Annotated in this window: 38 protein-coding genes and 4 tRNA genes (1 of these 42 cut by a window edge); 18 read left to right on the top strand and 24 right to left on the bottom strand. The window is 43.0% G+C overall.

The window, feature by feature from the left end; genetic code table 11:
• The 7 genes from AC19MX_RS12100 to AC19MX_RS12070 form a co-directional block, all read left to right on the top strand.
• A partial coding sequence (locus AC19MX_RS12100; RefSeq protein WP_498298315.1) for a beta strand repeat-containing protein occupies positions 1-4,391 on the top strand: 4,391 nt, incomplete at its 5' end.
• Positions 4,392-4,476: 85 nt separating this feature from the next.
• A complete protein-coding gene (locus tag AC19MX_RS12095) occupies positions 4,477-6,654 on the top strand; it encodes a type I secretion system permease/ATPase (RefSeq protein ID WP_498298313.1) in 2,178 nt (725 codons plus the stop codon).
• Positions 6,651-8,033 (top strand): HlyD family type I secretion periplasmic adaptor subunit, encoded by a 1,383-nt coding sequence (locus tag AC19MX_RS12090; protein ID WP_432400361.1) that lies wholly within the window; start codon positions 6,651-6,653, stop codon positions 8,031-8,033. Before AC19MX_RS12095 ends, AC19MX_RS12090 begins: the two co-directional genes overlap by 4 nt.
• Before the next feature lie 78 nt (positions 8,034-8,111).
• Entirely contained in the window at positions 8,112-9,464 is a 1,353-nt protein-coding gene (locus tag AC19MX_RS12085) for a TolC family outer membrane protein (RefSeq protein ID WP_498298319.1), read from the top strand.
• A complete protein-coding gene (locus AC19MX_RS12080; RefSeq protein ID WP_432400362.1) occupies positions 9,464-10,069 on the top strand; it encodes an OmpA family protein in 606 nt (201 codons plus the stop codon). The genes AC19MX_RS12085 and AC19MX_RS12080 overlap by 1 nt, the downstream gene beginning before the upstream one ends.
• Before the next feature lie 85 nt (positions 10,070-10,154).
• The gene (locus AC19MX_RS12075; protein ID WP_498298311.1) at positions 10,155-10,805 is read left to right on the top strand and encodes a transglutaminase-like cysteine peptidase; all 651 of its coding nucleotides are present in this window, start codon (positions 10,155-10,157) and stop codon (positions 10,803-10,805) included.
• A gap of 7 nt (positions 10,806-10,812) precedes the next feature.
• On the top strand, positions 10,813-12,735 hold the full coding sequence (locus AC19MX_RS12070) for a bifunctional diguanylate cyclase/phosphodiesterase (protein WP_498298309.1): 1,923 nt from the start codon (positions 10,813-10,815) through the stop codon (positions 12,733-12,735).
• Positions 12,736-12,984: 249 nt separating this feature from the next.
• Here the strand turns inward: AC19MX_RS12070 and AC19MX_RS12065 are convergent.
• From AC19MX_RS12065 to AC19MX_RS12050, 4 genes are all read right to left on the bottom strand, one after another.
• A tRNA-Pro gene (locus AC19MX_RS12065) sits at positions 12,985-13,061 on the bottom strand.
• A 61-nt stretch (positions 13,062-13,122) separates the two neighbouring features.
• Positions 13,123-13,199: transfer RNA gene (locus tag AC19MX_RS12060), tRNA-Pro, on the bottom strand.
• 21 nt (positions 13,200-13,220) lie between these two features.
• Positions 13,221-13,296: transfer RNA gene (locus tag AC19MX_RS12055), tRNA-His, on the bottom strand.
• 50 nt (positions 13,297-13,346) lie between these two features.
• Positions 13,347-13,423: transfer RNA gene (locus tag AC19MX_RS12050), tRNA-Arg, on the bottom strand.
• 252 nt (positions 13,424-13,675) lie between these two features.
• Between AC19MX_RS12050 and AC19MX_RS12045 the strand changes: the two genes are divergently transcribed.
• On the top strand, positions 13,676-16,300 hold the full coding sequence (locus AC19MX_RS12045) for a diguanylate cyclase domain-containing protein (protein WP_498298307.1): 2,625 nt from the start codon (positions 13,676-13,678) through the stop codon (positions 16,298-16,300).
• Positions 16,301-16,391: 91 nt separating this feature from the next.
• On the opposite strand, the gene rep is transcribed toward AC19MX_RS12045, so the two are convergent.
• Positions 16,392-18,404, bottom strand: coding sequence for a DNA helicase Rep (gene rep, locus AC19MX_RS12040; RefSeq protein WP_432400366.1), 2,013 nt, complete (start codon positions 18,402-18,404; stop codon positions 16,392-16,394).
• Between the two features lie 140 nt (positions 18,405-18,544).
• On the opposite strand from rep, the gene ubiK reads away from it, so the two are divergent.
• The gene (ubiK, locus tag AC19MX_RS12035; RefSeq protein WP_432400367.1) at positions 18,545-18,793 is read left to right on the top strand and encodes a ubiquinone biosynthesis accessory factor UbiK; all 249 of its coding nucleotides are present in this window, start codon (positions 18,545-18,547) and stop codon (positions 18,791-18,793) included.
• A 102-nt stretch (positions 18,794-18,895) separates the two neighbouring features.
• On the opposite strand, the gene AC19MX_RS12030 is transcribed toward ubiK, so the two are convergent.
• The 6 genes from AC19MX_RS12030 to ilvC form a co-directional block, all read right to left on the bottom strand.
• Positions 18,896-20,038 (bottom strand): pyridoxal-phosphate-dependent aminotransferase family protein, encoded by a 1,143-nt coding sequence (locus tag AC19MX_RS12030; RefSeq protein ID WP_498298305.1) that lies wholly within the window; start codon positions 20,036-20,038, stop codon positions 18,896-18,898.
• Positions 20,039-20,296: 258 nt separating this feature from the next.
• Positions 20,297-21,862 carry a threonine ammonia-lyase, biosynthetic gene (gene ilvA, locus AC19MX_RS12025; RefSeq protein WP_432400369.1) on the bottom strand — a complete coding sequence of 522 codons (1,566 nt, stop codon included), beginning with the start codon at positions 21,860-21,862 and terminating at the stop codon, positions 20,297-20,299.
• A 1-nt stretch (position 21,863) separates the two neighbouring features.
• Positions 21,864-23,723 (bottom strand): dihydroxy-acid dehydratase, encoded by a 1,860-nt coding sequence (ilvD, locus tag AC19MX_RS12020; RefSeq protein ID WP_498298303.1) that lies wholly within the window; start codon positions 23,721-23,723, stop codon positions 21,864-21,866.
• 79 nt (positions 23,724-23,802) lie between these two features.
• On the bottom strand, positions 23,803-24,060 hold the full coding sequence (ilvM, locus tag AC19MX_RS12015) for an acetolactate synthase 2 small subunit (protein WP_432400371.1): 258 nt from the start codon (positions 24,058-24,060) through the stop codon (positions 23,803-23,805).
• Positions 24,057-25,742, bottom strand: a complete 1,686-nt coding sequence (ilvG, locus tag AC19MX_RS12010; RefSeq protein ID WP_498298301.1) for an acetolactate synthase 2 catalytic subunit — start codon at positions 25,740-25,742, stop codon at positions 24,057-24,059. Before ilvG ends, ilvM begins: the two co-directional genes overlap by 4 nt.
• Positions 25,743-26,320: 578 nt before the next feature.
• Complete coding sequence (gene ilvC / locus AC19MX_RS12005; RefSeq protein ID WP_432400373.1) at positions 26,321-27,802, bottom strand: ketol-acid reductoisomerase; 1,482 nt, start codon at positions 27,800-27,802, stop codon at positions 26,321-26,323.
• Between the two features lie 189 nt (positions 27,803-27,991).
• On the opposite strand from ilvC, the gene ilvY reads away from it, so the two are divergent.
• The gene (ilvY, locus tag AC19MX_RS12000) at positions 27,992-28,864 is read left to right on the top strand and encodes an HTH-type transcriptional activator IlvY (protein ID WP_498298299.1); all 873 of its coding nucleotides are present in this window, start codon (positions 27,992-27,994) and stop codon (positions 28,862-28,864) included.
• A 37-nt stretch (positions 28,865-28,901) separates the two neighbouring features.
• Here ilvY and paeA read toward each other — a convergent pair whose 3' ends face one another.
• Entirely contained in the window at positions 28,902-30,209 is a 1,308-nt protein-coding gene (gene paeA, locus AC19MX_RS11995) for a polyamine export protein PaeA (protein ID WP_432400375.1), read from the bottom strand.
• A 233-nt stretch (positions 30,210-30,442) separates the two neighbouring features.
• Between paeA and AC19MX_RS11990 the strand changes: the two genes are divergently transcribed.
• The 5 genes from AC19MX_RS11990 to AC19MX_RS11970 all read left to right on the top strand — a co-directional run bounded on the left by AC19MX_RS11990 (position 30,443) and on the right by AC19MX_RS11970 (position 38,804).
• Entirely contained in the window at positions 30,443-30,589 is a 147-nt protein-coding gene (locus AC19MX_RS11990; protein WP_432400376.1) for a hypothetical protein, read from the top strand.
• 88 nt (positions 30,590-30,677) lie between these two features.
• On the top strand, positions 30,678-32,201 hold the full coding sequence (locus AC19MX_RS11985) for a YifB family Mg chelatase-like AAA ATPase (protein WP_432400377.1): 1,524 nt from the start codon (positions 30,678-30,680) through the stop codon (positions 32,199-32,201).
• Positions 32,202-32,281: 80 nt separating this feature from the next.
• Positions 32,282-33,178: a 1-acylglycerol-3-phosphate O-acyltransferase, YihG family gene (gene yihG, locus AC19MX_RS11980; protein ID WP_498298297.1), complete on the top strand. Its 897-nt coding sequence runs from the start codon at positions 32,282-32,284 to the stop codon at positions 33,176-33,178.
• Positions 33,179-33,184: 6 nt separating this feature from the next.
• Positions 33,185-34,090, top strand: a complete 906-nt coding sequence (yihG, locus tag AC19MX_RS11975) for a 1-acylglycerol-3-phosphate O-acyltransferase, YihG family (RefSeq protein WP_498298295.1) — start codon at positions 33,185-33,187, stop codon at positions 34,088-34,090.
• Between the two features lie 241 nt (positions 34,091-34,331).
• Positions 34,332-38,804, top strand: a complete 4,473-nt coding sequence (locus AC19MX_RS11970; RefSeq protein WP_498298293.1) for an EAL domain-containing protein — start codon at positions 34,332-34,334, stop codon at positions 38,802-38,804.
• Between the two features lie 58 nt (positions 38,805-38,862).
• Here the strand turns inward: AC19MX_RS11970 and AC19MX_RS11965 are convergent, their stop codons facing one another.
• Together AC19MX_RS11965 and AC19MX_RS11960 are read right to left on the bottom strand one after the other, a co-directional pair.
• Positions 38,863-39,954: a branched-chain amino acid aminotransferase gene (locus tag AC19MX_RS11965; protein ID WP_498298291.1), complete on the bottom strand. Its 1,092-nt coding sequence runs from the start codon at positions 39,952-39,954 to the stop codon at positions 38,863-38,865.
• Between the two features lie 256 nt (positions 39,955-40,210).
• Complete coding sequence (locus AC19MX_RS11960; RefSeq protein WP_432400382.1) at positions 40,211-40,564, bottom strand: RidA family protein; 354 nt, start codon at positions 40,562-40,564, stop codon at positions 40,211-40,213.
• A gap of 172 nt (positions 40,565-40,736) precedes the next feature.
• Here AC19MX_RS11960 and AC19MX_RS11955 point away from each other — a divergent pair, with 172 nt between their 5' ends.
• On the top strand, positions 40,737-40,958 hold the full coding sequence (locus AC19MX_RS11955) for a cell division protein ZapB (protein WP_432400383.1): 222 nt from the start codon (positions 40,737-40,739) through the stop codon (positions 40,956-40,958).
• A gap of 10 nt (positions 40,959-40,968) precedes the next feature.
• On the opposite strand, the gene AC19MX_RS11950 is transcribed toward AC19MX_RS11955, so the two are convergent.
• The 7 genes from AC19MX_RS11950 to AC19MX_RS11920 form a co-directional block, all read right to left on the bottom strand.
• The gene (locus AC19MX_RS11950; RefSeq protein ID WP_188959125.1) at positions 40,969-41,181 is read right to left on the bottom strand and encodes a DUF1107 family protein; all 213 of its coding nucleotides are present in this window, start codon (positions 41,179-41,181) and stop codon (positions 40,969-40,971) included.
• Positions 41,182-41,694: 513 nt separating this feature from the next.
• Positions 41,695-42,312 (bottom strand): thiol:disulfide interchange protein DsbA/DsbL, encoded by a 618-nt coding sequence (locus tag AC19MX_RS11945; RefSeq protein WP_498298288.1) that lies wholly within the window; start codon positions 42,310-42,312, stop codon positions 41,695-41,697.
• 140 nt (positions 42,313-42,452) lie between these two features.
• Entirely contained in the window at positions 42,453-43,454 is a 1,002-nt protein-coding gene (locus tag AC19MX_RS11940; RefSeq protein WP_498298286.1) for a serine/threonine protein kinase, read from the bottom strand.
• Positions 43,447-43,767, bottom strand: a complete 321-nt coding sequence (locus AC19MX_RS11935; RefSeq protein WP_432400386.1) for a DUF3630 family protein — start codon at positions 43,765-43,767, stop codon at positions 43,447-43,449. The genes AC19MX_RS11940 and AC19MX_RS11935 overlap by 8 nt, the downstream gene beginning before the upstream one ends.
• Positions 43,768-43,793: 26 nt before the next feature.
• Positions 43,794-45,263, bottom strand: a complete 1,470-nt coding sequence (locus AC19MX_RS11930; protein WP_498298284.1) for a protein adenylyltransferase SelO — start codon at positions 45,261-45,263, stop codon at positions 43,794-43,796.
• Entirely contained in the window at positions 45,253-45,594 is a 342-nt protein-coding gene (locus AC19MX_RS11925) for a hypothetical protein (protein ID WP_498298282.1), read from the bottom strand. The genes AC19MX_RS11930 and AC19MX_RS11925 overlap by 11 nt, the downstream gene beginning before the upstream one ends.
• Positions 45,595-45,738: 144 nt before the next feature.
• Positions 45,739-46,671 (bottom strand): hypothetical protein, encoded by a 933-nt coding sequence (locus AC19MX_RS11920; RefSeq protein ID WP_498298280.1) that lies wholly within the window; start codon positions 46,669-46,671, stop codon positions 45,739-45,741.
• 366 nt (positions 46,672-47,037) lie between these two features.
• Here AC19MX_RS11920 and AC19MX_RS11915 point away from each other — a divergent pair, with 366 nt between their 5' ends.
• Together AC19MX_RS11915 and AC19MX_RS11910 are read left to right on the top strand one after the other, a co-directional pair.
• Positions 47,038-47,439: a nitrous oxide-stimulated promoter family protein gene (locus AC19MX_RS11915; protein WP_432400390.1), complete on the top strand. Its 402-nt coding sequence runs from the start codon at positions 47,038-47,040 to the stop codon at positions 47,437-47,439.
• A gap of 176 nt (positions 47,440-47,615) precedes the next feature.
• Complete coding sequence (locus AC19MX_RS11910) at positions 47,616-48,197, top strand: YSC84-related protein (RefSeq protein WP_432400391.1); 582 nt, start codon at positions 47,616-47,618, stop codon at positions 48,195-48,197.
• A gap of 504 nt (positions 48,198-48,701) precedes the next feature.
• On the opposite strand, the gene AC19MX_RS11905 is transcribed toward AC19MX_RS11910, so the two are convergent.
• The 3 genes from AC19MX_RS11905 to AC19MX_RS11895 all read right to left on the bottom strand — a co-directional run.
• Positions 48,702-49,301, bottom strand: coding sequence for a pentapeptide repeat-containing protein (locus AC19MX_RS11905; RefSeq protein ID WP_498298278.1), 600 nt, complete (start codon positions 49,299-49,301; stop codon positions 48,702-48,704).
• A gap of 698 nt (positions 49,302-49,999) precedes the next feature.
• Complete coding sequence (locus AC19MX_RS11900; RefSeq protein ID WP_498298276.1) at positions 50,000-50,602, bottom strand: hypothetical protein; 603 nt, start codon at positions 50,600-50,602, stop codon at positions 50,000-50,002.
• A gap of 151 nt (positions 50,603-50,753) precedes the next feature.
• Positions 50,754-51,173, bottom strand: partial view of a YgiQ family radical SAM protein gene (locus tag AC19MX_RS11895; RefSeq protein WP_498298274.1) — the 3' portion only. It continues 1,884 nt past the right edge of the window; 420 of the gene's 2,304 nt are visible here — the last part of the coding sequence; its start codon lies off the right edge, out of view; its stop codon occupies positions 50,754-50,756.

Below are 51,173 nucleotides of genomic sequence, written 5' to 3'. Positions count from 1 at the left end.
CGGTCACCGTGACGCAAGCGATGCTAACCAATGGCTACGCTGTTGAAGTCCCTGTGACTGCAGGCGCAACAGAAGTGAACGTCACGGCTCAAGTCACTGACGCTGCAGGTAACCCATCTGCAATCGCTACCGACAAGCAACCCGTTGATAATGTTGCCGCACCAGCACCGCTTGTAGAATTCAGCGGCATGGGCAGCGACGGGATTTATAACGCCAGCGAAATTGGTGCTGACGGCACCGTGACCGCAACTGTCACCTTAGCGACGGGTACGCAAGTGGGCGACACCTTGATTGTCACCGACGGCAATGGCACTGAATTGTTTAACGGCCCTGTTACCCAGGACATGCTGGATAATGGCTTTGATGTTGAAGTGCCTGTGACTGCAGGCGCAACAGAAGTGAACGTCACCGCTCAAGTCACTGACGCTGCAGGTAACCCATCTGCAATCGCCACCGACAAGCAACCCGTTGATAATGTTGCCGCACCAGCACCGCTTGTAGAATTCAGCGGCATGGGCAGCGACGGGATTTATAACGCCAGCGAAATTGGTACTGACGGCACCGTCACCGCAACTGTCACGTTAGCGACTGGCACCCAGATCGGCGACACTCTCGTCGTGACCGATGGCAGTGGAAACGTATTAGCGACGGTCACCGTGACGCAAGCGATGCTAACCAATGGCTACGCTGTTGAAGTGCCTGTGACTGCAGGCGCAACAGAAGTGAACGTCACCGCTCAAGTCACTGACGCTGCAGGTAACCCATCTGCAATCGCTACCGACAAGCAACCCGTTGATAATGTTGCCGCACCAGCACCGCTTGTAGAATTCAGCGGCATGGGCAGCGACGGGATTTATAACGCCAGCGAAATTGGTACTGACGGCACCGTCACCGCAACTGTCACGTTAGCGACTGGCACCCAGATCGGCGACACTCTCGTCGTGACCGATGGCAGTGGATACGTATTAGCGACGGTCACCGTGACGCAAGCGATGCTAACCAATGGCTACGCTGTTGAAGTCCCTGTGACTGCAGGCGCAACAGAAGTGAACGTCACGGCTCAAGTCACTGACGCTGCAGGTAACCCATCTGCAATCGCTACCGACAAGCAACCCGTTGATAATGTTGCCGCACCAGCACCGCTTGTAGAATTCAGCGGCATGGGCAGCGACGGGATTTATAACGCCAGCGAAATTGGTGCTGACGGCACCGTGACCGCAACCGTGACTTTAGCGACGGGCACCCAGATCGGCGACACTCTCGTCGTGACCGATGGCAGTGGAAACGTATTAGCGACGGTCACCGTGACGCAAGCAATGCTAACCAATGGCTACGCTGTTGAAGTGCCTGTGACTGCAGGCGCAACAGAAGTGAACGTCACGGCTCAAGTCACTGACGCTGCAGGTAACCTATCGATTATCGCGACAGATAAAGAAGGGATCGATAAAACTGCTCCTTCGGCATTATCAATTATCATCGTTGATGACGGCACTCCTGGAGATGGCTGGTTAAATAATAATGAAATATTAGCTAATGGCAGTGGAATACAAATTAAAGCTGAGGCAGATCATGCAGATCTTACTGCTGGCGGATTTGTTTCAATATCGACAACAGTTAATGGCATCGAAGTGTCATTTGACCTGAAATTAGAAAATGGCCAATTAGTTAATTTGGATGGTTCTGTACCTAATGTTGCTTTCAGTTATAACAATGGTGAGATTACATGGACTGCTGATGTACCAACTGCAGGTGAACAAATTACTGTTGAGATATCTCAAACTGATGCAGCTGGGAATGAATCTATAGCCGTCACAGACACCGCAATAATTAACAACGTTGATGCCAATGATGATATCCCTGGTTCGTCATACACAGTAACGACAGGTTCTAGCAGTAATTGGGCTATCCCGCAGTCAAACGGTGAAAACAAAATGACCATCTCAGCTCGTAATGCTGATGGTTCTATGGGTGTAGTAAATATTGAAAGTGGTACAGGGAAGCTAGGCGTGTCAGGCTCTCCTCGTGTTGATGACCAAATTATTGGCCAAATAGAATACGACTCAGCTTCAGGCACATCTGAATCTATCGTGATTGATTTTAATGGTTTAGTAAATCAGGCTACGTTCAGCGTATCAAACATGTTTACCAATGAAAATAACGGTGAGCAAGGTGTTTGGAAGGCTTACTACAATGGTCAATTGGTTGCGAGTGAAACATTTAAAACACTTTCAGGTGACTCTGGAACATTCACTATCGATACCGGAAACATCGTCTTTGATCAGTTAGTCTTTGAGGCGACTAAAACCATTAGTGAAACAAATGGTGGCCCAGCATTAAGTGATTCTTCGGATTACTTCTTGACGAGTATTACCGCTGCCGGCCCTGCCATTATGGGTACTTACCTGGTCTCTGAAGATGGCGTGCTAACTATCTCCAATGCAAACCAAGGGTTACTCAATAACGACTCAGATGCACAAGGAAATACCTTTGCACTAACTGATGTAAATGGCACTGCTGTAGCTGATGGACAAGTTGTGATATTACCTAGTGGTGCATTATTAACTATCCACAGTGATGGTACTTATTCTTATGACACTAATGATTCATTTGAAGCCTTAACAGCAGGTCAACTAGCTACAGATACCTTTACTTACACAGTTACTGATCAATACGGCGCAACAGATACAGCTACAGTGACGATAAACATTGTTGGCGAATCTGATTCTGGCACGGTTTACGAGAAATACACTGGTAATCCAGGTAATGATGTGATTAAAGGTACCGTTAATAACGATATTATTGTCAGTGATCAACAGGGCTTACAGATTGTTGCAGGTGAGAACTATAATATCGCATTTATCTTTGATACATCAGGCAGTATGTCTGGCGTTATAGCTGAAGCGAAGACGCAACTTGAAGCCGTTTTTGATTCACTGGCTAATAGCGCGACGGGCTCGCACAGCGGTACCGTAAATGTGTTGCTGACGAATTTTGCATCTGGTTCAAAGTACTCTGTTTCAGTAAACATGGACGACCCAAATGCTGTCCAAACGCTGCTTACTGAATTAGCAAAAATGAGCGCCAGTGGTTCCACTAACTATGAAGCTGGTTTTGAGTCTGCAATAAATTGGTTTACTAGCAGCACTGTGCTAAATAATGTTGGAAATAATATTTCTTACTTCATTACTGATGGTTCACCAAATGCACAAACAGTTGACACTAATACTTCAACAGTATTAATGAGTTATGATGTAGCGACAAGTAGTTATCAAACCTTAAGTAGTTTGTTGACTTCTAATAACTATGTTAAAGGCAACGTCATCAGCATAGATGGTCAAGTTATTGTCAACGCTAGCGGTGCTGTGTATTCACCATACACAGGTGCTAAAATTGGCCAATTAAGCTTTAACACTAATAATACTGTTAAAAGCTTTACAGACAGTGGAACAAACACAACCGCTCAGGCGCAACATGCATTTAATTTACTTGCTGCAGTGTCTGAAGTTGAAGCAATCAGTTTAGCTAGTGCTAACGGTAATACTACGGTTAATGAAGCCAACCTAAAACTATATGACACTGATGGTTATGTGCGTGCATCTATCGATGTATCAGACCTATCAAGTGTTATCACAGGCTCTGAGACATTCCAATCTCAAGGTGATGATAATACTATCGGTAATCAAGGTGACGATATTATCTTCGGTGATCTGGTTAAATTTAGTGGTTCATCTGAGCAAGGTTACGTTGCATTACAAACCTATGTAGCTGGTAAGACTGGTCAAAACGTTGCAGATATTGACGTTAAAGCCGTGCACGATTACATCCGTGATCATGTGAATGAATTTAATATCAATAATACCAATGACGGTAACGACATTTTAGATGGCGGTATTGGTGACGATATCTTATTTGGCCAGGGTGGCAATGATACTATCTATGGCGGCGAGGGTAATGACGTTCTTATCGGCGGATTAGGCAATGACACGCTAATCGGTGGATTAGGCAGTGACACCTTTGTATGGTCTAAAGGTGACATTGGGACTGATACCATTAAAGATTTTGAAGTGAACAACGATACACTTCATATCAGCGATTTATTGCAAGATGAGCAGAATGGTAATCTCGATGATTACCTGGACTTCTCGTTCAGCAATGGTAATACCACAATCTCTATTGATGCTAATAAAGATGGTACGGTAGACCAAGTGATAGTATTAGATGGTGTAGACCTGTCGCAGCAATATGGCGCTACAACTGATGGTGTTATTATTAATGGGTTGCTAAATGATGGCGCACTCATTGTTGATACACCAACACAAACCCCTGCACCATCACCAGGAACCACCCCTGTCGATCTTTATGACCAGTACAGTGGAAATATTATTCCTTAATAACAACACATTGACTGCGTCACATAGTAATATGTGACGCATCACTTGTTATTTCTAACAATAATAAATTAAGGACTCTTATTAGGTGCCTATAACTGCGTCTAAAACAAGCGAGCAGTGGACGATTTCTGCTTCACAACGGGTAACGGTTGATCCGCTACTCGATTGCTTAGTATTGCTGACAGAACACTTTGGCAGCCCTTGCTCTATTGATTCTTTGGCTGCGGGTTTACCGCTGTCAGGCTCAGTTATTTCACCCGAATTAGTACCACAAGCTGCAGCTAGAGCAGGCTTGTCGGCCAAATTATCACGTAAAGATCTAAATCAAATATCAGACATACTATTGCCATGCATTTTATTGTTTAAAGATAAAAAAGCCTGTGTGTTAAGAGAGATTGATTTAGAAAATGATAAAGTTGTTATTCAATTACCTGAAACTGGTGGCGAAGAGAACCTAACGCTAGAGGAACTAGAGTCCTTATATGTGGGTTACTTATTTCTGGTCAAACAGGATTATCGTGGCGATAAAAGTTTCGATGTTCATTTACATGACAACAGCACTCACTGGTTAATGCAAAGCATTAAAGACTCCGCCCCTATTTATAGGGATGCACTTATTGCATCAGTATTGGTTAACCTATTCGCATTAGTCTCACCACTGTTTATCATGAACGTTTATGACAAAGTGGTGCCCAATTTAGCGTTTGAATCACTTTGGGTGTTGGCTATTGGTGCCGGGATTGCATATCTTTTCGATTTTATTATGCGTCAATTACGCAGTTATTTAATCGATATTGCCGGCAAAAAAGTCGACATTATTGTTTCCTCAAAATTATTTGCTAAAGCCATTGGTATTCCGCTGTCAAAACGCTCCCCAAGTGTAGGCGGAATGGCAAGGCAACTCGGTGAGTTTGACAGTATTAGAGAGTTTTTAACCTCAGCAACAATCACTGCACTGGTCGATTTACCTTTTGCCTTGCTCTTTGTCATCATCATTTACATTGTGGCGGGTGATTTAGCGCTCATTCCAGTTTTTAGCAGTATTGTCATTATCGCAGTGACTCTCTACCTACAACCTAAATTAAAGCAAGCCATTGAAGAAAGTAATCGTTTTTCAAGCTTAAAGCATGGCCACTTAATTGAAAGTTTAACCGCGCTTGAATCAATTAAGGCAAACGGTGCTGAAGGTTTAGTGCAGAAAAGCTGGCAACAAATGATTGGCCATACCGCTAACTGGCAATTAAAAAGTAAAAAGCTCTCTAACCATGTAGCCCATGTTGCCAATTTTATGGTGCAAGTGACGGTAGTACTGGTTGTTATTTTGGGTGTATATCGTTTAGCTGATAACGAAATATCCATGGGCGGCATTATTGCTGCTGTCATGCTATCAAGCCGGGCAATTGCCCCAATGGCCCAATTAGCAGGTCTTATTTCTCGTGGGAATCATACCATCAGTTCGTTACGTCAACTTGATGCCATCATGGAAGAAGAAGATGAGTTTGAAGATAAAGGCCATCTCGTCAGCAAAGAACGTATTATGGGAAAAATCGAAGCCGATAATATCAGTTTTAATTTTCCTGGCACAGAAAAGCCGAGCTTACACCCCTTATCACTGCGTATTAAACCAGGTGAACGAATTGCCATTATCGGACGCAATGGTTCCGGTAAAAGTACCTTAGCAAAACTGCTACTCGGCTTATATAAGCCGACTCAAGGTAGCCTTCGATATGATGGTTTAGACTCAGGACAAATACATCCGAGTGATTTAAGACGTAACTTTGGTTATCTGCCACAAGATGTCACCCTATTTCACGGAACTATTCGTGACAATATTTTATTCGGGTCGCGCCAAGTGACTGAACATCAATTAATGAGAGCCATTCAGCTTTCAGGCGTAGGCATGTTCACCAATTTAGAGTCGGAAGGACTTGATCAACAAGTGGGAGAAGGTGGTTTAGCATTAAGCCGAGGCCAACGACAAACCGTAGCCTTAGCCAGAGCGACACTTAATGATCCGTCTATATTGCTGATGGATGAACCCACAGCCAGTTTAGATGCACGCGCAGAGAAGCAATTTATTCGCTCTATGCAACTTGTTAGCCGTGACAGAACCTTGCTCTTAATTACGCACAAAATGCACCTGCTTAATTTAGTTGATCGTATTATTGTATTAGATAAAGGCCATGTGATGGCTGACGGCCCTAAAGATGAAGTACTAGCCATGCTTAACTCTGGTGCAATGGCTGGAGAGCAAAACGCATGAGCAAACATCTAACGGCAGAAGATTTAGAGATGGTTGACGACGTATATGGTGCCATTATGACCGATGCCCCGACAGGACATCGCCTCATTATTTGGTCATTAGCCGCAATGATGGTCTGCTTTGTTGTTTGGGCATATTTTTCTGAATTAGACCAAGTCACAACAGGTCAAGGCAAAGTCATTCCCTCTTCGCAAATCCAAATCATTCAGAGCTTAGATGGCGGAATACTTCAAGAAATCTATGTTCAAGAAGGCTTGATGGTTACTAAAGGTCAACCATTAGCTCGTATCGATGATACACGTTTTAGGTCTGATTTTGGCCAACAAGAACAAGAAGTATATGGACTGCAAACCAACATAATCCGTATGCGTGCAGAGTTAGACAGCATTGTGATTTCAGATATGTCCTCTGACTGGCGTCAACAAGTTAAAATTACCAAACAGGTATTAGCTTTCCCTGGTGAGACAATAGAAGCCGAGCCTGCATTAGTAAAACGCCAACAAGAAGAATACTCGCTGCGTTTAGATAACTTAAACAATCAACTCGAAATATTAGTGCGCCAAATCCAGCAGCGTCAGCAAGAAATTGAAGATTTAGCATCAAAAATTAAAACTCTCACGAAAAGTTACCAACTGGTTAGCCGTGAGCTTGAATTAACTAAACCGCTTGCTCGAAAAGGGATTGTGCCAGAAGTCGAGTTATTAAAACTTGAACGAACGGTGAATGATATCCAGGGTGAACTGCAGTCATTACGCCTCTTAAGGCCTAAAGTCAAAGCTGCAATGGATGAGGCGATTTTGAAACGTCGTGATGCTGTATTTGTTTATACCACCGACTTACGGGCGCAATTAAACGAGTTACAAACAAAATTATCACGTATGAATCAGGCACAAATTGGTGCATTTGATAAAGTCAGCAGAGCGGTAATCTCTTCGCCTGTCATTGGCACAATTAAAAAAATCTACTTTAATACTTTAGGTGGAGTTGTGCAGCCTGGTGAACAAATCATTGAGATTGTGCCATCAGAAGATAAACTACTGATAGAAACTAAAATTACACCAAAAGATATTGCTTTCTTACACCCTGGATTACCCGCTATAGTTAAAGTAACAGCATATGACTTTACTCGATATGGCGGCCTTAAAGGTACAGTAGAACATATTAGTGCCGATACATCACAAGATGAAGAAGGTAATAGTTTTTACATTATAAAAGTAAGAACAGAACAATCGAGTTTACTAAAAGACGATGGCACAGAGATGCCAATAATCCCAGGAATGCTCACTTCGGTGGACGTTATCACTGGGAAAAAATCAATACTTGAGTACATTTTGAATCCAATTTTAAGAGCGAAAGATACCGCCCTTAGAGAGCGCTAAGAAGAACCAGGAGGGTTTTAAATGAGCACTATAAAAAATCAGCACACAAAGATCAGTGCTGTTGCACTTGCTTTGTCTATGCTGATTGCACCCGCAGCCTCAAGTCAATCACTTGAACAAGCTGTTGCGCATACGCTAGACACCAATCCAGATTTACGGATTGCGTTTAACCGCTTTAAAGCACGTGAAGAGCAAGTTAACCAGGCATCTGCCGGTTATATGCCAACTGTCGACCTGACAGCGGGATACGGCTGGGAGCAAACTGATAGCCCATCAAGTCGTCGCAAAGCAGGACTAGGCGACGTTGATAATGATGGCAAAATTGATTTAGAACGTGGTGAAGCCGGTTTTAGCATCAAACAAATGTTATTTGATGGCTTTTATACCAGTAGCGAAGTTGATCGCTATTCGAACGAAACCACCGCAGATCAGTGGGCATTATTTGCTGCAGCAGAAGACATGGCATTAAATGTATCTAAAGTGTATTTAGACTACATTCGTAGCCAGCAAGTGTTAACGCTGTCAGAAAAAAATCTAGAAAGCCATAAAGCTATTTATGATCAAATTAAAGAACGTACTGACTCAGGATTAGGTTCAATTGCGGACTTATCGCAAATTACAGGTCGTTTAGCACGTGCTAATGCGAATGTGGTTTCTGCGAAAAATAATTTAGAAGATGCTAAAGCTGCATTTATTCGAATTGTTGAGTCAGAACCAGAAGATCTTATTTTGCCAGTACCAGATGCAGATATGATCCCAGAAAGCTTAAATAAAGGTGTGATGCAAGCCAAAAGCAACCATCCAATCCTTAAGTCTGCTGAAGGTGATATCAACGCGGCAAAATATGAGCGTAGTTCTGCTAAGGCAAATTATTTCCCACAGCTAAGTTTAGAGCTTAACGGTAACTGGAATAATGACGTTGATGGTGAAGACGGTTATAGCGCATTGAGCAGCCAAAATGTTAATGGTCATAGTAATGATTTAGTGGCCATGGTTCGCGTTAAATATAACTTATTTTCAGGCGGAAAAGATTTAGCACGCGATAGAGAGACTGCGTACAAAATTAATGAAGCCAAAGAAATTCAACAACGTGCATATCGTCAAGTTGTTGAGGGTATTTCTTTAGCCTGGAACGCCTACGAAATGCTTGCACCACAAAAGCAATATATTCGTGAACACGTTGTCGCAGCAAAGCAAACGCAAGTCGCTTATGTGCAACAGTTTAATTTAGGTCAGCGTACTCTTCTCGATTTACTCGACACTGAAAACGAGTTATTTGAAGCGCGTAAAGACTACCTACAAACTGAATATGACGAAATTGCAGCTCGCTACAGAGTGTTAAATGCTACTGGCAGTTTGCTTGACTCACTGAGAGTCACACGCCCTGAAGAATGGCGCGGTGAACGCTCGTATGAGGGAGGGGTTCAATAATGAAATACTTAATGATTCTACTCGCTATGTTGACCGCCACTGGCTGTGCAATGAACGATATTGTTGAGCTCAATAAACCAACAAAGCAAAACTTCGACTTAACAGATATGGACAAAGATGGTGTTATCACTGCACGTGAAAACTGTGCAGGAACGCTATTAGGCGCTGAAGTTGATAATTATGGTTGTGGTCAGGTTCACGATATCAATGAGACCCAAGAGCTAAACATCTTTTTTGCGAATAACTCTGAAGTCATTGAGTCGCAGTATTATGACCAAATAGAAAAAATCGCTAAGCTGATGAAAAAGTACCCGACGACAAAAGTGGTTATCGAAGGTCATACTAGCTTAAGAGGCAGTTATGAACTCAATTTAGCTTTGTCTCAAAAGCGTGCAAAATCAGTCATCGATGTACTCGAGAATACTTTTGGTATTAGCCCTGAGCGCATGTCAGCGGTTGGTTATAGTTTTGACAAACCAATTGATACCAGTGGCACACCTGAAGCAGAAGAGCGTAATAGACGTGTTATCTCGACAATATCTGGCGAAGATACAATGTCAAAGATGAGATGGAATATCTATACTGTTGACGATGAGAATGAATAATCGTTAAACAGGATATTGATCATTGAGTCGTAAAGACAAACATGTCACTGCATCGTTTTATAAAAGGGTCTGCCACAGTGTAATTGTGACATCGGCCCTTTTAGTTTCATGTTTGTTTGCGGCGCCAACTCAAGAGTTAAATCAGCAGCAAATTGTATCTGCATTAACGAAACGTTACGGCGACAGAGCGGCACTTCGCGCTAATGCATGGTTTAAAATTATTGATGATGCACAGCAATTAAGTGATATCGATAAATTGAAGAAGGTAAATCACTTTTTCAATTTATTTAGGTTTATCGACGACCAAACACTGTGGGGCGACTCAAACTACTGGGCATCCCCTATGGAGTTTATTGGTGTAAATGGCGGCGACTGTGAAGATTTTTCTATCGCAAAGTACTTTACCTTACTCCAACTTGGCGTATCGGAAGACAAACTGCGGATCACCATGGTAAAAGCCACAACGTTAAACCAATACCACATGGTATTAGCCTATTACGAACAACCTAATTCAATACCACTGGTATTAGATAATTTAGACAAAACCATCAAACCTGCGACACAAAGAAGAGATCTTCTGCCTGTATACAGTTTTAATGGTAAACAATTATGGTTAAACAAAGAAAAAGGTCGAGGAGTGTTAGCTGGCTCATCATCACGCCTTGAAAAATGGACTGACCTTAAACTTAGATTAGGCGTAGACCGCTTACGCCGACCAAAACTCAACATGGAGTAGTGACAACATGACCCTGTTCAGGCAGATCTATGCGTTACTTTTTGCACTTTTCTTGTTAACTATTGCAAGTGTAGCCTACGTACAATTTTCAGAAACCCAAGGTTTTTTAACCAAACAGATGGAGTCTGATCTTAATAATGCCAGTAACTCTTTAGGATTAATGCTGACTCCGGTATTGGAGTCTGGCGATACTGCTGGCGCAGAGACTTTAGTCAATGTCATCTTTGAAGGCGGCTACTATCAGCAGATCAAACTCATCTGGCTTGTCGACGGTAAGCAACAGGTTTGGAATAATTCGGTAAGAGTGAGTAATGTACCGCAATGGTTTATCAATTTAAATCTGTTTAAGAGTATCAACAAACAAACAACAATAACGTCAGGCTGGCTGCAGCTTGCTACCTTAGAAATCACGGCTCATCCAGGTTTTGGTTACCAAGAGTTATGGCGCATTATTACTGATATTGTCATTCTTTTTTCTATCTTATTTTTAATTGCCATTGTGTTTGCCAGAGTGGGTTTAAGCTGGATTTTGAAACCATTAAACACCTTGTCTGTACATGCAAAACAAATTGCCGACCGCCAATTTGGCCCAGATATGCCAGCGCCCAAAACCAAGGAGCTCAAAGAACTGGTTAACGCATTTAATAGTATGTCTGCACAGCTGAAACAAGTTTTCAATTCACTTGACGAAGAAGTCTCAGCATTACGTAAGAAAAACCTCGTTGATCAGGTTTCAGGCCTTCCCAATCGACAATACATGGTGAGCCGCATTAACGGTTGGTTAAGCGAACCAAGTACCGGCGCGCTGTATTTAGTCAAAATGGACTGGCTAGAAGATGTACACAGTAAGTATGGTTTCCAAGTCCGTGATGAAACCATTCGTATCCTGTCAGAAAAATTACAATATCATCAAGATGAAATTGCTCACTCAGTCATTGCACGCATAGCCGCTTATGAATTTGCATTTTTGGTAGAAGACTGTGAACACGACCAGCTAACTAAGTACTTACAAAGCCTCATACGCACAGTAAACAAGGAAATATCGAAAGCAGGCTGCAAACCTAATGAGCAGTTTAATATCGGTGTGGCCGAACGTTTAGGGCAAATGACAGTATCCGATATGATGGCTCAAGCAGATAACGCGCTGCAACAATCTATCAAAGATGCCAAAGTCTTCCATTGGTTTGAAAATACCCAGCAGCAATTGTTTACTCGTGAAGAGTGGCGAACAAACTTAGGTTATGCGATTCAACATAAAAAGTTTGAGTTCCGCTGGCAGCCAATTCAACTAAGCGCCAAAGATGAAGTCTGTCAGCGCGAATTATATTGTCAGTTACAAATCGCCAATACTACGCTTCATGCAGGCCAATTTATGCCTTATGTTGAACTATTGTCTCTGGGAACCATGCTCGATCGGTGTCTAATAGAAACAGTAAATGAACATAGATTACTTGAGCGTAACTACGAAAGAGTCGCCATTAACTTAACCAATCAAAGTATTAGCGATTTTGAGTTCCATGCATGGTTAAAGCAGTTTCTACGCGCGAATAAATATCCTGAACGTATTTGCTTTGAAATCCCAGAAGCTAGCGTATACAGCGATTTAGAAGCATGTGAAAACTTGTGTAAAGTCATTAGAGACAGTGGCGCGCACTTTGGTATCGATCACTTTGGTCGTCAATTTGGCTCAATGGCTTATTTACAAAGCTTAAGACCGCATTACGTCAAACTTGACCAATCATTTGCTTATATTGAAGACAACCAGCATAACAGTGAATTATGCCGAGCATTAGTTAACGTCGCTAAAGGCTTAGACATCCAAGTCATTGTCACTGGTATTCAAGAGAAACAACAGCTCAGCCGCTTTACAGAGCTTAGGGTCGATGCCTACCAAGGCTTTATCTCGCCACCGGTTAATGTAAAGCTATAACGCCGAGCGACGGAACCTATCAACAAACCACTCTTCGGAGTGGTTTTTTATGGCTTTGAATTCGTACTTGTATGAGTTTTTATAATAAAAAACAAACCTCGCACAAACTGTATAGTACTCTCCCATGAGCAGTAAGCAGTAAGCCAGGAGTGTTATGTCGCGATAGGGAAATAGGTATAAAAAGGCAAAGATTGGAATGAAAATCTGAAAACAAAAAAGCCACTCTAATGAGTGGCTTTTTTGTTAAATTGGTCGGTGATAGAGGATTCGAACCTCTGACCCTCTCGTCCCAAACGAGATGCGCTACCGGGCTGCGCTAATCACCGAAATTTATTTCAAACTTTTACTATCAACAAGTTAACTAACTCTTAACTCATTTTAACAATGTGGTCGGTGATAGAGGATTCGAACCTCTGACCCTCTCGTCCCAAACGAGATGCGCTACCGGGCTGCGCTAATCACCGAAAATAAAACATTGAATTGAATGGGGTGACTGATGGGGCTCGAACCCACGACAACCGGAATCACAATCCGGGACTCTACCAACTGAGCTACAATCACCACTGACTTTCAATTCTACTAACCAATTACGACATCACGTACTTGCCGAATGGTGCGCCCAGAAGGATTCGAACCTTCGGCCTTACCCTCCGGAGGGGTACGCTCTATCCAGCTGAGCTATGGGCGCTCGCCTTGGTTAGCGACGCATATAGTAGGGATAAAACACTCTCACGTCTAGCCCTGATTTACTTTTTTTAACTGACTGATTAAGTTTTGAGTCATTTACACTAACAATTTGTGCTTTTTGACTCATTACTCATAATTATTAACTTTATACTTACATTTATTTCGCTTGGATCACATTTGTATTTATGGTAATTATAATGATTGTTCAAAAATATTTGTTCACATTATTAATAGGATAACACCTGCTCGGGATATGGATACCAAAATTAGTCACCCAACAACATCTCCGCGTGTCGAGCACCTACAAAAAAGGATTGCTCGTTTAAAGCGTTTGGCTAAAAAATATAAGCGTTCTGAAATTATTCAAAATGCACTGTTAGGTATTTCTAATATCGCAACCCAGGTGGCATCACTGGATGATTTCTATCAACGTGTCCATTTACATCTTCAACAACTCATCCCAGCAGAAAACTTTTTTATAGCCTCTAGAGATCTCAAAACCGGGTTAACCAGTTTACCCTTTTTTGCTGACCAGCAAGACTCGCATCCAACGGAGCTTTACCCAGATCAAGAAATATCCTCTTTACTCAATAGTGGATTGACAGGCTATGTACTGCGTAATGGTGAGCCGTTGCTTTGCGACGATAATAAATTTAATGCGTTAATCGCCAGTGGCGACATTAAAAGTTTAGGGTCACCTTGCCATCAATGGCTTGGCGTCCCCATTAGAAATCAAGATGTAGTCACTGGCGTGTTAGTGGTTCAGAGCTATAACGAAGATAACACCTACGGTGAATTAGAATTAGAATTAATGGGTTTTATTTGCCACCATATCTCAGGTGTGATGGAACGACTAGAACATCATGAACAACTCGAGCAAGCCATTACTGAACGAACCAAAGAGCTCAGTCAAGCTTACAACAAAGTCACCATTGAAGTTCAAGAACGCGTTAAAGCCGAAAAGCTGCAAAAAACCTTATTCGAAATCGCTGATTTATCTGCATCGAATGTGCCGCAACAAGACTTCTATCTTCGCCTGCACGCGATTATCAGCCAATTAATTCCAGCGCATAATTGTTTTATCTCATTAATTGATGATAACAACATGCTGTCGTTTCCATTTTATGTTTCGCAAATGACCGCCCAGTATCCAGCATCACGTCCCATGCAGGATGGTTTAACCGAATACATTTTACGCCATAAGTTACCGCGATTATTGTCGGCCAAAGACATTGCTAACATGGTCACGATGGGCGAAATTTATTCTAAATCGCCAGAGCTCAATAAAACCCAGAGAATGCACCAATGGATTGGTATTCCACTACTCATTAATGGCGATGTGGCAGGTGCATTAACCATTTACAGCCTTGATGATGAACACATCTATCAATCAAAAGATTTAGAACTACTGACTTTTGTTTCACAACATATTGCCAACGCCATCGAACGCAAACAAGCCGTAGAGTCGTTAAAAAGTAGTTACGAGCTGTTAGAAGATAAAGTGGTCGAGCGGACTCGCGCGTTGGCTGAACTCAACAATAATTTGCAGCAAGAAATTCTTCAACGCCGCAAAATTGAAGATCAGCTAGTACACGATGCACAGCACGACGGACTCACAGGTTTACCCAATCGCAGCTATTTAATGGAACGATTGTCTCAAGCATTAAAGCACTTACGTCGTCATGGCTTAGATCAGTTCGCACTGTTATTTATCGATTTAGACCGATTTAAACTGATTAACGACTCATTTGGCCATTTAGAAGGTGATCGCTTCTTAATCGAAACGGCGCAGCGCATAAAATCATGTGTACGCGACAATGATACATTGGCCAGAATGGGCGGAGATGAGTTTGTTATTTTACTGGATGCCATTCATTCTACCGATGATGCCGTCGAAGTAAGCGATCGGATACTGCAAGCTTTATCAATGCCTTATACTTTGGCCAAACAAGAATTTATTTCTGGTGCCAGTATTGGTATCGCCTTTAGCGGCCGTAATAAGCTTGTCACCAGCGAATCGATACTACGCGATGCTGATGCTGCCATGTACCAAGCAAAAGCCAATGGTAAAGGTTGTTACGTTATTTTTGATGATCAGCTGAGTGCGCAGTCAAAGCTACAGCACGAACTTGAAATTGATTTTAAAAAAGCACTTGAACGGCAAGAGTTTGATATTCACTACGTGGAAGTCGTCGATTTTACTACTGGTGAAATTATTGCCATTGAACCACATGTTGAATGGCAACATCCTGAGCACGGCATCATTGAACACGCTAAGATGAAACGTTTAGCGGCACAATATCAACTGACATTGAACTTAGACGGTTATATTTTTACTCACTTGAGCAATCAATATCAGTGGTTAAAACAGCAGTATCAACCAAATGTCACTCTGCACTTATCAATTAGTAGCCAACATATTAAAAACAAGTTTGTCTTACGCAACCTCAAAAACACCATTAAAAACAGCAATATTGAACTCAGTAAACTCATGTTGTTTTTTAACGAAAAAGCCTTAGTTCAAGACACCGAAAACCACATCAATGGTTTCGACCTTATCTCTCAGTTAGGCGTTCAAATTGGTATTGATGGATATGGTACAGGATACAGCTCATTAAGCTGCCTCAGCTTTTTGCCCATAAAAGCGTTGAAACTCGATAATGACATCAGTAAACACTTATTAAATGATAAACAATTACAATTAGTTAAAGCCTATCAACTCACAGCACAAACACTCGAGTTTGAAATGTACGCCACCACAGTAGACACGCAGCAACAAGTGCGGCAATTTTTAGAACTCGGCTATATGCGCGGCCAAGGTCGGGCTATTAGTAAATTATTTAACGAAAAAAAAAAGCCTTATAAGTTCTGCGCGTGATCGCTAAAATCCCGACTCGATACTCAAAAAGGCTTTGCTTTAATATTCTTTGATTTGAGATTGCTTAGTTTGATATTGCTTTGATTTGAGATTACTTTTTAAACATATCACGTATGTTAGCAATATGACTCTTGCTGGTTTCAACCCGCTGTTGTTCTGTTTGTACTGGTTTGCGATTTTCCCAAATTAAATCATCTTGGGGTAACTCAAGTAAAAAGCGGCTTGGCTCGCAGCGCATAGTCTCACCAAATTGACGACGTTCACGGCATATCACAAACCACAACTCACGCTGCGCCCTTGTAATTCCCACATAAGCTAAGCGTCTTTCTTCATCGACGTTATCTTCATCAATACTCGATTGATGCGGTAAAATACGCTCTTCTACGCCCACCATAAACACAAACGGATACTCAAGCCCCTTCGATGCGTGCAAGGTCATTAACTGCACCTGATCGCCGCCCTCATCTTCACTATTACGCTCCATCATGTCGCGTAGCGTTAATCGGGTCACAACTTCGGGTAATGTCATGGCTTCATCAAGTTCGTCGCCCTCAAGCATTTCAGTCACCCAGCGATACAACTCTGAGATATTCTTCATGCGCATCTCTGCCGCTTTCGCACTGGTACTGGTTTCGTATAAATAATCTTCATAATTAATTTTACGAATAAGCTGTTTAATGGCTTCGACAGGCTCACCTCGAGTGGCAAGCTCACCCGTATCAACAATAAATTTGCCAAATTGATAAAGAGAGTTAACGGCTGCAGGCGCTAAATGATGATTAAGTTCCACATCAAAAATGGCTTCAAATAATGAAATATGCTTTTGGTTGGCAAAGTTACCCAATCGCTCCAGGGTTGCAGGACCAATACCGCGCTTAGGTAAGTTAACCACACGCAAGAATGCGTTATCGTCGTCAGGATTCACCACCAGGCGCAGGTACGCCATAATGTCTTTAATTTCTGCCCGAGAGAAAAACGAGGTGCCACCACTCAGTTTATAAGGAATACGGTTAGTCATAAGCGCACGTTCTAATAAGCGCGACTGATGATTACCCCGATATAAAATGGCATAATCGCCAAATTGAGTACGGCCAACAAACTTATGACGAATAATTTCAGCGACAACACGTTCGGCTTCTTGCTCCTCGTTAGCGGCAATTAATACCCTAAGCGGTTCACCATAAGCAAGTTCACTAAAAAGCGCCTTGTCATAAACATGGGGATTGTTGGCAATCAATATATTGGCAGCGCGCAAAATACGTTGGCTAGAACGATAATTTTGCTCCAACTTAATCAGTTTTAATTTCGGAAAGTCAGTGCCTAATAATACTAGGTTTTGTGGTTTGGCACCGCGCCACGAATAGATTGACTGATCGTCATCTCCCACCACGGTAAATCGGGCACGTTCGCCCACTAACAGTTTCACTAATTCATATTGACTGGTGTTAGTGTCTTGATACTCATCCACCAGCAAGTATTGAATCCGAGTTTGCCAACGGGTACGGACTTCCTCGTTCATTCGCAGCAATAAGGTCGGGATTAAAATAAGATCATCAAAATCGAGCGCGTTATAAGATTTCATATGTTGCGCATAACGTTGGTACAACATGGCAAACAATTGCCCTTGTTCATCCTTTGCCAAGCTGCGCGCTTGCTGAGGAATAATCAAACCGCCTTTCCAATTTGAAATGGCTGAGGCAAGGGCTTTAATTAAATCTTTGTCTTCGTCTAACTCATCTTGAGTCAGCTCTTTTAATAAGGCGAAGGTGTCTTGGTCATCAAATAATGAAAAGCCTGCTTTTAAGCCAAGCACTTTATGCTCACGCTTAATGATCTCTAATCCCAAGGTATGGAAAGTCGAAATCCACAGTCCACGCGCTTCTTTACGGCCCATTGACTGCGCGACACGCTCTTTCATTTCTCGGGCAGCTTTGTTTGTAAATGTCACCGCGGCAATATTACGTGCTTTGTAACCGCACTTTTCGACCAAGTAAGCGATTTTATTAATGATTACACGTGTTTTACCGCTGCCAGCACCCGCAAGCACTAAGCACGGACCCGAGACATAATGTACGGCTTCATTTTGCCCTGGATTGAGTTTCATTAATCACACTGCCTCACTAAACTAAACGAAGGCGGATCATAGCAGAATCAACTGATGACGGTTAACGAAAATCACACTTTGGTTTTGGAAATACGCTCACCTCGGTTACAATTAGTTCAATATATCAGTAGGGGATCATAATGATTAATCCAAAGAAAATTGAAGAGCTCGCAAAACAACTTAGCGACAACTTACCTAGCGGTGTTAAGCAATTTGCCGGTGAGTTTGAAGAACGCAGCAAACAGATATTGCAAAACCAACTGATGAAACTGGACGTGGTATCGCGCGAAGAATTTGAAGTACAACAACATGTGTTACTTAAAACACGTGAAAAGCTTGAAGCATTGCAAGCACAAGTCAATGAATTAGAAAAGAAGTTTGCTGACTAACTGTTGCAATACCAAAGTATCGTACTGACTCTTTTGACCATAAAAAATGACGCTAATTAGCGTCATTTTTTATTTATATGTTAGCTTGCCTGAACTCGCTATTTATTTTTGAGCAAGAGACTCTTCTAAGGCGCGCAAACACAAGGCTACATTTTCGCGACGTGCGCCAAAGCCCATTAAGCCGATACGCCATGCTTTACCTGCTAATGCTCCTAAGCCGGCACCAATCTCAAGGTTATATTCTTCTAACAGATGTTTACGCACTGCTGCATCATCCACACCTTCGGGAATATACACCGCGTTCAATTGTGGCAATCTTGACGCTTCGTCTACCACAAATTTAAATCCTAACTGGGTCAAACCATCACGCAATAACAGGTGCATTTTACGGTGTCTTGCCCAGGCATTTTCTAGCCCTTCATTGGCCAGTAAACGCAGTGACTCATGCAGCGCATAAAGTGCATTCACAGGTGCAGTGTGATGATAGCTGCGCTTAGCGCCACTGCTATTACCCCAATAACCCATCACTAAGGTTTGGTCCAAAAACCAGCTTTGCACCTGGGTGGTACGTGCTTTTAATTTAGCGACGGCTTTAGGTGAAAATGATACAGGTGATAAACCTGGCACACATGACAAACATTTTTGGCTGCCGGAATAAATAGCGTCAATGCCCCATTCATCCACCAGCAATTCAACACCACCCAAAGAGGTGACCGCATCAACAATGCTAATACAATCGTGTAATTGCGCTAATGTGCACAGTGTTTTCGCATCAGACAATGCACCTGTTGAGGTTTCAGCATGGACAAAGGCTAAAAACTTCGCATCTGGATTTGCCACAAGTGCAGCTTCAACTTTGTCAGGACACACTGGCTCGCCCCATTCATTGTCGACCACAACGGCAATGCCACCGACACGCTCAACATTTTGGCGCATGCGCTCACCAAACACTCCGTTGCGGCAAACAATGACTTTTTCACCGGGTTCAACCAAGTTAACAAAGCAGGTTTCCATGCCGGCACTACCAGGAGCTGATACGGCTAAGGTCATTTCGTTTTTGGTTTGAAAGGCATACTGAATAAGGCTTTTTAACTCATCCATCATACCGACAAAAAGCGGATCTAAGTGGCCAATAGTTGGTCTCGACTGTGCAGCAAGCACTTCAGGATACACATCAGATGGACCAGGTCCCATTAGGGTACGGCGCGGTGGCATAAAGGCTGGAATAGTTGGCACGGGTAACATCAATGTCTCCTTAAAATGAGGTCGAATGCCCATGTTGATAGCAACAAGTGCATGGAAAAATTTACCCTACATATAAGCAACCCGTCACAATCATATGATGTACTAATGACATCACACTTTGGCGGTGTGGGTTATTACCTACGAATATATTTTCGTTTTAGGCGCCCTGACAATATCACATTGAGGCTCTAAATCACCTCAATGTGATATTTATTTAGCGTTAAGTAACTGATTAGCGTTATGTAACTTGTAATATATTTAGCTCTTAGCTCTATTTAAAAATAACTTGTAAGCCGGGCTGTGAGTTTCTTCTTGATAGACAAAGTCTAGGTCTGTTAAAAACTGTGCAAAAGCGGCATCATCTTTTGCTGGCACTTCAAAACCCGCCAACACGCGACCAAACGCCGCGCCATGATTACGATAATGGAATAAGCTGATATTCCACTTACTTTGCAGCGTGGTTAAAAACTTCAACAATGCTCCAGGATGCTCAGGAAATTCAAAGCTAAATAAGCGCTCTTCTAACGGCTCAAGTGGATGCCCACCGACCATATAGCGAACATGTAATTTAGCGGTTTCATCTTGAGATAAATCTTGTACTTCAAAGCCTTCTAACTCGAGCTTAGCGATAATGTCAGCCAGCTCGGCTTGGCCACCGGTTAAACGAATACCGGCAAACACCACCGCCATATCGCGACTGCTAAACCGGTAGTTAAACTCGGTCATCGGGCGCTTTTCAAGTAGTTCACAAAAGCGTAAAAAGCTGCCGGGTTTTTCTGGCACTTTTACCGCTAATACCGCTTCTTTTTGCTCACCAAGTTCACAGCGCTCTGACACATAACGTAAACTGTGAAAGTTCACATTAGCCCCACTCAAAATGGCAGCAACCTTCTTCGGCGCGTCACTACTGTCGCCATGCAAACTCATATACTTTTTAAGGCCTGCAATTGACAATGCGCCAGCGGGTTCAGCTATCGCACGGGTATCTTCAAAAATATCTTTCACTGCGGCGCAAATTTCATCTGAAGTTACGGTTACGACTTCGTCGACATATTCACGTGCAAGCCTAAAAGGCTCTGTGCCAATACGTTTCACCGCGACACCGTCGGCAAATAAGCCCACTTGAGCTAACGTGACTGGCTCATCTGCTTCTAATGCCGCTTTTAAACACGCTGCATCTTCAGGCTCGACACCAATAATTTTGACTTGTGGCATGACCGCTTTGTAATAGGCAGCAATCCCCGCAATTAACCCGCCACCGCCCACAGGCACAAATACCACTTCAATATCACGTTGTTGCTGCACCATCTCCAGAGCAATAGTGCCCTGACCCGCAATAACCGCTTCATCGTCAAACGGTGCGATATAGACGCGTCCTTCGGTGGCCGACAAGTTTTTAGCAAAATCGTTAGCCTGATCGAACGCCTGTCCATGCAATACAACATTGCCGCCCAAGCGACGTACGGCATCAATTTTGATGTCTGGTGTGGTACTTGGCATCACAATAACCGCATCTATCCCGCGGCTGGCCGCCGACATCGCCACACCTTGAGCATGATTACCTGCAGATGCACACACTACGCCTCTATCGCATTCTTCTTGCGTGAGCGCAGCGATACGATTGTATGCACCGCGCAGTTTAAATGAATGTACTGGCTGCATGTCTTCACGTTTTAAATACACCTGACAACCAAAGCGAGCTGACAGTTTATTCATGCTCGACAGCGGCGTCACTTTCGCGACATCGTATACAGACGACAGCAAAATTTTCTGTAAGTAATAATGCGCTAGATCTAATTGAGTTTGAGACGCCAAAGCCAACATACTACCCCTCCAGTTTGGTACGATCGCGAACTGCACCTTTGTCTGCACTGGTCGCTAATAACGCATAGGCTTTTAAGGCTAATGACACATAACGTTCACGTGATACCGGTTTCCAACCCAGCGGGCCTTTTGCATCCATAGCTTGGCGACGACGCGCTAATTCTTCGTCGCTGACATTCAACTGAATTGCGCGCTTAGGGATGTCGATCGCAATTTGATCGCCGTTTTCAATAAGTGCAATTGTGCCACCTGATGCAGCCTCTGGTGAAACATGCCCAATAGACAAACCTGATGTACCACCAGAGAAACGACCGTCGGTGATCAATGCGCATTGAGTGCCTAAACCACGCGATTTAAGATAAGTGGTGGGGTAAAGCATTTCTTGCATGCCAGGGCCGCCTTTAGGGCCTTCATAACGAATAACCACTACGTCACCAGCGACCACTTCACCACCTAAAATCCCCGCAACAGCATCATCTTGGCTTTCATATACTCGGGCGCTGCCCACAAAGGTTAAATTAGACTCATCAACACCTGCCGTTTTCACGATACAGCCGTCAACCGCAACGTTACCAGACAATACGGCTAAGCCGCCTTCTTGACTAAAGGCAAACTCACGTGAGCGAATACAGCCATTTTCACGGTCGTCATCCACGCTGTCCCAACGGCAATCTTGGCTAAAGGCTTTTTGGGTGGGAATACCGGCAGGGCCTGCGCTAAAGAAACGAATGACGGCAGGGTCGTTGGTTTGTTTGATATCGTACTTTGCTAACACTGATTTTAAATCGCCACCATTGTCTGCTGCGACATGCGGTACGTCGTTATGGATTAGCCCTGCACGATCTAACTCACCTAATATGCCCATTACGCCACCAGCACGGTGGACATCTTCCATATGATATTTAGGCGTTGATGGTGCAACCTTACATAAATGAGGCACTAGGCGCGATATGCGATCAATATCTGCCATCGTAAAATCAATTTCTGCCTCTTGCGCGGCAGCCACTAAATGCAACACTGTATTAGATGAACCGCCCATGGCAACATCTAATACCATAGCGTTTTCGAATGATTTAAATGAAGCAATATTACGCGGCAATGCAGTTTCATCGTCGTGCTTGTAATAACGTTCAGCTAACTTCATAACCCGGCGACCTGCTTCTAAAAACAGTTCACGGCGATCCGCGTGTGTCGCCAACATTGAACCATTACCGGGTAATGATAATCCTAGCGCTTCTGTTAAACAGTTCATCGAGTTAGCGGTGAACATGCCAGAGCACGAACCACAAGTAGGGCAAGCACTCCGCTCAATCTGCTTACTGTCTTCATCACTCACATTGGTGTCGGCACCCGCTACCATGGCATCGACTAAATCAAGCTTGATAATTTTATCCGACAGCTTGGTTTTACCCGCCTCCATTGGTCCACCGGACACAAATACCACCGGAATATTTAACCGTAGCGCCGCCATTAACATGCCTGGAGTAATTTTGTCGCAGTTTGAAATACACACTAACGCATCGGCACAATGCGCATTCACCATATACTCAACGCTGTCGGCAATAAGCTCACGAGAGGGCAAACTGTAAAGCATTCCGCCGTGCCCCATCGCGATACCGTCATCGACAGCAATGGTGTTAAATTCTTTGGCGATGCCACCGACTTCTTCAATGGCGCTAGCCACTAACGCGCCCATGTCTTTTAAATGCACATGTCCTGGAACGAATTGGGTAAATGAGTTGGCAATCGCAATAATTGGCTTACCAAAATCGGTTTCTTTTACGCCAGTGGCTCGCCATAGTGCACGGGCACCTGCCATGTTGCGGCCTTCGGTACTGGTTGCTGAACGTAATTTTGGCATTGCAAATATCCTTGTGTAATGTGGTGCGCGTTACTTATTTAGTCACAAATAACGCTCAAAAATAATATATCGCGAAAGCTTAACTGTTAGCTGCTTGCCCAAGAGACACCGCTGGCATCACTTTGCAATGTGTTACATCTATTAGCTTATCTAGTTGATTGCTTAGCAGTTCAATGGCACGTTCGGCTTCAACCCATAAATCAATAGCCATACTCGCATCTTCATTGATGCTGACATGCATTTTGGTCACTTTAAATCCACGATGGCGAGTGACACGCAACACACGTTCTAGCACTTCTGGACGTTGTTGAACGGTTATTTCAAGATTATGCATCATGTTTGCTTCTCCATTTGATCCATCATGTCACTGTTACTGGCTCCGGGGGGAACTAATGGCCAAACGTTAAAGGCATCATCAATCGAGACGTGCAACATGTAAGGTCCACTGCTGTTAAGCATCTCATCTAACGCTTGCTCTACTTGATCAGCATGATTAATAGTGCGACCAGGGATATCAAAAGCCGACGCCATTAATACAAAGTTTGGGTTATCAGATAAATCGGTTTCGCTGTAGCGTTCTTCAAAAAACAACTGTTGCCACTGCTTAACCATGCCGAGCTTTTGATTGTCGATCAGTAAAATTTTTACCGGAAGCTTACGACGTTTAATGGTTGTTAATTCTTGGACATTCATCATAAACGAGCCATCACCGGATACTGTGACCACAGTGGCATCTGGACGAGCCACTTGAGCACCAATAGCCGCGGGCAAACCAAATCCCATGGTGCCAAGGCCAGCGCTAGACAAATGATCTTCAGGACGACGGAACCACATATGTTGTGCGACCCACATTTGATGTTGACCCACATCGCATGCAACCACACTGTCTTCTGGTAACTTATTCGCTAAGCGGCGCAACATCGCAGGTGCATAAATTAAATCGCCAGGATGCTGGTAATCCCATTGATGCTTACGCGACAGCTCTTCAACTTCGGCTTGCCACTGGCTAATAGCCATTTTGCCTTTTACCGCTTCGGTTAACGCGGGTAATACTTGACGAAGCTCAGCGGCGATAGCCACATCTGGCTGGCGTAATTTACCTATTTCAGCTGTATCGATATCAAGATGCAATACTTTGGCGTTACAGGCAAAGCTGGCTAAACGCCCGGTAACACGGTCATCAAAGCGCGCGCCAACCACAATGAGTAAATCACACTCTTGTACTGCTAAATTAGCGCCTTTGCCCCCGTGCATACCCAGCATGCCTAAATAACCTTTGGTTCCATGAGCAACACTGCCCAGGCCTTTTAAGGTCGCAACAGAAGGAATGCCACTCACATCGATAAACTCACGTAAATGAGCAACGGCTCCTGCCATACCCACACCACCACCCACGTATAAGATTGGCTTACTCGCTTGGGTCAGTAACGCTGCTGCAGCGTCTAGTGCGGTTAATGTTGGAGTCAGTTCGTCGGCAACACTTTGCAACGGAGTTTTGTATTCAAGCTCAGCAATTTGGATATCTTTTGGGATATCAACTAAAACAGGGCCGGGTCGGCCTTCTGCGGCAATTTCAAAAGCACGGTATAACGTAGGGATTAACTCATTGATGTCGGTGACCATAAAACTGTGCTTGGTACACGACAAAGACATACCTAACACATCGATTTCTTGAAAAGCATCAGTACCAATGACGCTGGTCGAGACTTGACCCGTAATCGCCACCAGTGGAACAGAATCGAGCAAGGCATCAGCTAACGAAGTAATTAAGTTGGTCGCTCCAGGGCCAGATGTTGCGAAACACACTCCAGTTTTACCACTTGCTCTTGCATAACCTACAGCGGCAAAAGCGGCGCCTTGTTCATGACGGCTAAGCAAGTGCTCTACAGGGCTGCCGTAGAGGGCATCATAAATGGGCATAATCGCCCCACCAGGATAACCAAACACTGTGGTAACACCATGTGCTGCTAATACTTTGATAACTGCATCCGCGCCGCGCATTTTCTGTCCTGCTTCCATATTTTCATCTCTACTTCGTCAATGATTATGCTTGCTCTACTGTGTAATTTTTTACTTAACCCTAACTCAGGTTACTTAGCCTAGAAACTAAAAAACCCCCGGTCCTTTCGGAGCGGGGGTTTTTGCTAACTGTTTGACTCTTAGGTCAGTCTAGTTGCCAAACGCCACCCCCGCTGTGACTTAATAATCACTACGGTAATAATCGCGAGAATGAGCATGGCTGCATGATTTAGCATTTTGTAGACTGTATCCTAAGTTTCTAATATTTTTTCGTTCGGTTATGTTCAATAAACGTTACGGTATAACTAACAAGTACCATAAAAGATTTACCAAGCACAACTAAAAAATCGTCTATGTAAAAAAAATTCAGCTTCCCTGCCGAGACAATGCAAACAACAACAAAAACTTAACTCATGAGTTCGATTAAAAATAATCCGAGAACTCACTCTAACAATTTGTTTTTTCAGCGACCCAACCAATAGCATTGGGTCGTTTCGATTGATGCCTGTCCGACAACGGAGCTATATTTTTAACTAAAAACACTGAACAGGTACAACATCAATTAAGTACGCAAGTACTTAGCCCGCTTCAACAATACGCTTCATGTCTGTCATGTAACCGCGCAATTCTGCACCGATATACTCAACATCTGTGTGACGGATCTGCTCATTGACTTCAATTAAGCGTTGGTTATCAACACCATTTGAGTCACTTGCCAATCCAGCGCCTAAATATTCAGAAGACATAGACTTAACGTAATCACGTAGCATTGGTACTGCAGCATGGTTGAATAAGTAACAACCGTATTCCGCTGTATCAGAGATAACCACGTTCATTTCGTATAAACGCTTACGTGCAATAGTATTCGCAATTAATGGCGTTTCGTGTAGCGACTCATAATAAGCCGACTCTTCAACAATCCCTGCGGCAACCATAGTATCAAAGGCTAATTCCACACCGGCTTTGATCATCGCCACTAAGAAAATACCTTTGTCGAAATACGTTTGCTCATCAATGTGCTCAGACGTTGTTGGCGCGTTTTCGAATGCGGTTTCGTTAGTTTCAGCTCTCCAACGTAGCAAGTTAGCGTCATCATTGGCCCAGTCTTCCATCATAGTGCGAGAAAACTCACCGCTGATGATGTCGTCCATGTGCTTTTCAAATAATGGCTTAAGGATGTCTTTTAGCTCTTCCGCCATATCAAATGCTTTGATTTTAGCTGGGTTAGATAAGCGATCCATCATGTTGGTAATGCCGCCGTGCTTAAGCGCTTCGGTCACCGTTTCCCAACCTTGTTGAATAAGTTTACCGGCATAAGCAGGCTCAACACCGTCAGCAATCATTTTCTCGTAACCTAAGATGGCACCGGTTTGTAACATACCGCATAAGATTGTTTGCTCGCCCATCAAATCTGACTTAACTTCAGCAACAAACGATGACATCAATACGCCGGCACGGTCGCCACCAGTCGCACTAGCATACGCTTTAGCAATCGCTAAACCATCGCCTTTTGGATCGTTTTCTGGGTGAACAGCAATCAGTGTTGGCACACCAAATCCACGCTTATATTCTTCACGCACTTCTGTCGCTGGGCACTTTGGTGCAACCATAATGACAGTAATGTCTGAACGCACTTGCATACCTTCTTCAACAATGTTGAAACCATGTGAATATGCTAGCGTAGAACCTTGTTTCATTAACGGCATAACCGCATTAACAACATTGGTATGCTGCTTGTCTGGCGTTAAGTTAAGCACGAGGTCAGCAGCAGGAACAAGCTCTTCAAATGTCCCGACTTTAAACCCGTTATCGGTCGCTTTTTGCCAAGAGGCACGCTTTTCAGTAATGGCTTGTGGGCGTAGGGCAAAAGAAATGTTTAGGCCCGAGTCACGCATGTTCAAGCCTTGGTTAAGGCCTTGTGCACCACAACCTAAAATCACGATATTCCAATCTTTAATGTATTGGCAACCGTCACTGAATTCAGTGCGGTCCATAAAGCGGCATTGTGCTAATTGAGCTAGTTGTTGACGTAAATTCAGAGAGTTAAAATAGTTAGCCATCTGATACCACCTTTAAAATTTTGATATTTGGGACGCAAACTGCGTTTGATGCATACTCAAACTTTGCGATTGAATTGACTATAGCCTATCCATCTCATTGCTTAAAATGATATATTCGGCATGTGATGTTGCATAAAATGCAACGTTGCTATTGTGATTAAATAATCTCTGTTTACGGAAGCTCTATTTATGGACATTCGCTCTCTTAACTTGTACTTACATCTATGTGATAGCCTGCATTTTGCTAAAACAGCAGAGCAATCACACGTGAGCCCATCGACGCTGAGCCGTACATTACAGCGCTTAGAAGATGAAGTTGGCAGTAAATTATTTGAACGTGACAATCGTAGCGTCACCATTACCCATGCGGGTTTAGAATTTAAGCGCTTTGCAGAACAAACATTAGTAGAATGGAGCCAACTGCGAAGCCGTATTGACCCTAATCAGCAGTTTTTACGCGGCAATCTCAACTTATATTGCTCGGTAACCGCAGCTTACAGTCACCTACCGGCGTTGCTAGACCGATTTAGACGTGATCATCCCCATGTAGATATTAAGCTCACCACTGGCGATCCTGCCAATGCGGTAACTCAAATTCAAAAAAATCGCGCTGATATCGCCATTATTGCCTTGCCTGAAGTGTTCCCCAATACTTTACATTTTACCCCTATCGACAAAGTACCAATCTCGGTCATCGCGCCAACCATGCATTGCCAAGTACAACAATGGGTATCTCAGGGAACTATCGACTGGGCAAAGTTGCCCTATATCGTGCCAGACCATGGTCCGGGCAGAAAACGTATTGATCAATGGTTTAAACAAATGGGGATTAAACCCAACATCTATGCACAAGTGTCAGGCCAGGAAGCCATCGTGTCTATGGTGGCATTAGGTTGTGGAGTGGGTATTAGCCCGGATGCCGTGATCCATAACAGCCCGGTTCGCGAGCGGATACAAACATTAATGTCACCGGTTGATATTCCCGCCTTTGAATTAGGTTGTTGCTGCAAAGAAAAACGCACCAATGATCCCATCATTAGTGCGTTTCTTGAGATCATTTGATGCGGCTTTTTTATCAGCGTACCACTTTTAACAAAACCTATGGCATGGGTGGTGCGTCTATTTCTAAACGGGTCACCAATAGTTGGTCGACTTTATATGAGTCAATGTCGACCACCTCAAACTTATAACCGGCATAGTTAACAAAATCGGTGCGCTTAGGTATTTTACGCAGCATGTACATCATAAAACCGGCAATGGTTTCGTAGTTTTGGTTTTGTGGAAACACTTCAATATTAAATGCACGCATCACATCGGTAATCGGCGTTACGCCATCGACTAGCCAAGAATTACCATCGCGGGCCACAATTTGCTCTTCGCTTTCATGTAAAGACCAGGCTCCCATTACCGCACTTTGTAAATCGTTGGTGGTCACAATCCCGACCACTAACGCGTATTCGTTCATGACCACGGCAAAATCAGCACGGCTATTTTTAAAATATTCCATCGATTCCGACAAGGTTAACGTATCAGGAATAATTAAACAGTTGTGCACCAGTGTGCTGCCTTTAAGGGTAATGTTTTCGCCATTAATGACTCGAATTAATAACTCTTTTGCATCAACAAACCCTTTAATCATGTCTAACTGACCATCACACACTAAAAATTTATTGTGCGGGTTTTTAGCAATTTTTTGTTTAATGTCTTCTTCTGTATCTTGCAATAAAAAGTACACTAAACTTTCGCGCGCTGTCATTGCAGAGGTCACCGACACAGACTGCATTTCAAACACGTTTTCCATCATTTGTTGCTCGCCTTTATCCATCATGCCAGCTTCAGTGCCCGCGCTCATCATGGCGTATATATCATCGTGGGTAATCTGGTCATTACGCGCGGTAGGTACTTGCAACAGCTTAAAAATCGCATTTGCTAAACCGTTAAAAATCCACACAAACGGTTTTAGTACCGTAATACAAAATACAATTGGCATCACAAACGTTACTGCCACTTGCTCTGGGATCACCATCGCAATACGCTTTGGCATTAGGTCAGCAAATAAAATAAATAGTGATGTGACGGTGATAAAAGAACACGCAAAGCTCAATTGTAAGCCCCACTCGTCACCTAATATGGGGATTAACAATTGCTCGAAGTACGGACGAAATGCCGACTCACCGACAATACCACCCATAATGGCAACGGCGTTTAAGCCAATTTGCACCACGGTAAAAAAGCTCCCAGGATGAGCTTGTAACTTAAGCACCTTTTTGGCCCGTACATCGCCTTCATCCGCCATGGTTTGCAAGCGTATTTTACGTGATGCAGCCAAGGCTATTTCGGACATCGAAAAAAAACAACTTATGCCGATTAGGCACAATATAATCAAGAAACTATCAGTAATAGTCATACATTCTCTTTAGCTTAGGCCGCTGAGCACTAAGTCATGATGGGGTAGCGATTTTCGCTAATAAAGCAGTTAACTTTGTTGAATAACAAAGGGACAAAAATTCGGTTTTGGCCAATATTGAGATGATGTCATGACGTTAATACCAAGAGGATAACATCGAGGATTTCTATCAAGGTTAAGGTCATCATCATTCGCTATTCTCGCTAAGGTAAAATAGCTGTTTTATGGGAAAAATGAGCGATTCTGTTGGCTTTTTATCATCGTATCACGGTCGTGTTAAGTTCCCGTTTAATAGCGCGCGTATTCTACTCAAAAGCCAACAAGATAACCAAGGTTTAGTTAACATAATTGATTATATTTTGTCTCATTATACCGACTAACTCACCATAAAATCAGCAAAAACAGCCAGCGCTGCTAGACTGTACTCACCCCTTCATTTGTATATTATTCAAACAAAAGGATTTGTTCATGGCGATAGCCTGTGTATTTACCCGAGCAAGTTGTGGTGTTGAAGCACCTAAAGTCACCGTAGAAGTTCATTTAAGTAATGGTTTACCTGCATTTAACCTAGTTGGCTTACCTGAAGCTTCAGTCAAAGAAGCCAAAGAGCGGGTAAGAAGTGCCTTGATCAATGCCGGATTCGAATTTCCTCAGCGGCGCATTACCGTTAATCTCGCACCAGCAGACTTACCCAAGCAAGGCGGCCGCTATGACTTACCTATCGCTATTGGTATTTTAGCCGCGTCAAACCAAGTCCCAGCCAAAGCACTACAACAATGTGAATTTGTGGGTGAACTTGCATTGTCAGGGCAAATTCGTTCTTGTACCGGCTTACTGCCAGCCATTATTGCTGCGCGCAACGATCAGCATCATTTTTTTATGCCTATCGATAATCGTCACGAAGCTGAATTAGTGGGGTATCACCAAAGTTATTTTGTCGCCCATTTACAAAATTTAGCTGCGTTTTTACATGGCCAAGCACAACTGCCTTTACTCGACACCCAGCCAGAATGGATTGAAGAACTTCAGCCAACAGACAATTCATTATGCATGAGTGATGTCATTGGCCAATATCAAGCTAAGCAAGGGCTAGAAATTGCCGCAGCAGGAAATCACAACCTGCTTTTTCTTGGACCACCAGGTACCGGAAAAAGCATGCTCGCCAACAGAATTATACCATTATTACCACCGCTCACATACGATGAAGCTATCGAAGTGGCGGCCATTCACTCAGTTGCTGGCTTACACGTCAAACCGCAAAACTTCCTTAACCGCCCTTTTCGTTCGCCACACCATACTTGCTCGTCAATCGCGTTAATAGGTGGTGGCAGCCACCCAAAACCAGGGGAGATATCGTTGGCTCATCGAGGGATATTATTTTTAGATGAAATTGCCGAGTTTCCTCGTAAGGTCCTCGACTGTTTGCGCGAGCCATTAGAAACCGGCCAAGTGGAAATATCACGAGCGGCCGCAAAGCTCACTTTTTCAAGCCGTTTTCAACTCATCGCCGCCATGAATCCTAGTCCCTGTGGCGATACCGAACGTTCCCGTTCAACCCCAGATCAAATTCAGCGCTATTTATCGCGTCTGTCTGGGCCATTTTTAGACCGATTTGATTTAACCGTCGATGTACCTAAGCTGCCCTCTGGCACCCTAACAAAAAAGCATCAACCGGGTGAAACTAGCGTTGAAATAGCTAAGCGTGTTAAGCAAGCACGTGAAAAACAACTGGCTCGAGCTGGAGTACTCAATAGTGAGTTAACCCCAAAACAGCTCAAGCAAGACAGCCAAATTAGCCAGCAAGATTTAGAGTTTTTAGAGCAAAGCGTAGTGAGTTTAGGCTTGTCTGTTCGCAGTTTTCATCGCATTCAGCGAGTGTCGCGCACCATTGCCGACTTACAACAATCGATCACCATCGAGCGTAGTCACATCGCTCAAGCCCTTGGTTACCGAGCAATGGATCGCCTACTTGCAAAGTTGAACCAGCAATAAAGTCCATTTTTAACGGTTGTATTTATTGAGCAATCCAGCGACTACGAGTAACATAGCTCTCCGTTTAATAGGAGAGACAAATGTCGTTGTTTTCAAAAATCAAAGGCTGCATAGCATTCATATGCTATTTACTGAATACCATTTTTTGGACTATTCCCATTTTAGTGTTTAGTGTTTTTAAGCTTATTCCGATTGGCATTTTTCAAAAAAGCTGTAGCTACATTCTTGATAACTGTGCAACAGCATGGATCAGCGTCAACACCGTAGTCGAAGCTATTTTTCACCCAATGCGCATTCACGTTTCTGGCGATCAGCAGTTTTCAGAACAAGAATGGTACATGGTCATCGCTAACCATCAGTCTTGGGTCGACATCCTAATCTTGCAGCGCGTGTTTAACCGTAAAATTCCTTTTTTAAAGTTTTTCCTTAAACAAGAATTGATTTATGTCCCTATTCTTGGTTTAGCTTGGTGGGCATTAGACTTTCCATTTATGCGCCGTTATAGCTCAGCCCAACTGCGTAAAAACCCAAAGCTTAAAGGTAAAGATATTGAAATTACCCGCAAAGCATGTGAAAAGTTTAAAACCAAGCCGGTCAGTATTATGAATTTTGTTGAAGGCACTCGCTTCACTCAGACCAAACATGACAAACAACAATCCACTTTTAAGCATCTGTTAAAACCTAAAGCAGGCGGTATGGCATTCGCACTCTCAGCAATGGGCGAACACATTAATAAACTCGTCGATGTCACTATTTATTATCCCGACCAGGTCCCCAGCTACTGGCAGTATATTTGTGGTGCGCTCAATGAAGTCCACGTGCATGTTAGTATTAGCGATATTCCGCAAAGTATGCGCGGCGACTACCTTAAAGATCGTGAGTTCAAAATTGATTTTCAAGAGCAACTTAATCAAATTTGGGTCAATAAAGACCAGCAACTGCAAAGGCTTGCTGACGAACCAAAGCAAAAGGCATAACTATACATGTTGACGTTTTTACCTGGTCCTGTGCTGTTTATTCTCAGCCTCACGTTGTTAATTATTAACACCTGCTTATGGAGCTCACTGTTAACTGTGGGCGGTATTATTAAGTTGTTACTGCCCTTTAAGGCTGTACGCAGAGTACTAACCAAAATAATGAACCGTTTTATGTGGGCCTGGGCGACGTGTAACGGCGGAATTTTATATTTGATATCAAACATCGAGTGGGACATTTCAGGCCTTGAAAAACTCGACCCTAATGGCTGGTATTTAATTATCAGTAATCATGTCAGTGGGTTTGATATCGCGGCTCAAACCTATGTGCTGCGTAATCACATCCCTATGTTGAAGTTTTTTCTCAAAAAAGAGCTCTTGTATGTGCCGATTATGGGCTTAGGATGTTGGGCCCTCGACATGCCGTTTATGGACCGTACCAGTCCAGCTAAACTCAAGAAAAACCCCAAATTAAGAGGCAAGGATCTTGAAACCACTCGTAAGGCATGCGAGCGCTTTAAAGATTCACCCACCTCTATTATTAATTATGCTGAAGGTAGCCGCTTTACCGAAGAAAAGCGCGTACGCCAAAACTCTCCTTATCGACATTTATTGCGTCCTAAGGCCAGCGGTATCGCATTTACCTTGTCAGCTATGGGTGAGCAATTTACTAATTTACTCAACATCACCTTGGTTTACCCTGACACACCAGAAAAAGTATTAAGCAATGTGATGCATGGCCGAACCAAAAAAGTGATCATGCGCGTTGAAGTGTTGCCTGCCCCTCATGTAGATTCAAATGACTATTTTGCTAATGCAGATACCCGAGTCACTTTCCAGCGTTGGTTAAATCAGTTGTGGATCGAAAAGGATCAACTGATTGATGATGAGATCCAACGTCATCAACAAAAGTAGCCAACCCAATGGACTCGCGCGTTTTTACACACCAAAGAGGCATAAGACTGTTAGCTTTTAGCCATATCCATTAATCTAATTGCATGCTCCATTTAAGTAAAAGCTTAGTCACTGAAAATTCGAGGCTTAATAAGTATTTTCCTGTTAAGCTAAGTAGGCCATTTTTACGTCATATTGCTAACATAACTTATATAGGTGAGATTTGAATTTTCGCGCATTCACGCATTTAACATACTGGATAATGTTACTTACACTGATATTTTCAGTGCCTGTTTCTGCGCAACAAGATAATGCCTACGAAGGTCTCGCCGAAGTTAAATTTGAACACTTCGACACTGATGGCAAACTCAACCAAAATTCAATAACACGCCTGTTTATGGACAGTGCCGGCATGATGTGGATTGGCACTCAAGACGGTTTACACAGCTATAACGGCGTCGATTTTGAGCTGTATCTCAAACAAGCTGACAATAACAAAAGCATTTCTGGCAATTTTATTACCGATATTTTGCAATCGCCTGACGGTGATTTGTGGGTCAGTACATTTGATAATGGACTCAATCGCTTTAATTTACACACGGGCGAGTTTCAGCAATTTAAGCAGGAACAAGGCTTAGGCGAACTGCAAATAACCAAATTAGCGGTTATTGGCGACACATTATGGATTGGTACACGTGCTGGCTTGTATTTATTGTCGCTAAAAACTGAAAAAATCATTCCGGTTAGCTTGGGCAATAATATCACCCCAGATATTGTCAGCCTTGCAAACGTTGATAACAAATACATTGTGGTTGGCACTCAAGCCAATGGCACGTTTGCTGTAGACAGCAACACCATTATTCGCCTTGATATCCCGACTTCAATGGTCGTTAACCAAATCCATTCAAGTTCTATTTATTCCGTTTGGTTGGCTATCGACAATCAAATCTGGCGCTACAATCTCGATACCCACCAAAAAGATTTAATATGGTCGCGCGACAACAGTTACGGTGACAACCGCAAAATTACAGATTTTATCGTTGTTAATGCCAACCAAATCTTTGCTATTGGCAATAATACGGGGCTTTTTCAACTCGACTTTAAAGATGGCCAGTGGCACAGCACGATATATAAGCACAATCCACAAGCCCTAAACACCATCAGCGCCAATACGTTACAAACGCTATTACTCGATTCGAGCGGCACCCTTTGGATAGGCAGCGGTTACTCCGGTATCGATAAACTCAACCTAAGCCATCAATATTTTACCCATTATTACGACTACCAAACCGACTCACCCGGCATGGCCAATATGGTGCGCAGTATTTTTCGTGATAAACAACAACGTCTATGGATTGGCACCGATGGCGCGGGAGTAAAATATCTCACCTCGCAAGATAATCAATATCATTATATTAATCATTTATTTGCAGAAGCTTTATCGATACCTACAGAACAATTATCATTGATAGTGCATGACATTGCTCAAGATAAGCAGGATGTTTTATGGTTTGCGACCAACCTTGGTTTATTTACCCTGGACAGCAATAACACTCTCGTACAAGTTCAGCCTGCAAATGAGCAGTTTCATGCCGACACCAAATTCCGAAGCTTAGCCTTTGACGATAAAGATCGCTTATGGATAGCTAGCTCGCTAGGCTTATATTTTATCTCTGAACATACCCATCGGATGATGGCCTATAATTTTGGCTTTCAGGCCGACTTTTCACCGTTTAAATATCAAATCATTAAACTGCATTTTAGCCAAGGCGACTTATGGTTAGGTACCATGGGGGGCGTTGTCCGGTTATCACCTGAAGAGCAAAAACTAGAATTTTTAAGGCATGATCCAGAGAATGTTTATAGCCTCAGTGATAATCGTGTCAGAGATTTTTTATTGACCGACAACGGGGATTTTTGGATCGCTACGCATGGTGGTATCGACAAGCTGACCATCGAATACGGTAGCTTTAAATTTGAGCGCATGGACGTCAATGCCGATCACAGCAGTAATACTGTTTATGCCATGTTAGAAGACGAAAAACATGACATATGGTTAAGCACTAACTCCGGTATTTCGCGCTTTACCCCAAGTAACAATAGCTTTATTTCGTATAATAAATTTGAAGGCTTACAGGCCAATGAGTTTAATGGTGCCTCCAAATTTAAAGATACTAACGGCACATTATGGTTTGGTGGTATTCATGGTCTCAACCAGTTTAACCCCAGCACAATTCCAAATTACAGAGCTGAAAACAAGCTAGCACTCACCAAATACACCATTGGTGAAACTCAATATCCAGTCCGCGATTTAAGCCATGCGCCAGATATTGTCATGCCATTTGAAAAGCAGCTTATCAGCTTTGAAATTGGTTCGCTTAACTTTAGTTATCCAGGACTTAGCCGTTTTAGTTATAAACTCGACGGCTTTGACACTGATTGGCGAACATTGTCTCAAGGCAATCAAATTGCTTATACCAACCTCTCACCGGGCGAATATACGCTGATCGTTCGTCACGCACTGGGAACAAACCAATACAGTCAATACACCCTCAATGTTCATGTATCAGTGGTCCCGCCAATTTATATGACTCATATGGCTTACGCAGCTTACGTGACCATTGGCTTACTACTAATTATTTGGATTGTTGCTGCAAGACGTAAAAAGCACACTAAACAGCGTGAATTTGATAGCAGTATTCGGGCCTCTGAAGAGCGACTTAAATTAGCACTTTGGGCCTCAGGCGACGGCATGTGGGACTGGAATATTAAAGACGATAAAGTGTATCGGACCAATATGGTCGAGCCGATGAATTTTTCGTTAAAAGATCAGTTACTGATTAAAAGCATTCACCCAGAAGATCGTCCCCGTGTACAAAAACTATTAAACGAACACCTTAATGGCGAAAGTGAATTCTTTGAAGCGGAATATCGAGTAGAAACACAACCAGGAACATGGGCTTGGCTATTAGACAGAGGCCAAATTGTAGAACGTGATATTAATAATGTGCCCCTCAGAATGGCCGGTACCCACAAAGACATTACCAGCCGTAAGCTGACCGAAAACGAACTCAAACTGTCATCGCAAGTATTATTTAGCATGAACGAAGCCGTTGTCGTTGGCGAGTTAGACTATCAAGTCCGTTCGGTAAACCCGGCATTTAGTCGTATAACCGGCTTTAAACATCGCGATGTTGTCGGTAAACACTTTTTGTTTTTAACCATGGGTAAACAATCGCGTGAGTTTTATAACTCAGTAGAAACCCAACTATTAAGACACAAGCACTGGGCTGGCGAAATTAACATAAGAACCCGCGACCGTCGTGGCATTCTGGCCTGGTTAGAGATCAATCAAGTTATCGATAATAAAGGTGAAACAAGCCACTTTGTTGCGGTATTTACCGACATTACTGCGCGTAAAAAAGCAGAAGAAGATCTTCGCGTACTGGCGAACTTTGATCCATTAACAGGCTTACCTAACCGCACGTTATTTCAAGACAGATTAAACCAGGCTGTCACCAAAGCGCATCGCGCCGAAAGCATGGTCGCATTACTATTTTTAGACCTTGACCGCTTTAAACACATTAATGATTCAATGGGTCATCATGTGGGCGACTTACTGCTTAAAGCGGTTGCACACCGCTTACAAAATGCAGTGCGTGATGGCGATACCGTCGCCCGTTTAGGTGGCGATGAATTTACCATTATTTTAGAGGGTGTTGCTAAAACCAAAGCGGCGACCATTATTGCCGAAAAAGTACTGCAATCATTTCAAACGCCCTTTTTATTAGATGATAAAGTCCTGACTATTTCACCCTCAATTGGAATTAGTTTGTATCCTGAAGATGCAGAGGACACGACATCATTAATTAAGTATGCCGATACCGCCATGTATCATGCTAAGTCATTGGGCCGCAATAATTTCCAGTTCTATACCAAAGAGCTCAATCAATACGCGACACGTCATGTTCAATTAGAAGCGGGCTTGAAAAAAGCCCTGCAAGAAAACGAGTTTTACTTAGTCTATCAACCTAAATATGACGTTAAAACCGAACGAATTATTGGATTAGAAGCATTATTACGCTGGGAAAGCCCTGAGCTTGGCTCTATTTCACCTGTAGAGTTTATTCCATTAGCTGAAGAGACAGGTTTAATTAACCCCATTGGCAACTGGGCCATAAACCAAGCCTGTGGCCAACTGGCATTGTGGCATCAACAAGGTTTTGAGCATATCTCGGTGGCCGTCAACTTATCAGCAAGACAGCTAAAAGCCGACATTATTTCAATCATTGAAGTGGCCCTAGCAGTCTCAGGACTAGCAGCCGAAGCATTAGAGCTTGAACTGACTGAGTCGATGATTATGGGTAATCCACAAGATTCTGTGGCGGTATTATCAAAACTCAAAGCATTAGGCTTAACCATTGCCATTGATGACTTTGGTACTGGTTATTCAAGCTTGAGTTATTTGAAACGCTTTCCGATTGATACTTTAAAAATCGATCGTGAGTTTGTCCGTGATATCACTGAAGACCCAGATGATGCCGCGATCACCAGCGCGATTATTACCTTAGCCCACAGTCTTGAACTGAAAGTGGTGGCTGAGGGTGTAGAAACCCAAGAACAGCTTGAGTTTTTACGCAATGGCGGTTGTGACCAAGTACAAGGATTCCTCCTCAGTAAACCGCTTACTGCAAGCGATTGTTTAGCACTGCTGACCAAAGATAAACAGCTTTAAGCAGACAAAATAAAAGCTCCCTAGGGAGCTTTTATTTTGTCTGCAGCTTTAGCTTAAACTAAGGAGCAACTCGCTCTACACGTTTAACCCAGCCTTGTGGCGCAGCTACATGGCCTTTTTGTAACTCAGTAAACAGCTTATAAATACGCTTAATATTTGGGCCAACCTTACCGTCGCCAACAGTCACGATGCGACCATCTTCGAAGATATATGAGCTAACAGGTGATACAACAGCAGCAGTACCAAAACCACCCGCTTCAATAATTTCACCCGCTTCAATATCAGCAATAAACTTATCTAACATCACCGTTTCTTGCCTGATTTCACAACCCAACATATCTCCAAGTTCCATAATGGACTGCGAGGTAATTGATTTTAAAATGGTGTCTGTGAAGGTAGGAATAATCACAGTGCCATCTTTTAAAATATGGAAGTGGTTCATTGCACCCGCTTCTTCAATTTGGGTGTTGGTTGAATCTAAATACAATACTTGCGATGCACCATGTTCTGCCGCGGCTTTACCAGCACGAAGAGAAGCAGCATAGTTACCAGATGCTTTCGAAGCCCCTGTTCCACCAGACACTGCACGATGATACTGAGTGCTTATTAATAAACGAATGCCATTATTAACACCCGACGCATAGTAAGCACCAGACGGGCTCAGCATGACACAAAAAGTATACTGCTGGCTTGGGCTCACAGATAAACGGTCTTCGGTTGCAAAAATAAACGGGCGAATATATAAGCATGCGCCTTCTTGTTGCGGGAACCACAAACGGTCAGCGTCAATAAGTGCATTAATCGCCTTAACCTGCATCGCTTCATCAATATTGGGAATACACACAATATCGGCAGAACGGTTCATGCGCTCAGCATTTTTATTTAAACGGAAAGTATAAATCTCGCCGTCTTCGTGCATAAAGGCTTTCGCGCCTTCAAAAATAGATTGCCCATAATGCAACGACATTGCACCAGGTGCCATTTCAAACGGCCCATAAGGGACAATGCGCGGATCGCACCATTGACCATCACGATAATCCATTAGAAACATGTGGTCAGTTCGAAGCTTGCCAAAACCGACATCACCTTCTGGCTTAAACGGTTCTGTGCGGCGCTCTGACGCTGATTTTAAATTATATTTTATGTCCATTGCATACCACCTTAAAAACTGAGCTTGCAGACTATGGAGGCTAGAGATTAATGTCAAGTCACAGCCCTAGATCCTAAATCAAAATACGTCAATTGAACGTAACAAGCATCAATATATTTATTCATATTGCAACAGACAAACTGTCAGTGCATCTGTCTATTCTATCTATTTAACCTGAACTAGGGATAAGAGATGGGAACAAAATGCTTAATATCAAAGTATCCCGAGTTCAGGTTCTTGGCATTAACTTATCGGTTTATTTTACGATAGCGGCAACAATAGACACTTCGACTAAATATTCTGGTTCTGCAATAGCGGCTTGTACACAAGCTCTCGCTGGCGCATGACCTGTTGGCACCCATTTGTCCCACACCAAGTTCATCGCATCGTAATCAGCCATGTCTTTGAGGTAAAGGGTGGCAGATAAAATATTTTCACGACGACTTCCCGCTTGCAATAATAACCCATCGACCTCTTCGAGCATGGTGATAGTTTGCGTGGTAATGTCGCTATATTTATCTTTAGCTACTTGGCCACACAAATAAACAGTATTGTTATGAATAACAATACTGCTCATCCGCGTGCCCACATCCAATCTGGTAATTGTCATAAAATGCGCTTTTATTGTCTAAGTGAGTCGATGAAAATATCGCGATCTTAGATAAAGTACAATATCGACTGATTTATTGAACATATTTTAGCCACTTAGTTTTAAAGGCTATTCCTATAGGCCTTGTCACTGCTAGAATCGGGGTTCCATCCAGAAACGTATAGGACTCCCCATGAGCCTTGAATTATTGTCCCAACTGGAAACCAAAATCCAGGCAACTCTTGAAAATATCGAGCTATTAAAAATGGAGCTTGATGAAGAGAAGCAAAAGAACCAAGCATTAGTGCAACAGCAAGAAGAATTGACACAAAAAAACCAACAATTGCAGCAAGACCTCAACTCTTGGAGCGATAAGGTCAACGGCCTTGTTGGTTTATTGAATAACGAAATGTAAGCGAGTCTTTTTAAACTGATTGCTGCGGCGTAGATTGCGCCTCAATCAGGGCATTTAATTCGCTGATCGCCTGCCTCACTTTTGGCAGGCTTTTTTTTGTTTGCAAAAAACGTCCTTTTTCAAACTCGAGTAAACCTAAATCTTTTACCCAAATCACGCCACTCAGAAAGATCCTAGCATGCTTAACAATTAACTTGGGCGCATAAACAGGGAACGTTCTCATAGTGTCTCCTCCTAGAGCAAATACACATAATACGTTGTCATTAACCGACATTAGGGCTAAATAACCTTGCGGTATAGTGAGATTAGCGTGCGATACAATGAACCCGTTTGGCTGTAGTTGTATCGCACTAAAGCGGACTGTTATCTCTTAACTGCTGAATAAATCGACAGCATTAATACCAGCCAAAAGATTGGACAACACGTTTTAGTAAGAGTTTCATTAACTTTACGTTTTCAAATAGTCTGACAAATCACACGATAATGGTTGCGACAATATAATGCCACTTGCCAATATTTTGACACCATGCTAATATCCTTGACGTTACTCAGGGTAAAAAAGAGTCATTTGACTCATCACCGTATTGTCTTTTATAGATATACGGTTTTTTTTTGCCTGTAATCCCCCAGTTATTGTCATGCTATCCAATCTTTAGACAACAAAAAAGGAGCCTAAGCTCCTCTTCGCATACCGCACTTTAGCTCAATCATAGCGCTAAAGTCGCCATGATTTAACTTACTTTTTATTCATCGTTGATAAATAAAATGCAATATCAATAAGCTCGTCATAAGACTTGATAGAGCTTGTTTCTACACGGTATTTACCATTAACAACCAGCGTTGGCACACCAGAAATTTTTGAATTTTCAGTATCACGTTTCATTTTTGACATCTGAGCATTCACCATAAATGAACTTGCTGCGGCATCATAGGCTTTAGCGTCTACGCCATTGGCAATAAATAACGCTCTGATGTCATCCGCACGGGTAAACTGCTGACGCTTATCATGGATAGCACTAAATAATGCAGGTTCAATTTTGTCTTCAACATTTAACTGCTTCGCAACCGCAAAGGCGCGTGACATTTCTACGCCCATTTCACGGCCAATGAAATCAACGTGAGACTGGTTAAACGCCACGCCTTCAGGCAAGTTAGCTTCAATCTTTGGCACAACCGTTTTAGCAAAATTAAAACAATGTGGACAATAGAAAGAGAAAAACTCAGTGATTTCTGGCTTGGCTGATTCAGGGCCTTCATTAATCACAGTGTAATGAACACCTTCTTTATAATCTGCAGCCATCGCCGCCATTGGCGCGAGTAGTAGTGCTGCGGCCATCAATAATGCTTTTTTCATCTCACTTCCTTTCAATAGGCAAAATATACTAATAAAAAATCGCTGGTACTATCATAGTCTAGCGCTAGGCAGTAACTCAATCGCTACCTGATTGTATTTGTAACTAAATACATCCTGTAGTGATTATGAATCAATGTTAATCAACTATTAAAGCTGCTGAGACTCAAAGGCGCCTCGTTTAATGCCGCCAGTTGCTCTTTAAACGCCAAGGTTTGTTGTTCCCAATATTTGATGTCAGCAAACCAGGGAAAGTTCATCGGAAACGCAGGATCTTGCCAACGTTTAGTTAGCCATGCGTTGTAATGGATCATTCTAAACGCTCTTAACGGCTCAATTAACGCCAATTGTTTGGTGTCAAAATCACAGAACTCTTGGTAAGCCTCAAGCAAAATGTCGAGTTGTAATAATTGTTGCACTCTGTCGCCAGTCAACATCATCCAAATATCTTGTACCGCTGGTCCTTGCCTTGCATCATCTAAATCGACAAAACCTGGCCCGTCGGGTGTCCACAAAATATTACCAGGATGCAAATCACCGTGTAAACGAATCGTCTCAACGTTATATTGCTGCCAAATCTGTTTCGCTTTTGTCAGCACTTGCTCTACCACAGTAAAAAACGCATCGTGCATTCCCGAGGAAACAATACCGCTATCGCGCAAATAACGATAGGCGTCATCGCCTAAAATTTCAGGGGTTAAAGGCTCGCGATGTACAAAAGGCTGCTTACTGGCATATTGATGAATTCGGCCAATAAAGCGCCCTACAGACTCAAGCTGCTCGTCATTATCAACTTCAAATGCACGGCCACCAATGGAGGGGAATAAAGCAAAGCGGTACCCCTTAAACTCAAACAATGTCCTCGTTTCAATGACAACAGGCACTGCGATAGGAATATCTTCAGCCGCTAAGGCCAATGCGTAGTCATGCTCTTCTTGGATTTGCGCATCACTCCAACGTTGTGGACGATAAAACTTAACCACATAACGTAAACCTTGGTCACAACGGAACTGATAAACCCGGTTTTCATAGCTGTTTAATGCTAACAAACCGGTTTCAGGAAATATTCCAATGCTTTCAATCGCATCTAAAATAAGGTCTGGCGTTAATGCCTGAAAGTGAAACTCTGTACTGCTATTATCCATGTAAACCTTCTTGGGTGGTTTTAATATGCGGCGTAAGCAAGCTGACTAAAAAGCCTAATACGTCTACATCATTGGCGTTATCGACCGATAACCAGCAAATATCACCGTAAAATTCATAGTGTAACCACACCGGGCAACCTTCAAAATTCAGCAGCCATTGGTGTCTGTCAGCGCCCCACTGGCGTTCACGAATATCGCAATCTAACGCGGTCGCTAAGGGTTCGGCAAACAATTCAAATTGCTCAAAATCTACGTCAGCTTGAATAACAATACTCAGGGCGTCGGGATCAAATTTAGCAGACAATAATTTCATAAAAAGGCTCAGATAAAATAATTCAACTAACTGCTGCAAGACATAATTAAGCCTTGGCCCCAGTCTGGTGGTCGTTTGGCATAATCGTCCATTTCGGGCTGTTCATCATACGGGCGGGTTAATAGTTGCTGCAATTGAAGCAGCTTGCTGTTATCGCCTTTTTCTTCAATGTCGATAATCGCTTCTTGGGCGAGGTAATTACGTAGAATATATTTTGGATTGTGCTGATTACGCTCACCTTGCCAGGCAGTAACATCGGCAACTGAACCAACCCGGGCTTGATAAGTTTGAAACCAACGGTCAAATTCGTTCACATTAACCATGTTATCGCGAAGTGAACTGTGCTGACTGCTTATGTCTATCTGGCCTATTTGGCGCAAGCTGTTGCTATAGTCCAGCTGGTTATTTTCTAATAACACCGTAAATTGGCTAATTAACTGTAAGTCTTGTTTCTCTAACTCTGTTTGCGCATCGCGCTCTACGCTGTGGCCAGAGCCAAAACCCAATTTTGCCCGCATTAAACTCACATATTGGCTCACTAAACTCGGCTGATAAGTATTTAACGCTGCGATTAAATAATCCGACGGAATAATCGGAGTCAGCGCTTGCGCTAGGCGTTTTAGATTCCATAAGCCGATACCAGGTTGCTGACCAAAAGCATAGCGGCCCTCGTGATCTGAATGATTACAGATAAAGTCTTCTTTGAAGGTATCTAAAAATGCAAACGGGCCAAAGTCGAAGGTATCGCCTAAAATCGACATGTTATCGGTATTCATGACCCCATGAGCAAATCCAACAGCTTGCCAATGGGCGATCATTTTTGCTGTTGATTGCACCACCTCGACAAACCATTGTTTGTAGCCTGCGATATCGGTTGTTAAATGAGGAAAATGCTGAGTAATGGCAAAATTAAGCAATTGGGTTAGCTTGTCTGGCGCACCTTTTTCGCTGTAACAAAAATATTCAAAATGGCCAAAGCGAATATGACTTTTAGCCAAACGCACGGTAATGGCTGCGGTCTCTTGGCTTTCGCGCCATACCGGTAAATCAGACCCAATGACCGCTAATGCTCGGCTTGTAGGGACAGATAATGCCGCCAGAGCCTCTGACACTAAAAACTCGCGCACTGCAGAGCGCATTACGGCTCGGCCATCACCTTGGCGTGAATACGGCGTTGGGCCGCCACCTTTTAAGGCGACATCCCACGCACCATTAGGCCCCACAGCTTCACCTAAAATAATCGAGCGACCATCACCTAATCTTGGGGTATATCCGCCAAACTGATGACCACTGTAAACTTGAGCATAATAACTTGCACCAGGCGCAGCAGCATTTGCCGAAAGCTGCATTAATAAATCATCATCTGGTTTGTCTAAACCAATCAGTTTAGCGGCGTCATCGCTCCAGCCGAGCCAGTGAGGATTTTGAATCCCCTGCGGATAGACTTGCGAATAAAAGCCGTCTAATTGTTCAAAAAAATCTTGCTTAAAGCGCATCCAACGCGCCTCCCAACACTTGGCGTTGGCAATTCAGTTGCTTGTTGTCGTCTACTTGGCATTGTTGCGCGCACACAAAGGCTTGCGCAGCGGGCATTGATGAACCTTGCAAACGTAACATGCCGGAACCTTTTGCTTGGCATTGCTCGAGCGTATCGTAATAACCTAAAATGAACTCGGTTTGCACCATGTTGGCTGATGCTATCGACATTTCGGTATTTTGCGGATTATCAGCAACGTAAAAGAGTGTCCATTCTGGTGTGCGCGTGCACCCCATCACAACACTTAACCCAATTGCAGCAAGAAGTAATTTGCTTATTAAAGAAGTCATCACTGTCACCCAAACCTTTATTCTGTCAGCCACCAGCATCCATTATTCACATTCATTCACGGACACAAAATACAAAAAAGCGGACCGAGGTCCGCTTCCTTTATGGCTATCATACCCGATATCCATCATGCTGTATTAACTGAGTTAGCCTGCCTTTGCTTGCGCTTTCTCAATTCGATTAATCCGGCCTTCAAATCCGGTGACGGTGCCGTCGGTTAAGTGATATTCAATCGCCTGTTGGCAGACACTAATCGCTTTCCCAAACTCGCCAATATCATTCAACAATGTCGATAATTGCATAAACGCAGGGGCTTTAATATCTTGGGCATTATCATTCGCAACGTGTTGTTGATATACCACACGGAATAAGTCGAGGTAAGCCAACTTAAGTGCAGCGCCGTATTGGCAATAATCACTTTGCTTACGCATTTTATAGCAATGGTTAATCACGTTCGCTAGCGCATCATGCTGACCTTGTGCATCACTTGCGGTGTTTGCTGCTGCAACTAACTGCACAAAACTATCGCTGGCCCACTCCCCTTTCACTGTTGTTAAACTTAATTGATGCCCCTGATTCTCATCGGCTTCAACTTGAGGTGCTGCAGTTGGCGCTTCGTCTTTATTAAGCTGAGCAGTTTTAACATCTTCTGCTTTTTCAGTGTCTCTCTCTTCAGTTGCAATAGCTTCAGTCACAATAGCTTCAGGCTCAGTGACTTCTGCCTGAGTTGCTTGCGCTACAGCAGGCGCGACATCTTTGGCTTCATGTGGTTCAGCCATCTCAGGCTTAACCGCTGGCACTTCAACACTCTCCGCCGGAGAGATTTCTGGTTCAATTGGTGTGTCATTGTCTTGGTTGATTGTCGTGTCAACTTCACTACTGTCGGTAACCGCTGCAGGTGCCTCTACTGAGTCTGATTGCGCGGTATCTGCGTGCGAAGCGACCTCTGATTGCGCTTCAGATACTTTGGTTTTACGGGTATTTTTGTCTAATTCTTGTTTTGCCACTACTTGGGTGCGCCTGTATAGATACATGGCAATTACAACCAATATGACAACTAAAAAGATCTTTATTAGCATTAGGCGTCCACCTTGCTGGTTATGCGCAAACACGCATGGATTCCATGTTACTCACACTCACGGGTTGTGAGCCATTTTTACGATATTAATATCATTTTTTCGCTGTGAATATTCGAGTGCGATTATTTTTTAAGCACCAGTCATTATTATTTCAATCTGTGCTATAAAATCAAGTGTTTATCCACTTTAAACTGTAATAAGCTATCCATTACCGCCAAATCACTGATCATTTAAGCCATTTTTGCGATCAATAACACACTCAACCTTAGTTTTGTGTTTGAATTCATAATTAGCGAATGCGAATTTGTCAGCGGTTATTTTGCCGCATAAACTCACAATACCAGACTAATTTACTAAGGTATTACCATGAGCGATACAGAATTACTCACAGGCCAGTTACTGTTTGAATTTCGCACCATTGAAGCCATGGTCACTATTTACTGTAAAGCGCACCACCCGATAAAACCATCGCACGGTGTGTGCGAGCAATGTTGTGAATTTTTAAGTTATGCCAATACCCGCCTAGACCGCTGCCCATATGGCCAAGATAAACCAACCTGCAATAAATGTCCGGTACATTGCTACAAGCCTCACATGAAACAAAAAGCTCGTGAGATTATGCTTTTTGCAGGCCCAAGAATGTTATTACCCCACCCAATTATGGCCATTAAACATTTACTTGCTGAACGCAAGCCCGCTCCAGGCTTACCGCCAGAAGGCGTATCAAACCGTCATGAGCGCAAGCGTCAAAGTGAGTCCATCATATAGCCGCTTATACATCTGGATGCGATTGCAACCAATTGCACCTACAACACATGAGAATAGGGTTTGTTTGATCTCAGTCTACCTGTGCGCAAGTATAAACGTTAATTAACTCGCGCCTATCTATCGGTATTGGTAATCTAGATGGATATAGAGTGACAATGATGTCAATGAGGTGATTTATGCAACGTCCAACAAATCTATTTTTTTCAAGCATATTAGTGTTATTTAGCTTAGCGTTTTCATTACCTAGCTTCGCAAATGACAACACCTATGTAGAAGCCGAAAATAACTTTAAAAAAGCCACTGAAACGCAGCACTTTTTTAATTCAGCTTATGGTTATGCTATTTTCCCTACCGTTGCTAAAGGCGGCATAGGTATTGGTGCCGCTTATGGCAATGGCCGAGTCTATCAAGCTGGTAGCCACATGGGTGACTCAACCCTTACGCAGTTATCGATTGGTTTTCAATTAGGCGGCCAAGCCTATAGCGAAATTATCTTTTTTAAAGACGCTAAAGCCTATAACGAATTTACCAGTGGTAGCTTTGAATTTAGCGCCCAAGCTTCAGCTGTGGCAATTAATTTAGGTGCTAGTGCCCAGGTTGGCACCACGGGTAATTCAGCAGGCGCAGGTCAAGCGGGCAGCAACCATAATGCGGCTGCTAAATACATTAATGGTATGGCTATTTTCACCGCAGCTAAAGGCGGATTGATGTTTGAAGCAGCCTTAGCAGGTCAATCGTTTACGTTTGATAGTAAGTAGTAACTAACTCATACGAGTTTGTACTCGTAGCTTACAGAGCATTCAGGCTGCCATTGGCAGCCTGAATTGTTTTGGGTGAGTTGATTCATATTGCTAGATCTTTTGTAAAAAGGCAGCTCACATACTTGCTTAATCTGACCTTATTGGTATTGGGTTGCTTCTTTAAAACCCCAAATTCATTGTTACTTATTGCCTGCCGCAGGCTCCGTGCAGATGATTAAGCGAGACGCCGCAAGCACCTCCATGTGGGCTTAACCAAAACATCCCTTTTTTGGACACTCGCTGACTTATCTACACCTGTCATTATCTCTCTTCGATCTAACCTCTTGCGTGTCTGGAGGTAAAATATCAATAAAGATTTAAACAACATTATTCAAAATAAGAAGTGCCTCTAATACAAGAGGCATACATCTAGTAAAGTATTGACTATTCAACCAATTGGATTGGATAGGTATGTTAATTCCACTAAGCGTTCGAAACTCGTCTTAAACGTCAGTCAGACTTTCAGTCAACGAGTTCAACACCTAAACTTTCCAATAGACTCAGTGCTTCGCTCCTTGAAAATCGTGCCTTTTTCACATTATTTTCAAACACGTCAATAACGTATTCTTCTGAGTCACTGAAATCGACCCCTTGTAAATTTGTTCTCATAAATAAACTATGCCTAAAGTTACAATAAGTCATTGATGAATTAGTAAAGTCACCCTCGCGAAAGTCAACATCATGTAACTTACATTCATCCAAGACTAACTCGTGCAATTTAAGCCCAAAAAATGATGAGTCATTCAAAATACAACGCGTAAAGTTAAGCTCAAAATCTAAGTGGTATATAGCCCATTCAGCTTTCGCCCAATCAACACCGATTAATTTGCTATCTTGAAACCTAACTTCAAACAGCTTTGAATTAGAAAGGTCAACCAAGCTGAAATTACATCGTTCAAATATACAATTAAGGAATTTACAATTTTTGAACTGAGTTTCGGAGAAATCACAGTCTACAAACTGACAGTCCTCAAATTCGATATGATTAAATTGTTTATGCGAGCCAAGATGTTTTTCAAACAAAATATCTAGATAACTCTCACCATCAACTAACACTTTCATGATTTCCCATCCACCAACACTTTTTTAGACAGTACATCAGGTAGATCGAGTAAACAAGATAGTCAATGTGATGGAATGAACACCCCATCTGAAGCGTTAGTATTTTTATTCTTTACTCGTAAAAAGGTGGCCGAAGCAGGCTAAAAACGGAGTAAAAATCAGGATTCAACTACATAAAAACATCACATCTATTATTTAAATCATCAGGATAATTTTGATGTGGCGGCTGGGCCAATTCTTTTATAAAGAGTAAAGAGGGAACAGCCGTTGGTTTATTATTACTCTGATGTAGGTGAAGCGCCACGACGTTAGTGGCCGCAGACCATAAGTAAAACAACAAAAAATAACACCTGGATCCCGGCTCAAAAGCATTGCTGGGAAGACTTAACTAATGGAGTTTACTTGAACCAGAGTAACGTTTATTCATACTCTGGTGTGGGCGAAGCGCCACGACGTTAGTGGCCGCAGGCCCCAGGCCATAAGCAAAACAACAAAAGCTAACACCTGGATCCCGGCTCAAAAGCATTGCCGGGAAGACGTCACTAATGGAGTTTATTTGAACCAGAGTAACGTTTATCCATACTCTGATGTGGGCGAAGCGCCACGACGTTAGTGGCCGCAGGCCATAAGCAAAACAACAAAAACTAACACCTGGCTCCCGGCTCAAAGCATTGCCGGGAAGACGTACCTAATGGAGTTTACTTATGCCCCCATGGTACTGGTGGTAACGCAACAGGTTTGGTTAAATCAAATTCCACTTTAAAATCACGATTTTCGCGTGTTAAACGATAAGTAAACGTATGTGCTTCAATCATCATCTGCCACACATTGGTGACCGATTGATCTAGACCATTTTGTTTAAAATTGACTATCGACTCATCATCCACTGGAAACGATTGCATATTAGCGGTACCAACATCGCGTGTGTCGCCACCGTACATAGTGACCTTGTCTTCAGAGCCGTCTTTATGGCGATGGTCGTGTTTTAACTGTAAGCCGGTGTCGGTTTGGGTGATGACCCAAGTACGTGAATGATCTTCGCCGACATGAAATGGAATTTTTAACTGCTTATCGTTACATTCGCGCACATGCATAATTAGTGTTTTGCCACTAAAGCCATCATCTTCACTGCCACCAGCAGTAATTTTACCGGCAAAGGCTTGGCCACAAAGAGCTGTTATTGCTTCAAAAAACTGCTGTTGCTGCACTGAGTTAGCCGCGTTACTTGGGAAGGCAATTAATGCCGCGCTACATACTAATGCGCTAGTGAAGTAACCACGTAATGTACTCGTTTTAGCCATAATGCTGATCCTTTGCTTATTGATATTTATTCTTGCACACAGAGTACACGCTTTACTTATGGAGGACTAGATAACCTCAACTCGGGATAGTAGATACACTAAACCCGCATAAATGCGGGTTTAGTGTTTATCGCGCGATAAAGCTAACTGACTATTTAGCGTATTTAGACTTGGTTGCCCAACCGGTTTTGGCCGGACGTTTAGCCCCTGTGGCGTTTGCTGGCTGGCCAGTGCTTTTTACCGCTGCTTTAGATTTTTGTCCTGCGGGTTTGGCTTTGGTTTTATCTGCTTTTGACGCGCCTTTGCGGTCTTCAAATTGATCAGCAGAAAAACGAGTCATGGCTTTCTGACCACCTTGGTCTTTAGCTTTAGCAGCAGGCTTTTGGCCCCACTTCACTTTACTTTGCTCATTACGAGTTTCTGGTGGCACTAAGTGATTTGGCCCATTACCAATAAGCGACTCTTTGCCCATCGCCACTAAGGCTTCACGGATCATCGGCCAGCCTGCAGGATCATGATAACGTAATAAGAATTTATGCAATTTACGTTGGCGACCTTTTTTCGGTACTGT

It is taken from the genome of Shewanella sp. MF05956, from assembly GCF_059758055.1.
This window is presented reverse-complemented; position numbering and strand designations above follow the sequence as displayed.

Coding starts and splice junctions, on each gene's coding strand:
- AC19MX_RS12090 (WP_432400361.1), top strand. CDS start 6,651: ATGAGCAAACATCTAACGGCAGAAGATTTAGAGATGGTTGACGACGTA.
- AC19MX_RS12085 (WP_498298319.1), top strand. CDS start 8,112: ATGCTGATTGCACCCGCAGCCTCAAGTCAATCACTTGAACAAGCTGTT.
- AC19MX_RS12080 (WP_432400362.1), top strand. CDS start 9,464: ATGAAATACTTAATGATTCTACTCGCTATGTTGACCGCCACTGGCTGT.
- AC19MX_RS12070 (WP_498298309.1), top strand. CDS start 10,813: ATGACCCTGTTCAGGCAGATCTATGCGTTACTTTTTGCACTTTTCTTG.
- AC19MX_RS12045 (WP_498298307.1), top strand. CDS start 13,676: ATGGATACCAAAATTAGTCACCCAACAACATCTCCGCGTGTCGAGCAC.
- rep (WP_432400366.1), bottom strand. CDS start 18,404: ATGAAACTCAATCCAGGGCAAAATGAAGCCGTACATTATGTCTCGGGT.
- ubiK (WP_432400367.1), top strand. CDS start 18,545: ATGATTAATCCAAAGAAAATTGAAGAGCTCGCAAAACAACTTAGCGAC.
- AC19MX_RS12030 (WP_498298305.1), bottom strand. CDS start 20,038: ATGTTACCCGTGCCAACTATTCCAGCCTTTATGCCACCGCGCCGTACC.
- ilvA (WP_432400369.1), bottom strand. CDS start 21,862: ATGTTGGCTTTGGCGTCTCAAACTCAATTAGATCTAGCGCATTATTAC.
- ilvD (WP_498298303.1), bottom strand. CDS start 23,723: ATGCCAAAATTACGTTCAGCAACCAGTACCGAAGGCCGCAACATGGCA.
- ilvM (WP_432400371.1), bottom strand. CDS start 24,060: ATGATGCATAATCTTGAAATAACCGTTCAACAACGTCCAGAAGTGCTA.
- ilvG (WP_498298301.1), bottom strand. CDS start 25,742: ATGGAAGCAGGACAGAAAATGCGCGGCGCGGATGCAGTTATCAAAGTA.
- ilvC (WP_432400373.1), bottom strand. CDS start 27,802: ATGGCTAACTATTTTAACTCTCTGAATTTACGTCAACAACTAGCTCAA.
- ilvY (WP_498298299.1), top strand. CDS start 27,992: ATGGACATTCGCTCTCTTAACTTGTACTTACATCTATGTGATAGCCTG.
- paeA (WP_432400375.1), bottom strand. CDS start 30,209: ATGACTATTACTGATAGTTTCTTGATTATATTGTGCCTAATCGGCATA.
- AC19MX_RS11990 (WP_432400376.1), top strand. CDS start 30,443: ATGAGCGATTCTGTTGGCTTTTTATCATCGTATCACGGTCGTGTTAAG.
- AC19MX_RS11985 (WP_432400377.1), top strand. CDS start 30,678: ATGGCGATAGCCTGTGTATTTACCCGAGCAAGTTGTGGTGTTGAAGCA.
- yihG (WP_498298297.1), top strand. CDS start 32,282: ATGTCGTTGTTTTCAAAAATCAAAGGCTGCATAGCATTCATATGCTAT.
- yihG (WP_498298295.1), top strand. CDS start 33,185: ATGTTGACGTTTTTACCTGGTCCTGTGCTGTTTATTCTCAGCCTCACG.
- AC19MX_RS11970 (WP_498298293.1), top strand. CDS start 34,332: ATGTTACTTACACTGATATTTTCAGTGCCTGTTTCTGCGCAACAAGAT.
- AC19MX_RS11965 (WP_498298291.1), bottom strand. CDS start 39,954: ATGGACATAAAATATAATTTAAAATCAGCGTCAGAGCGCCGCACAGAA.
- AC19MX_RS11960 (WP_432400382.1), bottom strand. CDS start 40,564: ATGACAATTACCAGATTGGATGTGGGCACGCGGATGAGCAGTATTGTT.
- AC19MX_RS11955 (WP_432400383.1), top strand. CDS start 40,737: ATGAGCCTTGAATTATTGTCCCAACTGGAAACCAAAATCCAGGCAACT.
- AC19MX_RS11950 (WP_188959125.1), bottom strand. CDS start 41,181: ATGAGAACGTTCCCTGTTTATGCGCCCAAGTTAATTGTTAAGCATGCT.
- AC19MX_RS11945 (WP_498298288.1), bottom strand. CDS start 42,312: ATGAAAAAAGCATTATTGATGGCCGCAGCACTACTACTCGCGCCAATG.
- AC19MX_RS11940 (WP_498298286.1), bottom strand. CDS start 43,454: ATGGATAATAGCAGTACAGAGTTTCACTTTCAGGCATTAACGCCAGAC.
- AC19MX_RS11935 (WP_432400386.1), bottom strand. CDS start 43,767: ATGAAATTATTGTCTGCTAAATTTGATCCCGACGCCCTGAGTATTGTT.
- AC19MX_RS11930 (WP_498298284.1), bottom strand. CDS start 45,263: ATGCGCTTTAAGCAAGATTTTTTTGAACAATTAGACGGCTTTTATTCG.
- AC19MX_RS11925 (WP_498298282.1), bottom strand. CDS start 45,594: ATGACTTCTTTAATAAGCAAATTACTTCTTGCTGCAATTGGGTTAAGT.
- AC19MX_RS11920 (WP_498298280.1), bottom strand. CDS start 46,671: ATGCTAATAAAGATCTTTTTAGTTGTCATATTGGTTGTAATTGCCATG.
- AC19MX_RS11915 (WP_432400390.1), top strand. CDS start 47,038: ATGAGCGATACAGAATTACTCACAGGCCAGTTACTGTTTGAATTTCGC.
- AC19MX_RS11910 (WP_432400391.1), top strand. CDS start 47,616: ATGCAACGTCCAACAAATCTATTTTTTTCAAGCATATTAGTGTTATTT.
- AC19MX_RS11905 (WP_498298278.1), bottom strand. CDS start 49,301: ATGAAAGTGTTAGTTGATGGTGAGAGTTATCTAGATATTTTGTTTGAA.
- AC19MX_RS11900 (WP_498298276.1), bottom strand. CDS start 50,602: ATGGCTAAAACGAGTACATTACGTGGTTACTTCACTAGCGCATTAGTA.